The sequence below is a fragment of the Ruegeria sp. BC1 genome (genome assembly GCF_056539305.1).
Genome location: NZ_JBQFUT010000004.1, coordinates 223676 through 279821 on the forward strand (window position 1 = coordinate 223676; position 56146 = coordinate 279821).

57 protein-coding genes, 3 tRNA genes and 1 riboswitch (2 of these 61 cut by a window edge) are annotated in these 56146 nt (G+C 58.1%); of the genes, 25 read left to right on the forward strand and 35 right to left on the reverse strand.

Annotated features, from left to right (window positions below; translation table 11 throughout):
* From ACR0IY_RS11160 to ACR0IY_RS11175, 4 genes are all read left to right on the forward strand, one after another.
* Nucleotides 1–1043, forward strand: partial view of an acyl-CoA dehydrogenase gene (locus tag ACR0IY_RS11160; RefSeq protein WP_480673217.1) — the 3' portion only. Its footprint begins 172 nt before the window's first position; the window shows 1043 of its 1215 coding nt (coding positions 173–1215); its start codon lies off the left edge, out of view; its stop codon occupies nt 1041–1043.
* A gap of 83 nt (nt 1044–1126) precedes the next feature.
* The gene (locus tag ACR0IY_RS11165) at nt 1127–1288 is read left to right on the forward strand and encodes a hypothetical protein (protein WP_480673218.1); all 162 of its coding nucleotides are present in this window, start codon (nt 1127–1129) and stop codon (nt 1286–1288) included.
* Nucleotides 1289–1293: 5 nt separating this feature from the next.
* Nucleotides 1294–2409 carry a butyrate kinase gene (gene buk / locus ACR0IY_RS11170; protein ID WP_480673220.1) on the forward strand — a complete coding sequence of 372 codons (1116 nt, stop codon included), beginning with the start codon at nt 1294–1296 and terminating at the stop codon, nt 2407–2409.
* On the forward strand, nt 2403–3314 hold the full coding sequence (locus ACR0IY_RS11175; RefSeq protein WP_480673222.1) for a phosphate acyltransferase: 912 nt from the start codon (nt 2403–2405) through the stop codon (nt 3312–3314). The genes buk and ACR0IY_RS11175 overlap by 7 nt, the downstream gene beginning before the upstream one ends.
* Nucleotides 3315–3366: 52 nt before the next feature.
* Here the strand turns inward: ACR0IY_RS11175 and arsB are convergent, their stop codons facing one another.
* The 4 genes from arsB to ACR0IY_RS11195 are packed head-to-tail and all read right to left on the reverse strand — an operon-like array spanning nt 3367 to nt 7476.
* Complete coding sequence (gene arsB / locus ACR0IY_RS11180; RefSeq protein ID WP_480673224.1) at nt 3367–4389, reverse strand: ACR3 family arsenite efflux transporter; 1023 nt, start codon at nt 4387–4389, stop codon at nt 3367–3369.
* Nucleotides 4386–5651, reverse strand: a complete 1266-nt coding sequence (gene arsJ / locus ACR0IY_RS11185; protein WP_480673226.1) for an organoarsenical effux MFS transporter ArsJ — start codon at nt 5649–5651, stop codon at nt 4386–4388. The genes arsB and arsJ overlap by 4 nt, the downstream gene beginning before the upstream one ends.
* Nucleotides 5648–6646 (reverse strand): ArsJ-associated glyceraldehyde-3-phosphate dehydrogenase, encoded by a 999-nt coding sequence (locus ACR0IY_RS11190; RefSeq protein ID WP_480673228.1) that lies wholly within the window; start codon nt 6644–6646, stop codon nt 5648–5650. The genes arsJ and ACR0IY_RS11190 overlap by 4 nt, the downstream gene beginning before the upstream one ends.
* The gene (locus ACR0IY_RS11195; protein ID WP_480673230.1) at nt 6643–7476 is read right to left on the reverse strand and encodes an arsenate reductase/protein-tyrosine-phosphatase family protein; all 834 of its coding nucleotides are present in this window, start codon (nt 7474–7476) and stop codon (nt 6643–6645) included. Before ACR0IY_RS11195 ends, ACR0IY_RS11190 begins: the two co-directional genes overlap by 4 nt.
* Nucleotides 7477–7674: 198 nt before the next feature.
* Between ACR0IY_RS11195 and ACR0IY_RS11200 the strand changes: the two genes are divergently transcribed.
* Nucleotides 7675–7750: transfer RNA gene (locus tag ACR0IY_RS11200), tRNA-Thr, on the forward strand.
* A gap of 575 nt (nt 7751–8325) precedes the next feature.
* Here ACR0IY_RS11200 and dxs read toward each other — a convergent pair.
* The 6 genes from dxs to ACR0IY_RS11230 form a co-directional block, all read right to left on the reverse strand.
* Entirely contained in the window at nt 8326–10254 is a 1929-nt protein-coding gene (gene dxs / locus ACR0IY_RS11205) for a 1-deoxy-D-xylulose-5-phosphate synthase (protein WP_480673232.1), read from the reverse strand.
* 16 nt (nt 10255–10270) lie between these two features.
* Entirely contained in the window at nt 10271–11137 is an 867-nt protein-coding gene (locus tag ACR0IY_RS11210) for a polyprenyl synthetase family protein (RefSeq protein ID WP_480673234.1), read from the reverse strand.
* Entirely contained in the window at nt 11138–11380 is a 243-nt protein-coding gene (locus ACR0IY_RS11215) for an exodeoxyribonuclease VII small subunit (protein WP_058272726.1), read from the reverse strand.
* Nucleotides 11377–12303, reverse strand: a complete 927-nt coding sequence (locus ACR0IY_RS11220) for a histone deacetylase family protein (RefSeq protein WP_480673237.1) — start codon at nt 12301–12303, stop codon at nt 11377–11379. The genes ACR0IY_RS11215 and ACR0IY_RS11220 overlap by 4 nt, the downstream gene beginning before the upstream one ends.
* A gap of 68 nt (nt 12304–12371) precedes the next feature.
* On the reverse strand, nt 12372–13073 hold the full coding sequence (locus ACR0IY_RS11225; protein ID WP_480673238.1) for a response regulator: 702 nt from the start codon (nt 13071–13073) through the stop codon (nt 12372–12374).
* The gene (locus tag ACR0IY_RS11230) at nt 13070–13582 is read right to left on the reverse strand and encodes a MarR family winged helix-turn-helix transcriptional regulator (protein WP_480673240.1); all 513 of its coding nucleotides are present in this window, start codon (nt 13580–13582) and stop codon (nt 13070–13072) included. The genes ACR0IY_RS11225 and ACR0IY_RS11230 overlap by 4 nt, the downstream gene beginning before the upstream one ends.
* A 160-nt stretch (nt 13583–13742) precedes the next feature.
* On the opposite strand from ACR0IY_RS11230, the gene ACR0IY_RS11235 reads away from it, so the two are divergent.
* The 3 genes from ACR0IY_RS11235 to ACR0IY_RS11245 all read left to right on the forward strand — a co-directional run bounded on the left by ACR0IY_RS11235 (nt 13743) and on the right by ACR0IY_RS11245 (nt 16159).
* Nucleotides 13743–14609, forward strand: a complete 867-nt coding sequence (locus ACR0IY_RS11235; RefSeq protein WP_480673242.1) for a branched-chain amino acid aminotransferase — start codon at nt 13743–13745, stop codon at nt 14607–14609.
* A 125-nt stretch (nt 14610–14734) separates the two neighbouring features.
* Nucleotides 14735–15685: an AraC family transcriptional regulator gene (locus ACR0IY_RS11240; RefSeq protein ID WP_480673524.1), complete on the forward strand. Its 951-nt coding sequence runs from the start codon at nt 14735–14737 to the stop codon at nt 15683–15685.
* A 108-nt stretch (nt 15686–15793) separates the two neighbouring features.
* The gene (locus ACR0IY_RS11245) at nt 15794–16159 is read left to right on the forward strand and encodes an SPW repeat domain-containing protein (RefSeq protein ID WP_480673244.1); all 366 of its coding nucleotides are present in this window, start codon (nt 15794–15796) and stop codon (nt 16157–16159) included.
* A 561-nt stretch (nt 16160–16720) separates the two neighbouring features.
* Here the strand turns inward: ACR0IY_RS11245 and cobO are convergent.
* The 5 genes from cobO to ACR0IY_RS11270 form a co-directional block, all read right to left on the reverse strand.
* Nucleotides 16721–17320 carry a cob(I)yrinic acid a,c-diamide adenosyltransferase gene (cobO, locus tag ACR0IY_RS11250; RefSeq protein ID WP_480673246.1) on the reverse strand — a complete coding sequence of 200 codons (600 nt, stop codon included), beginning with the start codon at nt 17318–17320 and terminating at the stop codon, nt 16721–16723.
* Between the two features lie 57 nt (nt 17321–17377).
* The gene (locus ACR0IY_RS11255) at nt 17378–18313 is read right to left on the reverse strand and encodes a DMT family transporter (RefSeq protein WP_480673247.1); all 936 of its coding nucleotides are present in this window, start codon (nt 18311–18313) and stop codon (nt 17378–17380) included.
* Between the two features lie 53 nt (nt 18314–18366).
* Nucleotides 18367–19029: an HD domain-containing protein gene (locus ACR0IY_RS11260; RefSeq protein ID WP_480673249.1), complete on the reverse strand. Its 663-nt coding sequence runs from the start codon at nt 19027–19029 to the stop codon at nt 18367–18369.
* Entirely contained in the window at nt 19013–20113 is a 1101-nt protein-coding gene (gene aroC / locus ACR0IY_RS11265; RefSeq protein ID WP_480673251.1) for a chorismate synthase, read from the reverse strand. Before aroC ends, ACR0IY_RS11260 begins: the two co-directional genes overlap by 17 nt.
* Before the next feature lie 93 nt (nt 20114–20206).
* The gene (locus ACR0IY_RS11270; RefSeq protein WP_480673253.1) at nt 20207–20647 is read right to left on the reverse strand and encodes a 6,7-dimethyl-8-ribityllumazine synthase; all 441 of its coding nucleotides are present in this window, start codon (nt 20645–20647) and stop codon (nt 20207–20209) included.
* A 73-nt stretch (nt 20648–20720) separates the two neighbouring features.
* Nucleotides 20721–20919: riboswitch (FMN riboswitch) on the reverse strand.
* A gap of 54 nt (nt 20920–20973) precedes the next feature.
* Here ACR0IY_RS11270 and ACR0IY_RS11275 point away from each other — a divergent pair.
* A complete protein-coding gene (locus tag ACR0IY_RS11275) occupies nt 20974–21588 on the forward strand; it encodes an FMN-binding negative transcriptional regulator (protein WP_480673255.1) in 615 nt (204 codons plus the stop codon).
* A 13-nt stretch (nt 21589–21601) separates the two neighbouring features.
* On the opposite strand, the gene ACR0IY_RS11280 is transcribed toward ACR0IY_RS11275, so the two are convergent.
* Nucleotides 21602–22045: a c-type cytochrome gene (locus ACR0IY_RS11280; RefSeq protein WP_480673257.1), complete on the reverse strand. Its 444-nt coding sequence runs from the start codon at nt 22043–22045 to the stop codon at nt 21602–21604.
* A gap of 486 nt (nt 22046–22531) precedes the next feature.
* Between ACR0IY_RS11280 and petA the strand changes: the two genes are divergently transcribed.
* The 4 genes from petA (at nt 22532) to ACR0IY_RS11300 (ending at nt 25853) form a co-directional block, all read left to right on the forward strand.
* Nucleotides 22532–23116 carry a ubiquinol-cytochrome c reductase iron-sulfur subunit gene (gene petA / locus ACR0IY_RS11285; RefSeq protein WP_480673259.1) on the forward strand — a complete coding sequence of 195 codons (585 nt, stop codon included), beginning with the start codon at nt 22532–22534 and terminating at the stop codon, nt 23114–23116.
* Nucleotides 23117–23127: 11 nt separating this feature from the next.
* On the forward strand, nt 23128–24459 hold the full coding sequence (gene petB, locus ACR0IY_RS11290; protein WP_480673261.1) for a cytochrome b: 1332 nt from the start codon (nt 23128–23130) through the stop codon (nt 24457–24459).
* A gap of 17 nt (nt 24460–24476) precedes the next feature.
* A complete protein-coding gene (locus ACR0IY_RS11295) occupies nt 24477–25262 on the forward strand; it encodes a cytochrome c1 (RefSeq protein ID WP_480673263.1) in 786 nt (261 codons plus the stop codon).
* A 258-nt stretch (nt 25263–25520) separates the two neighbouring features.
* Nucleotides 25521–25853 carry a cupin domain-containing protein gene (locus tag ACR0IY_RS11300; protein WP_480673526.1) on the forward strand — a complete coding sequence of 111 codons (333 nt, stop codon included), beginning with the start codon at nt 25521–25523 and terminating at the stop codon, nt 25851–25853.
* Between the two features lie 17 nt (nt 25854–25870).
* Here the strand turns inward: ACR0IY_RS11300 and mtaB are convergent, their stop codons facing one another.
* Together mtaB and dapF are read right to left on the reverse strand one after the other, a co-directional pair.
* Nucleotides 25871–27127, reverse strand: coding sequence for a tRNA (N(6)-L-threonylcarbamoyladenosine(37)-C(2))-methylthiotransferase MtaB (gene mtaB / locus ACR0IY_RS11305; RefSeq protein WP_480673265.1), 1257 nt, complete (start codon nt 27125–27127; stop codon nt 25871–25873).
* Nucleotides 27124–27966: a diaminopimelate epimerase gene (gene dapF / locus ACR0IY_RS11310; RefSeq protein WP_480673267.1), complete on the reverse strand. Its 843-nt coding sequence runs from the start codon at nt 27964–27966 to the stop codon at nt 27124–27126. The genes mtaB and dapF overlap by 4 nt, the downstream gene beginning before the upstream one ends.
* A gap of 211 nt (nt 27967–28177) precedes the next feature.
* Between dapF and ACR0IY_RS11315 the strand changes: the two genes are divergently transcribed.
* A tRNA-Lys gene (locus tag ACR0IY_RS11315) sits at nt 28178–28253 on the forward strand.
* 314 nt (nt 28254–28567) lie between these two features.
* Here ACR0IY_RS11315 and ACR0IY_RS11320 read toward each other — a convergent pair.
* Nucleotides 28568–28644: transfer RNA gene (locus ACR0IY_RS11320), tRNA-Arg, on the reverse strand.
* Between the two features lie 116 nt (nt 28645–28760).
* Here ACR0IY_RS11320 and ACR0IY_RS11325 point away from each other — a divergent pair.
* Both ACR0IY_RS11325 and ACR0IY_RS11330 read left to right on the forward strand, forming a co-directional pair.
* Nucleotides 28761–29786: a LacI family DNA-binding transcriptional regulator gene (locus ACR0IY_RS11325; protein WP_480673269.1), complete on the forward strand. Its 1026-nt coding sequence runs from the start codon at nt 28761–28763 to the stop codon at nt 29784–29786.
* A 4-nt stretch (nt 29787–29790) separates the two neighbouring features.
* Nucleotides 29791–30999 (forward strand): winged helix-turn-helix domain-containing protein, encoded by a 1209-nt coding sequence (locus ACR0IY_RS11330; protein ID WP_480673271.1) that lies wholly within the window; start codon nt 29791–29793, stop codon nt 30997–30999.
* Between the two features lie 847 nt (nt 31000–31846).
* Here the strand turns inward: ACR0IY_RS11330 and hpaR are convergent.
* Complete coding sequence (gene hpaR / locus ACR0IY_RS11335) at nt 31847–32281, reverse strand: homoprotocatechuate degradation operon regulator HpaR (RefSeq protein WP_480673273.1); 435 nt, start codon at nt 32279–32281, stop codon at nt 31847–31849.
* Nucleotides 32282–32519: 238 nt separating this feature from the next.
* Between hpaR and ACR0IY_RS11340 the strand changes: the two genes are divergently transcribed.
* Complete coding sequence (locus tag ACR0IY_RS11340) at nt 32520–33932, forward strand: pyridoxal phosphate-dependent decarboxylase family protein (protein WP_480673275.1); 1413 nt, start codon at nt 32520–32522, stop codon at nt 33930–33932.
* Between the two features lie 10 nt (nt 33933–33942).
* Nucleotides 33943–34713 carry an HpcH/HpaI aldolase family protein gene (locus ACR0IY_RS11345; protein WP_480673277.1) on the forward strand — a complete coding sequence of 257 codons (771 nt, stop codon included), beginning with the start codon at nt 33943–33945 and terminating at the stop codon, nt 34711–34713.
* Between the two features lie 4 nt (nt 34714–34717).
* On the opposite strand, the gene ACR0IY_RS11350 is transcribed toward ACR0IY_RS11345, so the two are convergent.
* Nucleotides 34718–35860 carry a DUF3095 domain-containing protein gene (locus tag ACR0IY_RS11350; protein WP_480673279.1) on the reverse strand — a complete coding sequence of 381 codons (1143 nt, stop codon included), beginning with the start codon at nt 35858–35860 and terminating at the stop codon, nt 34718–34720.
* Nucleotides 35861–36001: 141 nt separating this feature from the next.
* Between ACR0IY_RS11350 and ACR0IY_RS11355 the strand changes: the two genes are divergently transcribed.
* The 3 genes from ACR0IY_RS11355 (at nt 36002) to ACR0IY_RS11365 (ending at nt 39356) form a co-directional block, all read left to right on the forward strand.
* A complete protein-coding gene (locus ACR0IY_RS11355) occupies nt 36002–37174 on the forward strand; it encodes an MFS transporter (RefSeq protein WP_480673281.1) in 1173 nt (390 codons plus the stop codon).
* A 24-nt stretch (nt 37175–37198) separates the two neighbouring features.
* A complete protein-coding gene (locus tag ACR0IY_RS11360) occupies nt 37199–38230 on the forward strand; it encodes a glycosyltransferase family 4 protein (RefSeq protein ID WP_480673283.1) in 1032 nt (343 codons plus the stop codon).
* 103 nt (nt 38231–38333) lie between these two features.
* A complete protein-coding gene (locus ACR0IY_RS11365; protein ID WP_480673285.1) occupies nt 38334–39356 on the forward strand; it encodes an aspartate-semialdehyde dehydrogenase in 1023 nt (340 codons plus the stop codon).
* 64 nt (nt 39357–39420) lie between these two features.
* Here the strand turns inward: ACR0IY_RS11365 and ACR0IY_RS11370 are convergent, their stop codons facing one another.
* Nucleotides 39421–39861: a hotdog fold domain-containing protein gene (locus ACR0IY_RS11370; protein WP_480673287.1), complete on the reverse strand. Its 441-nt coding sequence runs from the start codon at nt 39859–39861 to the stop codon at nt 39421–39423.
* 267 nt (nt 39862–40128) lie between these two features.
* Here ACR0IY_RS11370 and ACR0IY_RS11375 point away from each other — a divergent pair, with 267 nt between their 5' ends.
* Nucleotides 40129–41748, forward strand: coding sequence for a mucoidy inhibitor MuiA family protein (locus tag ACR0IY_RS11375; RefSeq protein WP_480673289.1), 1620 nt, complete (start codon nt 40129–40131; stop codon nt 41746–41748).
* A 119-nt stretch (nt 41749–41867) separates the two neighbouring features.
* Here ACR0IY_RS11375 and ACR0IY_RS11380 read toward each other — a convergent pair whose 3' ends face one another.
* The 3 genes from ACR0IY_RS11380 to ACR0IY_RS11390 all read right to left on the reverse strand — a co-directional run bounded on the left by ACR0IY_RS11380 (nt 41868) and on the right by ACR0IY_RS11390 (nt 44899).
* A complete protein-coding gene (locus tag ACR0IY_RS11380; RefSeq protein ID WP_480673291.1) occupies nt 41868–43439 on the reverse strand; it encodes a hypothetical protein in 1572 nt (523 codons plus the stop codon).
* A 167-nt stretch (nt 43440–43606) separates the two neighbouring features.
* Nucleotides 43607–44143, reverse strand: a complete 537-nt coding sequence (locus tag ACR0IY_RS11385) for an SRPBCC family protein (RefSeq protein ID WP_480673293.1) — start codon at nt 44141–44143, stop codon at nt 43607–43609.
* Nucleotides 44144–44248: 105 nt separating this feature from the next.
* Nucleotides 44249–44899: a carbonic anhydrase gene (locus tag ACR0IY_RS11390; RefSeq protein ID WP_480673295.1), complete on the reverse strand. Its 651-nt coding sequence runs from the start codon at nt 44897–44899 to the stop codon at nt 44249–44251.
* Between the two features lie 144 nt (nt 44900–45043).
* Between ACR0IY_RS11390 and ACR0IY_RS11395 the strand changes: the two genes are divergently transcribed.
* From ACR0IY_RS11395 to ACR0IY_RS11405, 3 genes are all read left to right on the forward strand, one after another.
* The gene (locus ACR0IY_RS11395) at nt 45044–45433 is read left to right on the forward strand and encodes a hypothetical protein (protein WP_480673528.1); all 390 of its coding nucleotides are present in this window, start codon (nt 45044–45046) and stop codon (nt 45431–45433) included.
* Between the two features lie 63 nt (nt 45434–45496).
* Nucleotides 45497–46879 carry a leucyl aminopeptidase family protein gene (locus ACR0IY_RS11400; protein WP_480673297.1) on the forward strand — a complete coding sequence of 461 codons (1383 nt, stop codon included), beginning with the start codon at nt 45497–45499 and terminating at the stop codon, nt 46877–46879.
* A complete protein-coding gene (locus tag ACR0IY_RS11405; RefSeq protein WP_480673299.1) occupies nt 46876–47613 on the forward strand; it encodes an NlpC/P60 family protein in 738 nt (245 codons plus the stop codon). Before ACR0IY_RS11400 ends, ACR0IY_RS11405 begins: the two co-directional genes overlap by 4 nt.
* On the opposite strand, the gene ACR0IY_RS11410 is transcribed toward ACR0IY_RS11405, so the two are convergent.
* The 10 genes from ACR0IY_RS11410 to ACR0IY_RS11455 all read right to left on the reverse strand — a co-directional run.
* Nucleotides 47610–47960, reverse strand: coding sequence for a DUF2794 domain-containing protein (locus ACR0IY_RS11410; protein WP_480673301.1), 351 nt, complete (start codon nt 47958–47960; stop codon nt 47610–47612). The two genes, ACR0IY_RS11405 and ACR0IY_RS11410, sit on opposite strands and share 4 nt — an antisense overlap.
* A gap of 76 nt (nt 47961–48036) precedes the next feature.
* Nucleotides 48037–49701: an ABC transporter permease gene (locus ACR0IY_RS11415; protein WP_480673303.1), complete on the reverse strand. Its 1665-nt coding sequence runs from the start codon at nt 49699–49701 to the stop codon at nt 48037–48039.
* 122 nt (nt 49702–49823) lie between these two features.
* Complete coding sequence (locus ACR0IY_RS11420) at nt 49824–51044, reverse strand: phenylacetate--CoA ligase family protein (RefSeq protein ID WP_480673305.1); 1221 nt, start codon at nt 51042–51044, stop codon at nt 49824–49826.
* A gap of 19 nt (nt 51045–51063) precedes the next feature.
* Nucleotides 51064–51897, reverse strand: coding sequence for an ABC transporter ATP-binding protein (locus ACR0IY_RS11425; RefSeq protein WP_480673308.1), 834 nt, complete (start codon nt 51895–51897; stop codon nt 51064–51066).
* Between the two features lie 67 nt (nt 51898–51964).
* A complete protein-coding gene (locus ACR0IY_RS11430) occupies nt 51965–53248 on the reverse strand; it encodes an ABC transporter substrate-binding protein (RefSeq protein ID WP_480673310.1) in 1284 nt (427 codons plus the stop codon).
* 74 nt (nt 53249–53322) lie between these two features.
* Nucleotides 53323–54399, reverse strand: a complete 1077-nt coding sequence (locus ACR0IY_RS11435) for a branched-chain amino acid ABC transporter permease (RefSeq protein ID WP_480673312.1) — start codon at nt 54397–54399, stop codon at nt 53323–53325.
* 3 nt (nt 54400–54402) lie between these two features.
* Entirely contained in the window at nt 54403–54660 is a 258-nt protein-coding gene (locus ACR0IY_RS11440; RefSeq protein WP_480673314.1) for a hypothetical protein, read from the reverse strand.
* Nucleotides 54648–54911: a hypothetical protein gene (locus ACR0IY_RS11445; RefSeq protein ID WP_480673316.1), complete on the reverse strand. Its 264-nt coding sequence runs from the start codon at nt 54909–54911 to the stop codon at nt 54648–54650. Before ACR0IY_RS11445 ends, ACR0IY_RS11440 begins: the two co-directional genes overlap by 13 nt.
* Entirely contained in the window at nt 54912–55898 is a 987-nt protein-coding gene (locus ACR0IY_RS11450) for a branched-chain amino acid ABC transporter permease (protein WP_480673318.1), read from the reverse strand.
* Nucleotides 55898–56146, reverse strand: partial view of a hypothetical protein gene (locus ACR0IY_RS11455; protein WP_480673320.1) — the final stretch only. Its footprint extends 297 nt past the window's final position; the window shows 249 of its 546 coding nt (coding positions 298–546); its start codon lies off the right edge, out of view; it ends in the stop codon at nt 55898–55900. The genes ACR0IY_RS11450 and ACR0IY_RS11455 overlap by 1 nt, the downstream gene beginning before the upstream one ends.

A 56146-nucleotide genomic window follows, 5' to 3' on the forward strand; every position in this document is an offset into this window, starting at 1 on the left:
AAACCACCGACCCCGGGATTTTCCGCGAAATGGGCGAAATGGGCCTGCTGGGCACCACTATCCCTGAAGAATACGGCGGCTTGGGCGGCAACTATGTCAGTTATGGTCTGGTCGCGCGGGAAATCGAACGCGTCGATAGCGGATACCGCTCGATGATGTCGGTGCAGTCCAGCTTGGTGATGTACCCGATCTATGCCTACGGCACTGAGAAACAGCGCCAGAAATACCTGCCGAAACTGGCCAGCGGCGAATGGATCGGCTGCTTCGGCCTGACAGAACCGGATGCAGGTTCGGACCCGGCAGGCATGAAGACCACAGCGAAAATGACCGATGGCGGTTATGTACTGAACGGGTCGAAAATGTGGATTTCCAACTCACCGATCGCCGATGTATTCGTTGTTTGGGCCAAATCCGAGGCACATGACGGCAAGATCAAGGGCTTTGTGCTGGAGAAGGGCACCAAGGGTCTGAGCGCACCCAAGATCGAAAACAAGGCGTCCTTGCGCGCCTCGATCACGGGTGAGATCGTTCTGGATGGGGTTGAGGTCGGTGAGGACGCGCTGCTGCCCAATGTGGCCGGGCTGAAAGGGCCGTTTGGCTGTTTGAACCGCGCCCGCTATGGCATTGCCTGGGGCGTGATGGGTGCGGCAGAGGCCTGCTGGCACGGTGCCCGCCAATATGGTCTGGACCGCAAACAGTTCAACAAGCCGCTGGCTCAGACGCAGTTGTTCCAACTGAAACTGGCCAATATGCAAACCGAGATTACTCTGGGCCTGCAAGCCGCCCTGCGCGTGGGAAGGTTGATGGACGAGGCCAGCGCCGCGCCGGAGATGGTGTCGCTGATCAAGCGTAACAACTGCGGCAAAGCGCTGGAAATTGCACGGCACGCTCGCGACATGCACGGCGGCAACGGTATCAGCCTGGAATTCCAGGTGATCCGCCACATGGTCAACCTTGAAACGGTCAACACCTACGAAGGCACCCACGACGTGCACGCCCTGATCCTGGGTCGCGCACAGACCGGGCTGCAGGCGTTTGCCTAGTCTCTGACCGCTGAAAAGTCCAATCAGCAACATGCCGCAGGGGGCTATGGATCGCCCCCTTTGCTTTCCCACAGGAATACGTAATGAAATTCGACCTTATCAACCGCGAATGGCTGCTGCGCGACGTTGCGGCGGCAAACGCTGACACGCCGCTGAATAACACCCTCGATCACGCCGCGTTCGCCCGCACCAAAACGGTCAAGCTGACGACGGTGGTCAAATCCGCCTACGGCTTTGCAGGCTAACCTCCATGCGCAAAGTTATTCTGGCCATCAACCCCGGCACAACAACAACCCGATGCGCGCTTTACGCCGTTGGCGTCGAGGGATTGTCCTGCATCGTCGAGAAAACACTGGAGCATGACGAAATCCGTATGGCCGAGTTTGCCGAAATCAGGGATCAGCTGGAGTATAGATCCGAATGCGTTGGGGCCTTTACGCAGGAATTTCTGCGCAGCGACGATATCATCGTGGCTTGTGCTGGGCGTGGCGGCATGCTGACGCCGGTGCCCGCCGGGGTGATCTCGGTCAACGAAGATCTTGTGGATTTTGCGCTGAATCGCCCGGTCTATAAGCACTCAAGCAACCTTGGCGCGCCGCTGGCCCATGACATCGCATCCACCCATGGGGTGCCCGCCTTTATTGTCGATCCGGTCAGTGTGGATGAACTGCCGGCGGTGGCGCGCGTCACCGGTTGCACCGAGCTGCCGCGTTTCAGCTTTGTACACGCGCTGAACATTCGCGCCTGCACACGCAAACTGGCTGAGGAACTGAACAAGCCTTTTGAGCAGATGCGCGTGGTCGTCGCCCATATGGGCGCCGGAATTTCGGTGGCGACCATGTTGGGTGGGAAGATTGTCGAAAGTTCAAACCGGCAGGAACAATCTCCGTTCAGCCCGGAACGTGCAGGAGGCCTGCCACCGCTGCCGCTGATCGAACTGTGTTTTTCGGGGAAATACACCAAAGAGGAGCTTCTGAAGAAACTCTATGGTCAGGGCGGAGTTATTGCCCATCTCGGCACAAAAGACATGCGCAAGGTCGAGGCGATGATCGCAGAGGGCGATGATAAAGCCCGCCTGATTCACGATGCGTTGTTGTATCAAATCGCTAAGGCCATTGGCGCATCGGCTGCGGTGGCTGATTTCGATCTGCACGGGATCATCCTGACTGGTGGCATGGCCTTTTCCGACCGCGTCGTCGAAACATTGACCCGCAAGGTACACAAAGTGGCCCCCGTCACTGTGTATGCGGGATCGAACGAATGTCTGGCGTTAGCCCAGGGCGCGGCGCATGCCTTGGCCGGAAAGGAGGCTCCGTTGCAGTGGCGCGATGATACAGCGCGGCCCGTCGGACCGACCCCATGCTGAAGAGTTTTGCTGAAATGCGCCACGGGGCCGCCAGTGGCAGGCCTATGCGGATCGCCGTGGCCGGTGGCAATGATGCCAATGTCATCGAAGCGGTCGTTATGGCGTTGCAGGGCCAACTGGCCTCGGGCGCAGTAATATCAGGTGACGCCGAAATTATAGCGGGACACCTGCCGCAGGACCTGCGCGGACAGGTCGAGATCATCCCGTCCGATACCGCCGCCGACTGTGCGCGGGCCGCCGTTGCCCAGGTGCGCAGCGGTGTAGCGGATGTGCTGATGAAAGGCCATGTCGACAGCACCTCTTATCTGCGTGCGGTCGTGAATCGCGAAACCGGCATCCGGCTGGGATCGATTCTGTCGAACGTGACCGTTGCAGAGTTGCCCAGCTATCCCAAGCTTCTGGCCGCAACCGACAACGGAATCGTGCCACAGCCGGATCTGGATCAAAAACGGCAGATGATTATGAACACCGCGCCGCTCTATCGTGGCCTTGGGATCGAAACGGCGCGGGTGGCGGCCCTAGCCGCGACTGAAAAGCAATCCGACGCGCTGCCCGCAACCGGTCAAGCCGCCAGTCTGCGAAACGAAGCCGCTGGCGGCAATCTGCCAGGGTTTCTGGTGGACGGTCCTTTTGGGTACGATGTGGCTGTCAGCGCAAAAGCAGCTGCCACCAAGGGGCTGGATGCCTCGCCCGTTGCCGGAAATGCCGACCTGTTGTTGTTCAGCAATATCGATGCCGCCAATGCGGTGGCAAAGGCGTGGAAGTTCCACGGACAGGCCGAAACCGGATCGGTGGTACTGGGAGCCAAGGTGCCGGTGCTGCTGAACTCCCGCTCTGATGGCGCAGACCGGCGGGTCAACGCGTTGCTGCTTGCTGCGACGGTGAACTTAGGCTCGGATCAATAACGTCCATCACTGTCCGCGCGGCCGAAGTGATGGCTTTTGCTGGCCTGAAAACTTATCCCACCACAGGCTCGGGAAACCGGGCGCGGGTGCGATTGGCAAAGGCCACCAGCGACAACATGACAGGCACTTCAACCAGTACACCGACCACCGTTGCCAATGCCGCACCGGAGTTCAGACCGAACAGGCTGATAGCCACGGCAACGGCCAGCTCAAAGAAATTAGACGTACCGATCATGGCACAGGGCGCGGCGATGCGGTGTGGGACTTTCAGGGCGTAGGCCGCGCCATAGGCCAGCGCAAAGATACCGTAGCTCTGGATCAGGATCGGCACCGCAATCAGGACGATGACCAATGGCTTGGCCAGAATCGTTTGTCCTTGCAAACCAAACAGGATCACTACCGTGGCGATCAGACCCATGACGGACCACGGCTTGACGCGGGCTGAAAAAGCATCGATGGCCTGTTGTGAGCCAAGTTTGCGTCGCGTGATCAACCCGGCGATCAGGGGCAGTACGACATACAGAACCGTGGCCAGTACTAGCGTCTGCCAGGGCACCGAAATATCGGTGACCCCCAGCAGAAAGGCAACGATAGGGGCGAAGGCCACCACCATGATCAGATCATTGACCGAAACCTGCACCAGGGTATAGGTGGCATCCCCGCGGGTCAGTTGCGACCACACGAAGACCATCGCGGTGCAAGGGGCCGCGCCCAGCAGAATTAAACCAGCGGTGTATTGCGCGGCGTCTTCGGGTTGAATCCACGGCGCAAAGACATGGTCAAAGAACAGAACGGCCAGCAGGGCCATGGTGAAGGGTTTGACCAACCAATTCACCACCAGCGTCACAATCAATCCACGCGGCTGCCGGGCAACGCCTGCAACTGCGCCGAAGTCGACGCCCACCATCATTGGATAGACCATCGCCCAGATCAAAAGCGCCACGACAAGGTTGACGCTTGCCACTTCGGCCGAGGCGATCAATCCGACCAGCCCGGGTGCGGCAAGGCCGATCAGCACGCCGCCAACCATGGCCAGCGCGACCCAGACGGTCAGGTAGCGTTCGAAAATGCTCATGTATATGCCTCATGTGTTTGATCGGTCAGCTTGCCCGAGGTCAGCGCCGCCAGCGCGACCATGACGGCGGCGGTGCCAAGAACGAGGGGCAACCCTCCGATCTGATAGGTCAGACCGGAAAGGACGGTTCCCACCAGGCGACCCGTTGCGTTGGCCATGTAATAAAATCCCACATCCATGGTCACACGCTCTGATCTGGTAAAGGCCAGGATCAGATAAGAGTGCAGCGAGGAGTTGACCGCAAAGACCGCACCAAACGCCAACAAACCCAGCACAAGGGTAACGGTCAGCCACGTCTCGGGGCCCTGGGACAGCAGCACCGCAACGGTCAAAGCAGCCGGTACGCAGAACAGCGCTGCAGCCCAGTTGCGCGCAGCGCGGATCAGGTCCCCTTCGCTACGGTCCTTGGCCCGCAGAATTTTAGGTGCGCTGGCCTGTACCGCGCCATAGAGGATGACCCAAACGGCCATGAACGTGCCGATCATGAAGAAGGCCGCGCGATTGCCCTCTTCGGTTCCATCTGACAACACAGCGTAGAAATAGATCGGGATGCCGACCACGAACCACACGTCGCGCGCACCGAACAGAAAGACCCGCGCCGCCGATAGCCAGTTCACATTGGCGGATTTGGAAAACACGTCCGAGAATTTCGCGCCCTTACGCCCCTTTGGCAGGCCCGGCGGCATGAACAGGACAACCGCAATCAGGATGATGCCCAGAACGATGGCCATCGCCAGAACGGCCCACATAAAGCCAAATGTGGCCAGCAACCCGGCCCCCAACAGAAAGCCCAACCCTTTCACCGCATTCTTCGACCCCGTCAGGATAGCAACCCAGCGGAACAGGCCACCGTCCTTGGTGGGGGCTAACAGTTTCACCGCGGATTTCGACGACATCTTGGCCAGATCCTTGGCGACCCCGCTGGCGCCCTGCACGATCATCACAAAGACCACTTTGACCGGAATGGCCCAGGTTGGGTCGAGTTGGGTCAGTGCCAGCAACGCCACAACCTGCAAGGCCAGCCCGGCATAAAGCGTCGAGGTCAGTCCGAACCGGGCGCCGATCCAACCGGCGGCCAGATTGGTGCCCATCCCCGCGATCTCGTAGAGAACGAAAAGATAGGCCAGTTGGACCGGCGAGAAGCCCATCGCATGAAAGTGCAGCAACACCAGCATCCGAAGCGCTCCGTCGGTCAGCATAAAGGCCCAATAGGCCGCCGTGACCGCAACATAGGCCGACAGTCCTTCGGGCTGTTGGGTCACAGCGCGTTACCCACCATCAGGGCGACATCAACAAGACGGTGGGCATAGCCCATCTCGTTGTCGTACCAGGCATAGATCTTCACCTGCGTGCCGTTCACCACCATGGTCGATGGCGCGTCGACGATCGAGGAGCGTTCGTCATTGGTATAGTCGGTTGACACCAATGGCCGTGCTTCATAGCCCAGAATACCCTTCAACGCCCCTTCGGCAGCCGCTTGGAAGAACCCGTTAACCTCTTCGGCAGAGGTTTCACGCTCGACCTCGAATACACAATCGGTCAGCGACGCATTCAGCAGCGGCACCCGCACCGCATGGCCGTTCAACCGTCCTTTGAGCTCGGGGTAGATCAACGTGATCGCCGTGGCCGATCCCGTGGTAGTCGGGATCAGCGAATTCAGCGCCGAACGTGCGCGGCGCAGGTCCTTGGCGGGGCGGTCCACGATGGTTTGGGTGTTGGTGACGTCGTGGATCGTGGTCATCGAGCCGTGGCGAATGCCGAGATTCTCGTGGATCACTTTGACCACCGGAGCCAGACAGTTGGTGGTACACGATGCTGCGGTCACGATGTGATGGGTGGCGGGATCATAGGTGCCTTCGTTCACACCCATGACGATATTGGCGGTTGGGCCGTCCTTGACCGGAGCCGAGACGACAACCTTCTTCACGCCCGCCTCAAAATACGGGGTCAGTTTGGCCTCGGTCTTGAAAACGCCAGTGCAGTCGATCACCACATCGACCCCGTCCAGAGGCAGCGAGTTCAGGTCTTTGGTGCCAATGAATGGCAGGCGGGTTCCGTTGATGGTAACGCTGTCGGTGTCATGTTCGAACCTGGCATCCCAACGGCCATGAACCGTGTCGAATTCCAACAGATGCGCGTGCATCTCGGGGTCGCCTACGGCGTCATTGATCCATGCAATCTTTGCGCCTTTTTCCAGCAAGGGCTTCAGGGCAAGCTTTCCCATTCTACCCAGCCCGTTCAATGCATACGTCGTCATTTCGTGCTCTCAACTGATGTTCTGCCGATGTCGTCGACAGCGGTTTGCAATGCGATCCGGTCGAGGCTTTCGACCGGTAAGGAAGTGAAGGCTTCGATCCGCCGTCTGAGCGCGCCGTAGGCATTCTGAAAAGCCAGACTTTTCTCGGCATCCGTGCCGGTGGCCTTGACGGGATCCACCATGCCCCAATGTCCGCTGATCGGCTGACCTTCCCAGGCCGGGCAGTCTTCGTTCGCGGCCTGATTACAGACGGTAAAAACAAAATCCATTTCCGGTGCGCCCTCGACCGCATATTCGGACATGTGCTTGGACCGCAGAACCGAAGTGTCGTGGCCCTTGTCCTTCAGCACTTGCACGGCGAATGCGTTGAGCTCAGAGGATGGCTGGGTTCCGGCGGAATACACGTTGAACCGGTCTCCGCCCAGTTCGCGCAGTAGGGATTCTGCAAAGATCGAGCGGGCGGAATTGCCCACGCACAAAAACAACACATTGAATTTTCGGTCCGTCATGGTGGCACCTTTCTGGTTAAGGGGCATGCAAATGTCGGGGCGGCCACGGCAGCAATCGAGAACCAGAAAATCCAGCATGCGCTGCACGTTCTTCATATCAGCGGAATAAAGCAAAGAGGTCCCGGACCGTTGCTGCATCACAAGGCCTGCGCGGTGCAGCGCGTTCAGGTAATTCGACAGGGTACTGGCCTTGAAGCCCAACTCTGCCGCCAGTTCACCCGCGGGAACCGCGTCAGGGAATCTGCGCACCAGCAATCGAAACACCGCGATGCGCTGAGGATGGCCGAGGATGGCAAGCTGATCTGTAATTTCTTTTGTCATAATTCATGAATTATTGAAATAACACTTCTTGAGCAACACCGGAATTGCGCCGTTACAAAAAATTCGCATTTGGCTGAGCTGGACAGCAGAAGAGTTGGCGCAAAATCTGCGGCTGGGGAAATTGGTGAACGGTACCTGGTGATGACGGATATCGAGGCTTGCACGCAATACCATGACCGTTTAAACGAGCCCTCGCTTGCCTCAATAGCTCAGCTGGTAGAGCAGGTCCTTCGTAAGGACAAGGTCGGGGGTTCGAGTCCCTCTTGAGGCACCATCCTTTCAAAAGCGCGATTCACGTAAAAACTGGCTTCGGTCTGGTCGCGGCGGCCAACATGCGGACTGCAGATGCAGGCTAAAAAATGAAGGATTTCCCAATTGCGCGACGCCGATGCGCTTCATTAAATCATACCGTGTGCAGAGTGATGCAGCAGAGCTACGCGTCAAGAATAAACGTTTCCAGCCACAAACCGAGGCATAAGTCTCAGTGTGCCACTTGGCGAAATTGCGCCGTTGAAAAAGCAGATTTCCGCAACGTCAACCCACCCCCACTTTGCCGCACAGCAGAATTGGTCTAGGCCACGCAGAGTGTTTTGATGAGGGTCAAAATGAAACTGAGCGCGTTGGAAATTTTTTGCATATTGCTGGCAACGGCCGTAGCAGCGGTAGGATTTCTGAGCGCCGCAAGCGTACTGATTTCGACGGTTTGAGTATCCGCTTTGCTCAGCTACAGATGGAACCTGTACGCTGACACCCTGCGCTGTATGACCTTAAGACGATCTGTTGCCACCAAGGAAAAGACCCCCGATCTGAGGTTCTAAAGCGTTGCCGAGACCAAATGTTGGATGGTGCTCAGGCGCGTTTTTCGCCGATTGTGGTGACACCCAGAACCGACAGCACTTTGGCCTCGATCTGTTCAGCACTCATCCCCGCGACCGCGTACATATCCGCCGGGCTGGCCTGATCAATAAATGTATCCGGCAGAACCATCGACCGGTATTTCAGTCCGTGGTCAAACACACCCTCATCAGACAATAGCTGCGCCACATGGCTGCCAAACCCGCCAATGGCACCCTCTTCAATCGTGATCAGAGCTTCGTGGTTTGCGGCCAGCTCCAGGATCAGGTCACGGTCCAGTGGCTTGGCAAAACGAGCGTCGGCAATGGTGGGGGTTATACCCCGCGCGGACAGTGCCTCGGCGGCCATTTGAACCTCGGCCAGCCGGGTGCCGAAGGACAGCAATGCCACGCGTGCACCCTTTTGGATCATGCGGCCTTTGCCGATGGCCAAAACTTCACCGCACTCAGGCAGATCGACACCGACGCCCTCACCCCGCGGATAACGGAAAGCGATAGGACCGTCGTCGTGGGCGGCGGCGGTGGCAATCATATGCATCAGTTCGGCCTCATCCGCAGCGGCCATGACAACCATGCCCGGCAGGTTGGCCAGATAGGCAATGTCGAACGATCCTGCGTGGGTCGCGCCATCTGCTCCCACAAGCCCCGCGCGGTCGATGGCAAAGCGTACCGGCAGCCGCTGGATGGCCACGTCATGCACGACCTGATCGTAGCCACGCTGCAGGAAGGTGGAGTACATCGCGCAGAACGGCTTCATCCCGCCCGCGGCCAGTGCGGCTGCAAAGGTCACACCGTGCTGTTCCGCAATCGCCACGTCGAAACAGCGCGAGGGGTAGCGTTCGGCAAAGAGGTTCAACCCAGTTCCATCCGGCATCGCAGCGGTCACGGCAACGATCTTGTCATCCCGCCCGGCCTCTTCCACCAGTGTCTTGCCGAAGACCGAGGTATAAGACGGTGCGTTGGATGGCGCCTTTTTCTGTTTGCCCGTCACCACATCGAATTTCGCGGTGGCGTGACCCTTGTCGCGGGCCTGTTCGGCAGGGGCGTAGCCTTTGCCCTTCTTAGTCAGAACATGGATCAGGATTGGGCCAGTGGCGCGCGCTTTGACGGTGCGCAGAACCGGCAACAACTGATTCATATCGTGGCCGTCGATCGGCCCGAGGTAGGAAAAACCCAATTCTTCAAACAGCGTGCCGCCCACGGCCATGCCTTTCAGCATTTCCTTGGCGCGCTTAGCCCCTTCGCGGAAGGGCTCCGGCAGCAGAGAGACAGCCCCCTTGGCGGCCGCTTTCAAATCCTGGAACGGCTCTTCGGCATAAATACGTGAGAGGTAGCTGGACAGCGCACCTACCGGAGGCGCGATACTCATCTCATTGTCATTCAGGATGACGATCAGGCGTTTTTTCAAATGGCCTGCGTTGTTCATCGCCTCAAAGGCCATGCCCGCCGACATCGAGCCATCGCCGATTACGGCAATCGCGTCGCCCAACCCTTCTGGTGTCACTCCGCCCAGATCGCGGGCGACAGCAAAGCCAAGTGCTGCGCTGATCGAAGTTGAACTATGCGCCGCGCCGAAGGGGTCATATGGGCTTTCGCTGCGTTTGGTGAATCCGCTCAGCCCACCTTTCTGGCGCAGAGTGCGAATACGGTCGCGTCGTTCAGTCAAGATTTTATGCGGGTAGCACTGATGTCCAACGTCCCAGATGATCTTGTCGCGTGGCGTATCAAAAACGGCATGCAGTGCAGTCGTCAGCTCAACGACGCCCAGCCCCGCCCCCAGATGACCGCCGGTGACGGACACAGCCGAGATTGTCTCGGATCGCAATTCCTGTGCCAGCTGAACTAGCTGCGCATCCGAAAACTGCTTGAGATCCGCAGGGCGGTTCACAAGGTCCAACAGAGGGGTGTTCGGGCGGTCAGACATTTGGCGCGTTCCTGGCTTAGCTGTCCCGGGCAATAACGAAGCGAGCAGCGTCCTTCAAGGTTTCAGCCGAAGAGCCGTATACGTCCAGCGCATCGCAGGCCTGATCAATAAGCTCCGCAGCGCGGGTCCTGGCTGCGTCCAGACCCAGCAACGAGACAAACGTGGCCTTCCCGGCCTCGGCATCTTTTTGCAGGCGTTTCCCGGCCTTTTCGGCATCACCTTCCACATCAAGGATGTCATCCGCGATCTGAAAAGCAAGGCCAAGAGCTTGGGCATATTGGCGCAACGGCTTCGGATCAGCCTGCGCCAACCGCGCGCCCGCGCAAGTCGACCATTCGATCAACGCGCCGGTTTTACCTGCCTGCAATTGGGTGATTTCGTCCAGCGTCAATGGTGTGGCAGCTGTTTCCGCCGCGATATCCAGCGCCTGACCCAACACCATACCTTGCGCTCCGCTTGCTTTGGCCAGTGTCAGAGCCAGTTCTGCGCGCACCTCAGCGGAGCCGACCTCGGGCCGTACACACAGTTCAAAGGCCAGTGTTTGCAACGCATCCCCTGCCAGAACGGCGGTGCCTTCATCCCATTTCACATGAACCGTTGGGCGCCCGCGTCGCAGGTCGTCATCATCCATGCACGGTAAATCATCATGGACCAAGGAATAGGCGTGCAGCGCCTCGATCCCCGCTGCCGGCCAAATTGCCTGGTTGCCGCGGATGCCGTGCAGGCGCGCACTTTCCAATACCAGAAACCCGCGCAACCGCTTGCCGCCCTGCGTGGCATAAGCCATCGCCCGGGTTACATCCAGATCGTCCAGCGCCCCCAGTATCAGGTCGAAATGCGCCTGGATGTGCGCCGCATCCTGCGCCAGCTTTTCACGAAACATTTACTGACCTTCGACAGGCGTCGTTCCAGTCGGCTGACCATTGGCATCCAGGGTGATCGCGGCCACTTTTTCTTCGGCCCGCTTCAACTCATCCTCGCACCGCTTTTTCAACGCCGCCCCGCGTTCATATAACGCGATGGACTGATCCAGCGCCACGTCGCCGCGCTCCAGCTGGCCAACCACGGCCTCAAGCTCTTTCATCGCCTGTTCGAATGTCATCTGGTCTACAGGGGTATCGGTCATTGGGCTGCCTTCATCAGTTCTTCCACATGGGCGCGGGTGGCCTCGGCCAGCGCGTTCAGATCATACCCGCCTTCCAGAGTCGAGACGATACGTCCCCTGCATACATCATCGGCAATTCTGCACAACTCGGCGGTAACCCAGGCGAAATCCCCGGTGGACCAGTTCAGATTGGCAAGCGGATCGTCCTGATGTGCATCAAACCCGGCCGAGATGATGATCAGCTCTGGCTTGAAAGCACGCAAACGCGGGAAGGCTTGGGTCTCATAGGCGGCCCGCATCTCGGCCCCGCCAGTTCCGGGGGCCAGAGGGATATTCAGGATACTCTCATAGGCGCCGGTCTCATCCGGTCGTCCTGATCCAGGCCACAGAGGCATCTGCTGGCTGGTGATCACCAGCGCCCGTTTCTCATCCCACAGCAGGTCCTGTGTTCCATTGCCGTGATGCACATCGAAGTCCACCACCGCCACACGGCTCAACCCATGATGGTCTAGCGCGTGCTTGGCCGCCAGAGCCGCATTGCCGAACAGGCAGAACCCCATGGCAGTCTCGGTCTCAGCGTGATGCCCGGGGGGGCGGATGGCGCAGAACGCATTGGGGGCTTCACCCCCCAGCACCATATCCACCGCCCGCACCACGGCACCCGCCGCGCGATAGGCGGCATCGACCGAACCCGGCGACATGAAGGTATCCCCGTCAATCTGGGCAAACCCCTCGGATGGGCGCGTGCCGCGAATGTCGCGGATGTACCCCTCGGGGTGAACACGTAACAGATCGTCATCCGCAGCCAGAGGTGCAGTCACCCGGTTCAGATCGAGGGTCTCAAGCGCGTGCAGAATATGTTCCAGCCGCGCCACCCGTTCGGGATGCCCGGTCGGGGTCACATGCCCAAGGCAATCCGCATGCGTCAAAAGGGCGGTTTTCATCGGGATCCCCTGTTCATCTGGCTAAAATTATCCTCGCCGAAGGCAAAAATCGCCGCGCAGCGGCTCAATCAATCCGGCGCCAACATATACCCGGCCCCGCGCACGGTCTGCAAATACCGCGGTTGCTTCGGGTCCTGCTCGATCTTGCGGCGCAAACGTGTGATCTGCACGTCCACAGCCCGTTCCTGCGCCTGCCCCTTATCGCGGCCCAGATCCTCGACAAGCTTGGCGCGACTGATCGGCTCACCTGGCAGGGCCGAGAAGATCTTCATAAGCTGACTTTCTGTCGCGGTCAGGCGCACCGGCTCTTCGCCCTGCCACATCTCGCCACGCTCCACGTCATAGCGGATCGGACCAAGATGCAATATTTTGCTCGCAACATCCTGAGCTGGCGTTTCCGGCATCCGCCGCAGAATCGCGTTGATCCGCAACAACAGCTCTTTTGGCTCAAACGGCTTGGCCAGATAGTCATCGGCACCCGCCTCGAGCCCGGCGATGCGATGCTCGGTCTCGCCGCGCGCGGTCAGCAACAGGATCGGCGTGGCATGGGTTTCGCGCAGCGCCTTGGTCAGACTGACGCCATCTTCACCGGGCATCATCACGTCCATGACGATCATATCGAAATCCAGACCGGACAGGACACGCCGCGCATGTGCCGCATCGCGGGCGGCAGTCACCAGAAATCCGCTTCGCATCAAGAACTTCTTGAGCAGATCACGAATGCGTTCGTCATCATCGACGATCAGCAGATGGGCGTCCATTTCGCTCATGAGGTGGTATCCCGCAGTTTCGTGTAAGCATGACGCATATCAGCATCCATCATCGCTTCAAGCACTTTACGAAACCCTGACACCGCCTCGGGGCCGGCCTCTTTATAAGCAGCGCGCATCCGCACGCGTTGGGCTTCGGACAGTTTGGTCTCAAGCGCCTTGCCGTGTTCGGTTAGAAACAGATGCCTTTCACGCTTGTCCGCAGTACCAACCCGACTTTCGACCAGCCCGTCGTCGATCAACGTTCGAAGAACCCTGTTCAGAGACTGTTTTGTCACCCCGAGTATCGCCAGCAGATTATTGACCGTGGTCCCCGGTGCGCGGTTGATAAAGTGGATGGCCCGGTGATGCGCCCGACCATAGGCCATTTGTGCCAGAATGCGGTCAGGATCAGCGGTAAAGCCGCGATAGGCAAAAAACATCGCCTCAATACCCTGCCGCAACTGTTCGTCGGTCAGAAACAAAAGACTTTCACCGCCAAAGACTTGGGCGGGGCGGGTATCCGACATGCTATGCCTCATTCGTTACACGGGACCGACTTTATGTCAGCGTTATTGACATTCCAAGAGTGGACAGGTATCGAATCGCAGTTTTAGCGCAACTTTATGTCCGCATCGGACTTAATTGGCGCAACAATCGGAAAATTCAACCCGGATCAGGAGGTTTCGCATGGCGGGGTATGATGATCGTGATGGCACCATCTGGTTGGATGGCAAACTGGTTCCTTGGCGCGATGCCAATGTGCACATCCTGACACACGCGATGCACTATGCGTCTTCGGTCTTTGAAGGTGAGCGCGCTTATAACGGTAAGATCTTCAAAAGCCGCGAACATTCGGAACGTCTGATCGCCTCGGCCGAGGCGTTGGACATGCCGATGCCCTATTCGGTGGACGAGATCGAAGCTGCAAAGGAAGAAGCGCTGAAAGCCAGTGGTCTGCAGGACGCCTATGTTCGTGCGCTGGTCTGGCGCGGTTCCGGCGAGGATATGGGTGTGGCCTCGGCCAAGAACCCGGTGCGGATGGCCGTGGCCGTCTGGCCCTGGGGCGCCTATTACGGTGACGCCAAGATGCAGGGCGCAAAGCTGGACATCGCGGAATGGAAACGGCCCAGCCCGGAAACCATCCCGGTCCACGCAAAGGCGGCGGGTCTTTACATGATCTGCACCATCTCCAAGCATAAGGCCGAGGCCAAGGGTTGCTCGGACGCGCTGTTCATGGACTGGCGCGGTAACGTCGCCGAGGCGACAGGGGCTAACGTGTTCTTTGTAAAAGACGGTGAGGTACATACGCCGCTGGCCGATTGCTTCCTGAACGGCATCACCCGCCAAACGGTGATCCAGATGCTGAAAGACAAGGGTATCACCGTGCATGAGCGTCGCATCAAGCCGGAAGAAATGGCCGATTTCGAACAATGCTGGCTGACCGGCACTGCGGCCGAGGTTACTCCGGTTGGCCAAATCGGTGACTATACCTTCGAAGTGGGTGATCTCACCCGCGAGATCGCGGCAGATTACGAAGCGCTTGTGCGCGCCTGATCTGCATAGACAGCTGTTCAAAACCCCCGCCTAACGCGGGGGTTTTTTATTTGCCTGCCGTTCAAATCCTTGTGCAGATCGTTCAGGTGACTGGACGAACGCGCATCCGGCTTTACGTTCATCTCATGTTGGACCTGCTCAGCGATATCCTAACCCGCCTGTCTTTGCGGGGAACCTTTTATTTCCGAACCTCGTTTACACCCCCTTTCGGCATTCAGGTTCCGGCCTTCCAGAATGTCGCCCGGTTTCACTTCGTTCAGCGTGGGGAGTTGAATGTTTTCGTCTCTAACACAGGCGAAACGCTGCGCCTGAAGCAAGGCGACGTGGTCCTGATCCCGCATGGGGTCTCTCATGCCTTGCTGTGCAACGAAGTCAAACCGATGGACGCTCTGCCGCTGGAACAAGTGCTGGAAGACGCCGGATATCAGGGCGATGGTGTCCTTATTTATGGCGGCGAGGACAAAAGCCGCGACACCCAACTGATTTGCGGCCACTTCTCGTTCACCGGCCCTCCGGGACGGCAAGGCACGGGGCATATGCTGATCGATCGGTTGCCGCCCTACATCCTGATCGAAAATTATGGCGAGGAGGCCGGGGCCTGGATCGAGGCCACCCTTCGCATGATCGGATCCGAGATCAGCGGCGCCCGCATCGGCGGGGATCTGATTGCATTGAAACTGTCAGAGGTGCTGTTTGCGCAGGCCATCCGCGCGCATCTTGAACACCAAAGCCCGACCGATACCGCGCTTGCCGGATTCGCCGATCTCCGCATCTCGCGTGCATTGACGGCCTTTCATCAAGCCCCCGCGCAGGACTGGAGCGTCGAACTCCTGGCGCGTGAGGCCGGAATGTCGCGCACTGCCTTCGCTCAGTTGTTCGCTGAAAAGATGGGCACTACACCGATGCAATACCTCACGGACTGGCGTATGCAGATCGCCTGCCACGGTCTGACGAAGGCACGCTGGAACGTCGCGGATGCAGCAGCCGAGGTGGGATATGCCTCGGAAGCCGCCTTTTCCCGTGTGTTCAAAAAGCAGATCGGCCTGTCACCGGCGGCCTATCGATCCATGCACTGATCCGATCCAGTTCTGAACGATCTGCACGTTTTCCCGTACGATCCAGAATTAAGCGTTCGAAAAACCTGACCTAGCTTGAGATCACGACAAGCAAGGAAAGGAAATCACATGTCTGTTCGTTTCGTCACCCGCACCGTGCATGCCTATCTGGATTACCCGGTCGCATTTGCTCTGATGGTCCTGCCTTTTGTTCTGGGTCTCGGGCAATCCAACCCAATGGCCCTGTGGCTGTCTGTGGCCACGGGCGTAGCGGCCTTTGTCCTGACCGTTCTGACCGACCACCATTTGGGAATCTGGCGGGTGCTTCCTTACAAATTTCACGTGGCCGTTGATCTGCTGGTCGGCGTTGCCTTTGTGGCTGCACCCAGCCTGTTTGGGTTCTCGGGTCTGGATGCGGTTTATTACTGGCTTAACGGTGCGGCAGTAGTGGCCGTCATCTCGCTCAGCGCGCCGGATGAGGGTGTGACGGCCTGAACCTAGCGTTCAAGGATGTCACAATTCGGCTCTAATACAGGCAAAAAACCTGAGTCGCCTGACGTTCGCTCAGGCGGCTTACGTCTGTTTGTAACGCAGTTGTCGAAACGTCCGGTGCTTCGAGGCTCTTGGTCTTTCCACTATAATCTCGAAAAAGAAATTTTACCTTGAATTTTCCGACTAAAACAATCAGATATAAATCAACGCCAGATGGCTCCCATCAAGCAGCAGGTTTCGAGGCGGTTTGCGGGCTTAGCGCGTGACTTGGTGAGGGCCCGCCGCCGCCTTGGAAACGACGTGATGTGAACTGATGCCTTGAAAGGATCGGGAATGAGCGACCCACTGGACGAGATCATGGCGCGGCACGAAGCAGCCACAGCATGTGGGTGCTGCTGTGACGACGACTCTTGTGCTTATGTCGACAAGGCGAAGACCAAACAACACCGCAATTCCCAAGACGCCTTACTGGCCAGTGCCGCAAGTCGCCGTGGTTCAGTAAGGTATCTGAATGAGGGCTTACTGAGGTAACGGCCCCATTTGGGGCTGTTTAGGCTCTAATGCTCAGAAATCCACACCGCGTTGGGCTTTGATACCAGCCTGAAACGGGTGCTTTTCCTCGGTCATTTCGGTGACCAGGTCGGCATATTCGCGCAGTGCCTGCGGGGCATCGCGACCGGTCAGGAAAACGCTCGTCTTGTCAGAACGCGCCTTCAGCCCCTCGATCACCTGCTCGACAGACAGGTATTCATAACGCAGGGCGATGTTGATCTCGTCCAGAACCACCAGATCATAGTCGCCACTGGCCATCAGCGAACGGGCCTTGTCAAAGGCTGCATTGGCGGCGGCGATGTCACGCTCACGGTCTTGCGTGTCCCAGGTGAACCCTTCGCCCATTGTGTGCCAGGTGACCAGATCGCGTTCTTCGAAGAAACGGCGCTCGCCGGTTTTCCACTTGCCCTTGATGAACTGCACCACGGCAACCTTCTGGCCCCAGCCCAGCGCGCGGATGACCACACCAAATGCGGCAGAGGACTTGCCCTTGCCCTTGCCTGTATTGATCAGAACCAGCCCACGGCCGGGATCGACCGCCTCGGACACTTTCTTGCGATGCTGGGCCTGCACCTTCTGCATCTTTTCCTTGTGATCTTGCGCGTCGCTCATCGGGAACCCTCATTGATTGTTGCGCCCAAACTAGGGGAAGTTCGGCAAAGGTAAAGGTCAGCCTTTGGGGTCGGTCACGGCGCGGGCCTTACCGCGTTCCAGTCCCAGCTGATGTTCTCGCCAAATCACCACGATATTCCCGGTAATTACCAGTGCGGCACCGGCCAACATCACCAAGGTCGGCAATTCACTGAACCAGACATAACCGATCACGATGGCAAACAGCATGGACGTATAGTCGTAAGGTGCCAACATTGAGGCCTGCCCAAACCGATAGGATGACGTGACAAGAATCTGCGCCACGCCCCCGATCAGCCCGGCCAGAATCAACAGGGCTGCTTGTTCCCATGTGGGCAGGACCCACCCCCAAAAAGCGGTCAACCCGGACAAGAACGTCGCGGTCATCGAAAAATAGAAGACGATGGCCGCCGGGTGATCAACCTGCACCAATTGCCGGATATGAATCTGCACGAAAGCACGGGCGACGGTGGCGCCCAGAATACACAATGCGCCGATGGTCGCGGCGGTTTCCATATTATTACCGCCCAGTCGCGGCCAGATCATGATCAGAACCCCCAGCAGACCAAGCGCCACCGCCGCGATTCGAATCTTGCGGATGCGCTCACCCAGCATGATAGCAGCCAGAATCAGGGTGAAGATCGGGGTTGCATAGCCAATGGCCGTCGCCTCAGGCAGCGGGATCAGGCCAAGGCCAGTGAAGGTTAGACCCATCGCAGTGGTACCCAGCACGCCGCGCCAGAAATGGCCCACGGGTTTGCGGACAACAAAACCCTGAGCCAGTTCTCCGCGCGCGATCAGCCAGATGAGGATCACCGGAACGGCAAAAAGAGACCGGAAAAACACCATTTCACCCGGCGGAAAGGTATCCGACAAAGCTTTGACTAAGGCTGACATGGCGGTGAACAAAAACACCGCGCTCAGTTTCAGAGCTACAGCAAGCAGTGGTCGATGCGATGTTAACGATTTAGCCATCGGCGCGACCCTGCGCTTTTACCCTAGAAAGATCAACGGCACAGCCTGCCCGCTTAGCGTTTGATCCAGTCCGACGGCAGCCCGTTGCCGATCTCTTCGGAAAACTCTTTGAGAAAACGGACCATGCGGGCAATTCTCTGCTGCGCGATCTGTTGCCCGGTCTTAGTGAGCATATCGTCGGGCAGCCCGAGCAGTTTGACCTTCCAGTGATCGAGCGAATACGTCAGATCGTCCAGCGGGCGGTCCAACGCGAACGGGTCCGCCGGATCATACAGCGCCCGTCCCAGCGCGCCGGATACCGAAAAGTTCCGGGCTATGCCGATCGCGCCCAGCGCATCCAGCCGATCCGCATCGCGCAGGATGCAGGCTTCGGGCGTTTCAGGCGTGATATTCGCAGAAAAACTATGGGCCTCGATCGCGTGCTGAATCGCGCGGATCTGGTCAGGGCTATACCCAAGTTTGGCTAGAATAGGCTCTGAATCCTCAGCAGATTTGCGTGAAGCGAGGTGGCGTTCAGGGTCATCCTTCGACAAATTCACCAGATCGTGCAGATAACAGGCCGCTAACAGCACCGGCATGTCGGTCTGGTCATCGGAAATGGCCCGAGCGTTCACCCAGACCCGGTCCAGATGAGCCAGATCATGGGCCGGGTCAGTCTCCATACGCTGCGAGACCACAGCGCGCAGACGGCTGCGCAGATCAGCCGATCCGTCCACGGTTCTCTCCGATCTGGCCGCGGTGCAGCAGCATGTGGTCAAGGATCACGCAGGCCATCATCGCCTCACCCACCGGCACGGCGCGGATGCCGACGCAGGGGTCGTGGCGGCCCTTGGTAATGATCTCGGTCTCTTCTCCGGATTTGGTAATGGTCTTGCGGGTCGTTAGAATTGACGAGGTCGGTTTCACCGCAAACCGAACCACAAGATCCTGCCCGGTCGAGATACCGCCCAGAATGCCACCGGAGTGGTTCGAGCTGTATTGCGGGCCGTTTTGGCCCATGAAAATTTCGTCTGCGTTGGCCTCGCCTGTGAGTTCAGCGGCAGCCATACCTTCCCCGATCTCTACGCCTTTGACGGCGTTAATCGACATCATTGCGGCGGCCAGATCAGTGTCTAACTTGGCATAAACCGGCGCGCCGAGCCCTGCTGGAACACCGCGCGCCACGACTTCGACCACCGCTCCGACCGAGTTGCCGGACTTGCGCAGATCGTCCAGATAAGCCGCCCACCCCTCGGCGGCCTGCGCGTCAGGCGTCCAGAACGGGTTCTGTTCGATCTGAGACCAGTCGAAATTGTCGCGGTTGATCCTGTGCGGCCCGATCTGGGTCATATAGCCTGCGATCTGAACGTTGGGCGCAATCTGCTTGATCGCCTCGCGCGCCAGCCCGCCCGCAGCCACACGCGACGCGGTTTCCCGGGCCGAGCTGCGTCCGCCACCGCGATAGTCACGGATGCCGTATTTCTGCCAATAGGTGATATCAGCGTGGCCCGGGCGGAACTTGTCCTTGATGTCACCGTAATCTTTCGAGCGCTGATCGGTGTTCTCGATCATCAGCTGAACCGGCGTACCGGTTGTCTGCCCTTCGAAGACGCCGGACATGATTTTCACCTGATCGGGTTCGCGTCGCTGAGTGGTAAACTTGTTCTGCCCCGGTTTGCGCCTGTCCAACCAGTGTTGGATCATGGTTTCGTCGATCGTGACACCCGGAGGGCATCCATCCACGGTTGCCCCCAATGCGGGGCCGTGGCTTTCACCCCAGGTGGTGACGCGGAAGAGGTGTCCAAAACTGTTCATCGACATGGGGCGAGCTCCTTTGCGCGTCGTGATTAGCGGGCAAGTCCCGGGGCCTCAAGCGGATTTGCGGTTGGGACGATCCGCCCCAACCTTTTCACGTCACGCAGCCGATGCCAATCCAGCACGGGTGTCGGTGATTTTCAGCGCTGCCTGGGCAGCCTCACGTCCCTTTTCCACGAAATGCGCGCGATAGATTGCGTTGTGGTGATCGGTTTCCTGGTATTGGTGCGGGGTAAGTGAGACCGACAGGACCGGAATGCCCGTGTCCAGCCCGGCGCGCATCAACCCATCCACAACGGCCTGTGCCACAAAATCGTGGCGGTAGATGCCGCCATCCACGACAAAAGCCGCACAGGCAACGGCAGCATAGCGGCCGGTCTGCGCCAGATCGCGGGCAAGCAACGGCATCTCGAACGCACCGGGGACGTCAAAGACATCGACCTGATCGGCGGGAATGAGGTCCAGAAACCCCTCCAGCGCGCGGTCAACGATATCGGAATGCCAGTTGGCTTTGATAAATGCATAGCGGGTGTGTGTCATCATGATCTCCTTAGCAAAACAGACACGTCACCCAAGGCGATCACGGGCAGACACACCGCAAGGGCGGCGCATCGCACGTTCTCTTTCATCCGGACTGTAACCGTCGGCTCTGGCTTCTCACCAGATCTGCTGACACCCTTTCGTGGTTCCACAATTTGTCCGAAAACCGGTTCCCACTTTTCGGGTCGTGGACACTGCGGGGCCGCTCGCGGGCTTACGGGTCACGCCCGCATACCGCCGGTGGGGAATTTCACCCCGCCCTGAGAACGGGGCGGACCTTGCCAAGGACAGCGCGGTTCTGCAAGAGATTTCGCAGGAGGACCGCCATGCACCCCAACCCCGCCTTCCGCGCCGAAGACCGCGCGCGTCACATTGCCTTTGCGCGCGAACGAGCCTTCGGAGTTCTGACGCTGTCCTCGGATCAGGCACCTTTGCTGAGCCATGTTCCTTTTTTGCTGAGCAATGACGGATCTGCGGCCGAACTGCATCTGGTGCGGTCGAATCCCATTGTGCGAATGTTGAAAGCGCCATGCGCTGCCCGGATCGCGGTGATGGGACCGGACGGGTATGTCTCTCCTGATTGGTATGGGGTCGAAGATCAGGTGCCGACGTGGAATTATGTGGCTGTGCACCTGACCGGCCAGCTTGAGCTGAGCCCGCAAGAAGAGTTGCGTGACCTGCTGGATCGTCAATCTGCCTTCTACGAGGACCGGTTGCAGCCGAAACTGCCATGGAGCGCTGACAAGATGACCAAAGACGCTTTGGATCGCATGATGCGGATGATTGTGCCGTGCAAGTTACAGGTGGACGACATTCAGGGCACCTGGAAACTGAACCAGAACAAGCCGGATGAGGTGCGGCTAGCCGCAGCGGACCACGTTGAGACGGATGGCTTTGGCAGTGAGATCACGCAGCTGGCCACGTTGATGCGGGATACGTGACCAGCCGTGGCGCTTACTCGCTAAATGTCGAGAGATACGCCGCGATATCATCGGCACCCTTTTTCAGCTTCACACTCATGTTGGGACGGGCGGATTCGTCTTTCAAGTATTCCTGAATGAAACCAATCGGATCCTGCGAGTAGGCCGCAATGTTTCCCTGAGTCCAGACCAGACCCTCCTGACCCGCACGGATCATGTCGTCTGTAAACATTCCGATCGGTAGACGTTCGCCTCCATTCAGGTATTCGGTCTCGGTCCCGGCGACGCGACCTACAACGCCATAGAGATTCGGCCCGGTGATGCCACCTTTGACCAAAACCTCGCCATCTTTGATGATCGCGTGGCAGGAAGAACAGCGATTGTAGAGTTTTTCACCTTTCACCGGATCACCTGCAGCGAAGGCCTGAGACGTAAGGGCGAGGGAAACGGCCAGCGCGGGCAAAAAGAACTTTGACATGGGAAACGTCCTGCAACGATTGGGGTTTGTCCGGGGTTTTCTGCATTCCCGTTAAAAGTGCAATCGAAATCAGGCGCAGATAGGTGTTTGGAAAATATCTATTTTTAAATCAACATTTGATTAGGCACGAATCCCGCAGAAGTAGAAATTTGTGCGGCAATTTCTGGCTGAAAATATGAAAAGTTCGCAGCGTTGGGATTGGCCAAGGCTCAAACTCGGGCCGGTTCAATCGTCATATGCGATCGACCGAATCACATCAGGCCGGATTCGGCGCAACCGGCGGATTTCCCCACCTAACCCCGCCCATATCTTGAAAAATCACCCTTTCGTTGTGACATGAATGCCCAGATGCGGCGTAGTGCGCGCCTATGACCGCTGGACGAACCGATTTCTCCCGGCTAGATAGCCGCGATGAGACGCCGTATTGATACGGCGCTGATGCATGTTTGCCCGGCACCCCCGGGCGCCGGAATCGGAGAAAACCTCGTGTCCCACGCAGAAGACCACGAAGGCACCCGCAGAGATTTCCTCTACTACGTCGCAGGCGGCGCAGGTGTCGTTGCGACGGGTGCAGCCGTATGGCCCCTGATCAACCAAATGAACCCCTCGGCAGACGTTCAGGCTCTGTCCTCGATTCGCCAGGACGTCAGCGGTGTCGAGCCGGGCACGCAGCTGACCGTGAAATGGTTGGGTAAACCAGTATTTATCCGTCACCGCACCGGTGCCGAGATTCAGGAAGCGCAGGAACAGGATGCCGAAGGCGTTGGCGCATTGCCCGATCCGCTGGCCCGTAACGCAAACCTGAACGCCGACGCGCCGGCAACAGATGCCAACCGCGTGATGCCGTCGCCGGAAGGCGAAGCCGAAGGCGCATGGATTGTCCAGATGGGCGTCTGCACGCACTTGGGCTGTGTGCCTCTGGGCGATGCTGGCGATTTTGGCGGCTGGTTCTGCCCCTGCCACGGCTCGCACTATGACCTTGCCGGTCGTATCCGCAAAGGCCCCGCGCCTGAAAACCTGCCGATTCCACCCGTTGAATGGGTGGACGCCAGCACAATCAAACTCGGCTAAGGGAGACCCAGATGTCCGGAATTCCCCACGATCATTACGAGCCGAAGACAAACGGCGAGAAGTGGCTGAACAGCCGCTTGCCCATCGTCGGCCTGCTGTATGACACCCTCATGATCCCGACCCCCAAGAACCTGAACTGGTGGTGGATCTGGGGCATCGTCCTGGCATTCTGCCTGGCGCTGCAAATCGTCACCGGTATCGTTCTGGTGATGCACTACACCCCGCATGTCGATCTGGCATTTGCCAGCATCGAACACATCATGCGCAACGTGAATGGCGGCTATATGCTGCGCTATCTGCACATGAACGGCGCGTCGCTGTTCTTTGTTGCGGTTTACATCCACATCTTCCGCGGCCTGTTCTACGGCTCGTACAAAGCCCCGCGTGAGATCACGTGGATCATCGGGATGCTGATTTACCTGATGATGATGGGCACCGCCTTCATGGGCTATGTTCTGCCTTGGGGTCAGATGTCCTTCTGGGGTGCGACCGTGATCACCGGCCTGTTTGGCGCTATCCCGTTTGTAGGTGACGCGATCCAGACCTGGCTGTTGGGCGGACCCGCGGTGGACAATGCCACGCTGAACCGCTTCTTCTCGCTGCACTATCTGCTGCCGTTCGTGATTGCGGCGTTGGTGATCGTGCATATCTGGGCTTTCCACACCACTGGCAACAACAACCCCACAGGCGTTGAAGTTCGTCGTGGTTCGAAAGAAGAAGCCAAGAAAGACACGCTGCCCTTCTGGCCGTACTTCGTAATCAAGGACCTGTTCGCGCTGGCCGTGATCCTGGTCGTGTTCTGGGCCATCGTCGGCTTTATGCCGAACTATCTGGGCCACCCAGACAACTACATCGAAGCCAACCCGCTGGTCACACCTGCACACATCGTGCCCGAATGGTACTTCCTGCCGTTCTACGCAATCCTGCGTGCCTTTACCGGTGAGGTCTGGGTTGTTCAGTTCGCCAGCTTCATCACCGGCGGCATCGTCGACGCCAAGTTCTTTGGTGTGGTTGCGATGTTCGGTGCGATCCTGGCCATGGCCCTGGCGCCCTGGCTGGACACATCGACCGTGCGGTCGGGCAAATACCGCCCGATGTTCAAATGGTGGTTCTACCTGCTGGTTATCGACTTCTTTGCCCTGATGTGGCTGGGGGCGATGCCTGCCGAAGAACCCTACGCGAGCTTCTCGCTGATCGCTTCGGCTTACTGGTTCGCATATTTCCTCGTGATCCTGCCGATCCTGGGTGTGATCGAAAAGCCCGAGGCACAGCCGGAAACCATCGAAGAAGACTTCAACGCGCATTATGGCAAGGCTGACGCCGACGCCACGCCGGCCGAGTAAGAAGAGGGACCGGAAACATGTTCAAGAAACTTGCAATCGGCGCCGCGTTTGCTCTGGCCCTTGCTCCTGCTGCGTCCTACGCGGCAGGCGGCGGCGAGCAGCATATCGAGGACTTCCACTTTTCGTTTGAAGGCCCCTTTGGCACCTGGGATCAAAACCAGCTGCAACGCGGTCTTCAGATCTACACCGAGGTCTGCGCAGCCTGTCATGGTCTGCAATATGTCCCGCTGCGCGATCTCGAAGCGCTGGGGTACTCGGAAGAAGAAGTGATCGCCTATGCGGCGGGCAACTTCGAAGTGTTCGATCCTGAGCTGGACGATTTCCGTCCAGCTATTCCGACCGATCACTTCCCGGCCAACACCGGTGTCGGCGCACCGGACCTGAGCCTGATGGCAAAGGCCCGCGCGGGCTTTCACGGCCCTTACGGCCTAGGGATCAACCAGCTGATCAAAGGCATGGGTGGCGCGGAATACATCGCCTCGCTGTTGGACGGCTATACCGGTGAAGAGAAAGAAGAGGCAGGCACTATCCTGTACGAAAACAAAGCCTTCCCCGGTGGCTGGATTTCCATGGCCCCGCCGCTGGCCGATGATCAGGTGGAATTCACCGATGGCCACCCGGCGACGGTTGAAGCCATGTCCGAGGACATCGCGGCCTTCCTGATGTGGACGGCTGAGCCGAAAATGATGGAACGTAAGTACTCCGGCTTTGTCGGCGTCATCTTCCTGACCATGCTGTCGGTGCTGCTGTACCTGGTCAACAAGCGCCTGTGGGCACCGCACAAAGGCAAAAAGCTGCACTAAGCGCTATTTATCTGAGACAATTGGAACCCCCCCGCACCAGATGGTCGCGGGGGTTTCTTTTTTGTCTGGCACTGGACATTGAAAATCCAGTCTCCAATTAACTGAGACACCTTGTCGGAGGAGCAAAATCATGGCTGACCAGATCGAAACCACGAACAAACAAGTGGTTGTTCGGCACTGGGATGGCAGCAAAAAGTACATGATGGCTCCAAACGAGTATGTCGGAGTTGTTGTCGGCAAAGACGCGACCAACGGCGAATACGTGATTTCAGACGGGGTCATGGCCCCGGCGGGGCAGTGCCGGACCATTACCACAAGTGGGAGGATCAGACCTTCCACATCATCGAAGGCACTGTCGAAGCCAAGATCGGGGATGAGTGGGTCACAGCCAGCGCTGGGGATACTATTCACTGTCCGCGAGGGGTTTCGCATTACATGAAGAACAACAGTGACCAGACTGTGCGAATGATCAGCTATATCTTCCCCGGCCATCACGCCGAAGAGTTCATGGCCGAAACATCCCGGCAGAATGAAACAGGCGAACGGGATTTTGAATTGATTGAGCGGGAGTTTGGCGTTGTCTATCTCTGACGAAAACTCATCAGTATCTACGCCAGCAACTGCGTTGCAGTGCTGCTGGTGATAACCGCCTGTACAATCTCACCCTCAGTCTGGGGGTTGGTGAAGCTCACTTCAGTGAACTGTTCAGTCCGGCCCATATGCGGGTTTTCCATCAGAATGTGATGGGTTTTACCGATCTGAGCCGTCAGGTGCTTTGCGACCTGAGCCTCGCCCGCTGCGCGCAAACGGGCGGCACGTTCCTTGATGACAGTGCCATTAATCTGCTGCGGTATACGGGCTGCCGGGGTGCCTTCGCGCTTGGAATAAGGGAAGACGTGCAGCCAGGTCAGATCGCAGTCGGCGACCAGTTTCAGCGAGTTCTCGAAATGCGCCTCGGTCTCGGTCGGGAAACCTGCGATGATATCGGCACCAAAGGTCATCTCGGGGCGCAGCTTGCGGGCCTCTTCGGCAAAGCGGATGGCATCATCGCGCAAATGGCGGCGCTTCATCCGTTTCAGGATCAGATCGTCGCCATGCTGTAGCGACAGATGCAGATGCGGCATCAAACGCGGCTCGGTGGCGATGGCCTGCATCAGGTTTTCATCCACCTCGATCGAGTCGATCGAACTGATCCGCAACCGTGGCAAATCGGGCACTAGCTTCAGGATGCGCATCACCAAATCACCTAACTTGGGCTGCGCGGGCAGGTCAGCCCCCCACGAGGTCAGGTCGACACCGGTCAGCACGACCTCGTTATAACCCCTGTCCACCAACCGCTTGATCTGATCCACCACAACGCCCGCCGGGACGCTGCGAGAATTCCCACGGCCATAGGGAATGATGCAAAAGGTGCAGCGATGGTCACAGCCGTTCTGAACCTGCACGTAGGCGCGTGAACGGGTGCCAAACCCGTCGATCAGATGGCCAGCGGTTTCGGTGACCGACATGATATCATCGACCTGCACCGCCTCGGTCTCGCCAATGAAGTCGGCAGCCATACCTTTCCAGGTGTCCGGCCGCATCTTTTCGGTATTGCCGATGACCGCGTCGACTTCTTCCATCCGGGAAAAGGTCTCGGGTTCCGTCTGAGCCGCGCATCCGGTCACGATCAGGCGCGCATCAGGATTTTCACGGCGCAGCTTGCGGATTTCCTGCCGGGCTTTACGGACAGCTTCGGCAGTCACGGCGCAAGTGTTCACCACGACCGCGTTCGACAGGCCCGCCTGTTGCGACAGCTCCTTCATCGCCTCGGTCTCATAAGCGTTCAGGCGGCACCCCAGCGTGGTGAATTTCGGGGCGCTCATCCGAGCGTCTCCAGAAACTCGGGCGTCAGGGTGCCCGAGAAAACGTGGCAGGTGGGTCCGGTCATCCAAACACCATCCTCGCGCCAGTCGATCCAGATCGTGCCGCCATCCAACTTGATCTGCACCTTGCGCCCGGTCAGCCCGCGACGCGCCGCGGCCACAGCCGTCGCGCAGGAGGATGAGCCAGAAGCCAGCGTGACGCCCACGCCACGCTCCCACACGCGCATGCGAATGTGATCAGGTCCGATGATCTGCGCCACCTGCACGTTGGTTCGTTCCGGGTACAGCGGATGGTATTCGTACCGCGACCCAAACTCGGTCAGGGGGATGGCTTCGGCGTCCTCCACAAAGAAAGTGCAATGGGGGTTACCCATGCCCGTGGCCGTCGGGCCGCCTTCGATCGGCAATTCCAGTGTGTCGGCCTCTTCAGCCAGTGGAATCTCGTGCCAGTTCAGCTGCGGCTGGCCCATATTAACCGAGGTAAGACCTTCGCCCGCATCCCGCGCTTTAAGCGTGCCACGCCCAGTGGTCAGCGTCAGCTCGGATTTGCCGGTTTCGTCCATTAGGAAACGCGCGATGCAACGCGTGGCATTCCCACAAGCGGCCGAGGTTGACCCGTCAGCGTTGTAAAACACCAGATGCGCGTCCGATTCGCCGTTTTCGATCACCGCAAGCTGGTCGAACCCGACGCCGAACTGCCTGTGCCCGATTCCCCGGGCCAGAGCGGGCGTAATCTCAACAGATTGCGCGCGCGCATCCACAATGACAAAGTCATTGCCCAGCCCGTGCATCTTCATGAAGGGCAATCCGGTGTTCTGTAATCCTTGCATGGCGGGCATATAACCCTGCACTGGAAAGGAATCCACCCTGCGGTGAAGATTCCTGAAAAAAGGGGTTGACCCCCCCGCGCCACCTGCCTAATTAGGCCGCCTATCGGGGCGCCGGAAACAAGTTAAGTGATGGCGAAACGAGGTGCAAAATAAGGTCTTGAACCCGATCCGGAAAATGCCTTAGAGAGCGACACGGATCGACAAGATCCAACAAAAGAGTGGGCCGTTAGCTCAGTTGGTAGAGCAACTGACTTTTAATCAGTGGGTCGCAGGTTCGAATCCTGCACGGCTCACCACTTTTTTCAAAGAAAGACAATCGCCGTTGCGATATATTCGCGCCCTAACGCCAACGCGGCTTAGGGTGACGAAAAAACAAGTAGAATTCCGTTCCGCAGTATATGGTAGTTCGCAGCGTTAGAAACACGTAAAGCAAAGTATTCAAGATACCTTTTATCATTCTCGGCCTGTCTGACCCTCTGTTTCCAGAAGATTGGAGCAAACCTATTTACTCTGGTGAATGAGCAATTGAAGCAGCCCTTGGGAATGCGGTACTTGCCGGAATGCGAGAGTGATATGGGACACGGGGATTTCAGTTTATTTTAGGGCAATCTGGCGACCCCGGCAGGATTCGAACCTGCAACCTGCCCCTTAGGAGGGGGCTGCTCTATCCAGTTGAGCCACGGGGCCGCGCAGGGCTCTCTGTAAACAGGTTTTTTGCCGTTGTCATCGCCTTTGCACAACAGTTGTAAAATGCGCCCTGTTCACGCTACCATCGGGCAAAACAACAACGCAGGTGCCTCTCCGTGACCACAGAAACCAAACGCCCGCTTACCCTTCGTGATGTGTCCGAGGCTTCCGGGGTATCCGAGATGACAGTCAGCCGGGTCCTGCGTAATCGCGGCGATGTCTCTGACGCCACCCGCACCCGTGTTCTGGCAGCCGCGAAAGAGCTGGGCTATGTGCCCAACAAAATCGCCGGCGCGCTGGCTTCGAGCCGGGTTAACCTTGTCGCCGTCATCATCCCGTCCCTGTCAAACATGGTCTTCCCCGAAGTGTTGACCGGCATCAACCAGGTGCTGGAAGATACTGAACTGCAGCCTGTGGTCGGTGTCACCGATTACCTGCCCGAAAAAGAAGAGAAAGTACTGTACGAGATGCTCTCGTGGCGGCCATCGGGTGTTATCATCGCAGGGCTGGAACATACCGAAGCCGCCCGAGCAATGCTGGATTCCGCGGGCATTCCGGTGGTCGAAATTATGGACACCGACGGCAAGCCAGTGGATGCGATGGTGGGCATCTCACACCGGCGCGCCGGACGTGAGATGGCGCAAGCGATCCTGAAAGCGGGCTATGAACATATCGGCTTCATGGGTACGAAAATGCCCCTGGATCACCGCGCCCGGAAACGTTTTGAAGGCTTTACCGAAGTTCTGGGAAAAAGTGGTGTCGAAATCGAGGATCGCGAGTTTTATTCTGGTGGCTCGGCCCTGGCCAAAGGGCGTGAGATGACGCAAACCATGCTTGATCGCTCACCTGATCTGGATTTTCTGTACTATTCCAATGACATGATTGGAGCTGGCGGGCTGCTGTACCTGCTGGAACAGGGCATCGACATTCCGGGGCAGATTGGTCTGGCCGGGTTCAACAATGTCGAACTGCTGCAGGGCCTGCCGCGCAAACTGGCCACTATGGATGCCTGTCGCCTGGAAATCGGTCGCAAGGCGGCCGAGATCATTGCGCAGCAACTGGCTGAACCGACCGCCGAGATCGAAACACGCGTGAACCTGACCCCCAAGATTAGCTATGGCGACACGCTGAAGCGGCGCTGATCAAGTGGCGCTGCCACGGCTGGACAACAAAACCGCCCGGGCCGTTTTCATGGATCGGCACGCGCTGGCCGAACCACCGTCGGGCGGCGCCAAAGGGGCGGAATTGCTCGATTTGATCAACCGGCTAGGCTTTGTCCAACTGGACAGTATCAACACCGTTGCCCGCGCCCATGATATGATTTTGTTTTCGCGTAGGCCGTCCTATCGCGCCAAAAATCTCAAACGCCTTTATGAACGCGACAGGGCGTTGTTCGAGCATTGGACTCATGACGCTGCCGTTATCCCGATGGAGTTTTACCCGCATTGGCATCTGCGGTTTCAGCGTGACGCCGCGCTGTTGAAATCCCGCTGGAAGAATTGGCGACGGGATGGGTTTGAACAGCAATTTTCCACCGTGTTGCAACATATTCGCGACCACGGCGCAGTGTCGTCCTCGGATGTCGGCAAGGATGAAAAGAAGGGCTCGGGCGGCTGGTGGGATTGGCATCCCTCGAAAACCGCTTTGGAATTCCTGTGGCGTTCGGGCGCGCTGACTGTCACGGGCCGGAACGGGTTTCAAAAGCGATACGACCTGACCGAACGGGTGATCGACACACATTTGTGTCCGGGCAATATTGAATGTGATGCAGAAGCAACCGTCGACTGGCTGTGCAATGCAGCATTGGATCGGTTGGGCTTTGCGACCTCGGGTGAACTGGCTGCCTTTTGGGACACAGTCAGTGTGAGTGAGGCGAAGAGCTGGTGTGAACAGGCTCTAACCAAGGGTGAATTGGAGGAAATCGAAGTCACCTGTGCCGACGGTCGAACGCGAAAACTGCTGGCACGGCCGGGGCTGACCGAATTTGATGTGAAGGCTCCTCCTGGCCGCACGCGGGTGCTCAGCCCGTTCGATCCCATGCTACGGGATCGCAAACGGGCTGAGCGGTTGTTTGGGTTCCATTACCGGATCGAGGTTTTTGTTCCCGCCGCCAAACGAACCTATGGGTATTACGTATTCCCACTGCTGGAAAGTGACCGGATGGTCGGCCGCATTGACATGAAGGCGCATCGGGATCGGGGCATTCTTCATGTCAGCGCCGTGTGGCCGGAACGGTCGGTAAGATGGTCAGACGCCCGTGCCCGGCGCCTGCAATCCGAGTTGGACCGTGTCCGCAGATTTGCAGGCCTTGATGACGTTGACTTTGCCGCAGATTGGCTAAAAGACCCTAAATAGGGTCTAATCAAAACGGATAGGGACAGTCGAATTGGCTGCAGGCCATCAAGGCCTCCGTCGACTACATCACCGGCCTGTACCCGCCCAACACCTGATGCGTACCGGTCAGGATCAGGTCGCCAGGTCGCAGGTGGTAACAAGTGGCTGATGATTTCGTCGATCTCCCATTTAAACCGCGTGGGCCGCTTAGTTACGCCCGACACAGAATATCCGGCCAATCGGAAAGGTCACATCCAACCCTTGAAGCGGTATCTAAATCGGTTCCGCCAGAAAAAAACTGTCTGGCATCGCGTCGTCGCATTGTTTCACGCAACACGCGTCTTAGAGCAGTGCTCGGACAGAACAGGCCACTCCCCAAACGCTGGAAAAATGCGTAACTATCTGAATTTGTTACTTATAGTGAGTTCTGGAGAATCCACATTCAGTTACCTACTGATCACAATCTCGGCGCTTCGCCTTGGAATTTGTGCGAACAGCTATAAGTTGTATGGCGGCAGGGCGATTAACTGCTGAAAAATCGGGGTTCAGTGCGCCCTGGTCACCGCTCACCGTTCGGCGGACACCCAAGCATCCGTCGAATGTGAAGACACCCCGATGGGCCGCTGCGTTGCACGGGCCTGACGGGTACGACTGTTTCAGAGAACTATGGCCAAAGATACTACCCCCAGTCGTCTTTGCGCCAGATAGTCTGCTCAATTTTCGGGCCGACGCGTTTTCTGAATCGCGGGCCGGACCGTCGGGACGTTTCCGGCGCAACCGGCCTCGGGCCAGGCCCATAATCCAGTATACGTCTGGCCGCCCCGCCGGAGGGTTTGTAACTTCTCCGGCGGGGTTTGAGGGTGGAATATCACGTCTCCAAATCGCGCAAGTCGTTCAGCAAGTCGAGCAGAGCTTCATGGCGCTCGGGGCCCATTTTGGCGCGCAGGTCCTCGGCCAGCTTCAGCGTCACCTGAATATTATCCTGGATAATCTGTTTCCCACTGTCGGTAATATCCACAATTTGGCGACGTTTGTCGCAAGGGTGGGATTTCCGCAGGATAAGCTCTTTGGCCTCGAGCTTTTGCAGAATGCGGGTGAGGCTGGGCAACAACAGGCAGGCCCGGTCCGCAAGGTGGGTCGGTTCTTGTGGACCTTCCTCGTTCAGAACACGCAGAACGCGCCATTGCTGTTCCGTTACGCCTGCATCCGCCAGCATTTTGCGAATGGGCCCCATGACCCGTTCCCTTGCCCGCAACAACGCGATTGGCAACGAACGCGACGTCATTGGTGCTTCATTGGTCATAAGGAATTTTCACCGAATTCCGAGGATACTGCAACTTACCAATCTATTTCCGACCAAAGATCCAGAAAAATCCTTTATTAGGGTCGATTATTTTGACGCAGTTTGGCGTCAGCGCAATTTCACCACCCGAAACTTTACCAATCATCATTGACGTTTGGCCCAGAATGGAAATCACTGTCGGTACGAAGAAATCCAGCTCCGGGGCGAACCCGTACCTGACAGAAACCGGAGGTCGAGAATGAAGTGGGATGAGTTTTCCGACTGGGGCAAGATGATTGCCGAGTGGACTCAGGATTACCACCTGACCGTGGGCGACAGGCCGGTGCGGGCCCGGACGGAACCCGGCGAGGTTCTGAACGCGTTGCCCGCCCACCCTCCGGAACAGGCCCAGGCGATTGAGGATATCTTCCGCGATTTCGAAGACATCGTGATGCCCGGCATCACCCACTGGCAGCATCCCCGTTTCTTTGCCTATTTCAACTCGAACGCCTCGGCCCCGTCGGTACTGGCCGAGTTTCTGGCCAGCGCCATCGCGCCGCAATGCATGCTGTGGCAAACCTCGCCCGCCGCGACCGAAATGGAAACGCGGATGATGGACTGGCTGCGGCAGGCGCTGGACCTGCCGGATGGGTTTGACGGTGTGATACAGGATTCCGCCTCGTCCGCGACACTAGCCGCGGTTTTGACGATGCGGGAAAAGGCGTTGAACTGGCAGGGCAATCAACAAGGTCTGTTCAGTCAGAAACCGCTGCGTGTCTATTGCTCGGCCGAGGTTCATACTTCCGTAGATCGCGCCATCTGGATAGCCGGGATCGGGCAGGACAATCTGGTGCGCATTCCGATCAAAGGCGATTGGCGCGGGATGGATCCGCAGGCCCTGGAAGGGGCAATACAAGCTGACTTAGACTCGGGGTTACAGCCAGCGGGCGTGATCTTGTGCGTCGGCGGTACCGGAACCGGAGCCGCCGATCCTGTGGACGCTTGCCTGAAAATCGCGCAGAAATATGGGCTTTATTCCCATGTGGACGCGGCCTGGGCGGGCTCGGCTATGATCTGCCCGGAATACCGCAACTACTGGTCTGGGGTGGAGCAGGCCGACAGCATTGTATTCAACCCGCATAAATGGTTGGGCGTGCAGTTTGATTGCTGCGCGCATTTTCTGAAAGACCCGGATGATCTGGTGCAAACGCTGGCGATCAGCCCTGAATTCCTCAAGACCCACGGCAAGGACGGGATCATCAATTATTCGGAATGGTCGGTACCGCTGGGCCGCCGGTTCCGGGCACTGAAACTGTGGTTCGTCATCCGCGCCTATGGGCTGGAGGGGCTGCGTGCCCGGCTGCGCAACCATGTAAACTGGTCTCTGGACCTGCACGACCGGCTGGCCGCCGAGCCGGATTTTCAGATCACCACCCGGCCCATGTGGTCTCTTTGGACTTTCCGTTATGCGCCGAACGGGCACGCCGACCTTGACGATCTGAACCTGCGTCTGGTCAATGCGATCAACGATGACGGCCGCATCTATCTGACGCAGACTCGTGTCGATGGCGATCTGGCGATTCGGTTTCAGGCAGGCCAGTTCGAAACCACCGAGGAAGACGTCCGAATGGCCTATGAAGTCATCACCGAAATTGCACGCTCGTTAACATAGAGGTTTCCATATGTCCGCCCCGGAAAATGGCTTTAAACAGGCTCTAACAAATGGAGATCGCCTGATTGGCTGCTGGAGTAGCTTCGCCGAGGCGGTCGCTGTCGAAATCATGGGCACCGCCGGTTTCGACTGGCTGGTGATCGACGGAGAACACGCCCCGAACGACATCCGTTCAGTCCGGGATCAGTTAATGGCGCTGGCAAACAGCCCGACTCATCCGATAGTTCGGGTGCCTGTTGGCGATACGGCCTTGATCAAGATGATGCTGGATGTGGGGGCGCAGACGATTCTGGTACCCATGGTGGAAAGTGCTGAACAGGCCCGTGACTTGGTCCGCGCCTGCCGTTATCCGCCGGAGGGCGTGCGTGGGGTTGGCGCAGGCGCGGCACGGGCAACCGGATACGGCTCGTTCACCGATTACATCAAGACTGCAGATGAACAGACTTGCCTGCTGGTGCAGGTGGAGAATCGTGCAGGCTTGGCGGCATTAGATGACATTCTGACAGTCGAGGGCATCGACGGTGTCTTTATCGGCCCTGCGGACCTGTCCACTGATATGGGCTGTCATGGCAACAGTGCCGCGCCCGAGGTCAGGTCCACCATCGCAGACGCGATGAAACGGATCAAAAATGCAGGAAAAGCCCCCGGCATTCTAGGCACCAATGACGAGTCGTCACAGGCCTATCTGGATATGGGGGCGCAATTTCTGGCGGTTGGCATCGATGTTATGTTGCTGGCACAGGCCGCGCGTGCGCTGTCGGCCAAATGGAAGGTGAAATAACGCCCTATCCCTGCATTGCCGCGGCGGCCCTGGCATAGCCCCCTGACGCGCCATCGACAAAATGCACGTGATCGTCACGGGTGGCCGAAGGCACGAAGCAGGTCATCATTGCCTCATCCTGCGCGTGCAACCCATAGCGGATCTTGCCCTGCCCCCGCGCCTGCTCCAGAACGATACGGATCTGGGCCAGCGTTGCCGGATCGCAATCGAGCGTCATTTTCAGCCCATCATCGAATTTGCGGAAATCAGCATTGCGGCTGACCATGTGCTTGTAATGTTCAGGGTCGAACGCGCCCAACCTTTTGCCGGTTTTGAACAACATCGCGATCAGCAGGTTTTGCCCCAGCAGCTTAAGCTGTTGCATAAAAAGGTTGCGCCCCTCGCGGGACACACGGGCGTCAAGTTCGACATCCGGCGGTGGCCAGCTGATCGGGGGTCCGCTTTCCGGCACCGGGTGGCCTGCGCGCTCCAGCCCTTCGGCTGCGGACAGAACGGACTGCGCCAGATCGGCAAAGTCACTCTCGGTTGCCTTTGCGGTCGGTTGCACCACGACCGAGACAATCTGACCGTGACGCGCCTTGCTGTTGGACCAGCGGCAGGACAATCCGGTCAGGTCGGGCTGCGCACCGGGATCGGCCGGGGGAATCAGGTGGTCTCCGGCTTTCATCCGCGCCTCGGCCCAGGCCAGCCCCCCGCCCGAGAACATGGCATAATCCACCCCGTCCGAGGGCGCATAGCGCGCAACACGCAGGTCTTTGCCAGCTTGACGAATTTCAGACACGGGCACCAATGCGGCACGCAATGCAACCGAGAATTCTTCGTCCGCCCAGCGCCGCAGCTGGGCCAGAACGGTTCGGGCCGTATCAATGTCACCAGCTGGCACGGCAAATCCGGCCCCGTCACCGCCAAAGACATATGGAAACTCCTGGCCCTTCAAGGCGTTGATCATGGCCGAAATCACCGCGGCGCCAACCATGTTGACGGTCTTATAACGCCCACGGGCGATTTCACCGGTAGAATCGACTATATCCGCCACGCCCAGCACCCAGTCGCCCGGCACTGCGGTAAACCGAGCAGGGTTAGCCATGCGATTAAAGTCCCGCTGCAGGGGAAGGGTTTCATAAAAGGCGGCCTGTGCGTCTTTCATCAGCACCTCGGTATTTTGGATAATAGGCAAGATAGTCCGAATGCGGATGCTGTCCGGTAAAAAAACAGTATAACACACACGCTTGTGTGGCGCATCGCGACGTGCCAAGCATTCCCCATAAGTTCGGGAGAGGCGCGGTTCATGAAGACAGGTCTGGTGGTTTTGTGCCTGGGCTATGTGCTCAGCCAGTTCTTTCGCGCATTTCTGGCGGTGCTCAGTGTCGATCTGGGTCGCGATATCGGGGCCACGCCCGAGGATCTGGCCTTTGCTTCGGGCCTTTGGTTTCTGATCTTTGCGGCAATGCAGCTGCCAGTGGGTTGGGCATTGGACCAGATCGGGCCACGCCTGACGGCGGCGGTTCTACTGCTGATCGGCGGCACAGGCGGCACGGCGCTATTTGCCGTAGCCACTTCACCGTTCCACATCGCCATAGCCATGGCGCTGATCGGGGTTGGGTGCTCTCCGGTGTTGATGGCTTCATATTACATTTTCGCGCGTGAATACCCGCCTGCCCGTTTTGCAACCTTGGCGGCGGTGATGCTTGGGGTCGGCTCGGTCGGCAATCTGGTGGCGTCCTACCCCACCGCGTTGGCGGTTGAGTTGATGGGATGGCGGGCAACCATGTGGGCGCTGGCCGCTCTTTCAACGGCCATTGCGCTGGGTATCTGGTTCACCGTGCACGATCCCGAACGGGTCGAGACCGAACACAAAGGCTCGCTGCTGGATCTGTTGCGCGAGCCCGCGCTGTGGACGATCCTGCCACTGATGCTGGTGGCCTATGCGCCCTCGGGGGCTACACGAGGTCTGTGGGCCGGCCCCTACCTGAGTGACATCTTCAACCTCGGCACCACCCAAATCGGAACAGCGACGCTGATCATGGGCGCGGCAATGATTGCCGGAACCTTTGCCTACGGGCCGCTTGACCGGTTGCTGGGTACGCGGAAATGGGTGGTCTTCGGCGGCAATGCACTGGGCACGGCGGCGTTGGTGCTGCTGTGCTTTTGGATCGACGACGCAGTCTGGCGATCGGTCTTACTGCTGGCTTTGATCGGGTTTCTTGGGGCAGCGTTTCCCGTCATCATGGCGCATGGCCGCGCTTTTGTGGCCCCGCATCTGGTCGGCCGGGGCATTACTCTGCTGAATCTTTTTGGCGTCGGCGGTGTGGGTCTGGCCCAATTTGCCACCGGCCGCATATACGCCGCTACGGTGGACATCAGCCCGACCGCGCCCTACACAGCGATATTCGGCTTTTTCGCGTTCACGCTGGCCATCGGTTGCGTGACCTATCTGTTCAGCCGCGACAGCGTCGACTGACGCCGTTCCAGTCAGGAGAACCTCGTGTCCGACCCGCGTGTCATTGCCCCCAATCTCAAACGCAGGCTTTCGGGCGTGACCGCAACGATTGCCCGGCTGGTGCCGCTGCAAGTGCAGTGGATTGACATCGCAGCCACCGGGCCAGGACTGCCCAAGGATATCCCTCATATCCCGCTGGGACGCCTGCCCTTTCTGTCACGTAAAACCCTGCGTGTCTGGCACGCGCGTCGCAACACCGAAATGCTGCTGGGCCTGATCCTGCGCAATATCTTCCGGCTGCGGCTGAAACTGCTGTTCACCAGCGCCTCGCAACGATCCCATAGTGGCTACACAAAGTGGCTGATTGGCAAGATGGATGCGGTGGTCGCCACCTCACGCAAAACTGCAGGGTATCTGGAGCGAGACGCGCAGGTGATCATGCATGGCATCAACTTGCAGGATTTCACGCCGCCTCAGGACAAGGCCGCCATTCGCGCCCGCCTGGGGCTGCCGGATGGTCTGCTGTTGGGGTGTTATGGCCGCATCCGCCACCAGAAAGGCACTGACGCTTTCGTCGACGCCATGATCGACCTGTGTGGGCGTTTCGACGACGTCCACGGCATCGTCATGGGCCGCGCGACTGAAAAACACGCCGGCTTCCTGGCAGAGTTGAAAGACAAGGTCGCAAGCGCGGGTCTATCCGACCGCATCCTGTTCATGCCCGAAGTCACCGTAGACCAGATTGCAGAATGGTATCAGGTTCTGGACCTGTTCATCGCGCCGCAGCGGTGGGAAGGGTTCGGGCTGACACCGCTTGAAGCGATGGCCTGCGGCGTGCCGGTTGTGGCTACAGATGTGGGCGCGTTTTCCGAGATCGTCACCGATCCGTCGCTGGGTCGCGTGGTAGAGCCTGGTGATATCCCGGCCCTGGCCAATGCCGCTGCGGAAATGCTGGCGGACCGTGATTCCCTAAACAATGCAGGTGCCGCCGCCCGCGCCCATGTCGAGCAGAATTTCGACATCAACGGCGAGGCCAAGACCCTTGTTTCGCTTTACAAGCGGCTTCTGGGCACCTGAACCGCTTCAATTCGTCGTCATTCATGGAAATCGACACCGAAAGCCCTTTTTTCTTCGCTGCAACGCGGCTATGAACGCGCGTCCTTAACTTTGGAGACATAAAATGGGCTATCGCGTCGTAGTCGTCGGCGCCACGGGCAACGTGGGCCGCGAAATGCTGAACATCCTGGCGGAACGCCAGTTCCCCGTCGATGAACTTGCCGCCCTGGCAAGCCGTCGTTCGCTGGGCACCGAGGTGAGCTTTGGCGACAAGACCCTGACGACCCAAGACCTGGACACGTTCGATTTCACCGGCTGGGACATGGCGCTGTTTGCCGTGGGTTCCGAGGCGACCAAGGTCTACGCCCCCAAGGCGGCTGCCGCTGGCTGCGTGGTGATCGATAACTCGTCGTTGTATCGCTATGACCCGGACATTCCGCTGATCGTGCCGGAATGTAACCCGCAGGCGATCCACGACTACAAGAACAAGAACATCATCGCCAACCCCAACTGCTCGACCGCGCAGATGGTTGTCGCGCTGAAGCCGCTGCATGACCGCGCCAAGATCAAACGCGTGGTTGTCTCGACCTATCAGTCGGTTTCGGGTGCCGGTAAAGAAGGCATGGATGAGCTCTGGGATCAGACCAAAGCGATCTACAACCCGACCACCGAAGTTGAGCCGAAGAAGTTCCAGAAACAGATCGCCTTCAACGTCATTCCGCAGATCGACGTCTTCATGGAAGACGGCTCGACCAAGGAAGAGTGGAAGATGGTTGTCGAGACAAAAAAGATCGTCGATCCATCGATCAAGGTCACAGCCACCTGCGTTCGCGTGCCGGTTTTTGTCGGCCACTCCGAAGCCGTGAACATCGAATTCGAAGAGTTCCTAGACGAAGACGAAGCCCGCGACATCCTGCGCGAGGCCCCTGGCATAATGGTGATCGACAAGCGCGAAGCCGGTGGCTACGTCTCGCCGATCGAATGCGCGGGCGACTTTGCGACGTTCATCAGCCGTATCCGTCAGGACTCGACCATTGAAAACGGCATCAACCTATGGTGCGTCAGCGACAACCTGCGCAAGGGCGCGGCCCTGAACGCGGTCCAGATCGCCGAACTTCTGGGTCGTGAGGTTCTGAAAAAGGGTTAACATCCGACACGCAAAAAATAGGCCTCGCCATATCTCTGGCGGGGCCTTTTTTTTGGGGCAAAGCCTAGCCGTGTTTGACGTTCATGGTGATGTCTGCGGTAAACACCTTGGTGCCTGCATCGTCATAAGCCGCCACAGGGACAACAATATCGCCCGCAACCGAGAAATCGACATCCTGTGCCTCGGCAATCACTTTAAGGTCGGTCTTAGCCTTGGCCAGATAGGCCACTGTCATGCCTTTGGGAATCCACCGCGCGTTTTCCGGGATAGAAACCGTTGTCGTCATCCCCGCCGCCAGTTCAGCAGCGTTACACATCGCGATGGCGTGAACCGTCCCGAGATGATTATGGACCTTCTTCTGGTTCTTAAGCTCGACCTCGGCGTAGCCCGGTTCAAGCCGGGTCATAAGCGGGTCGATGCTACCGAAATAAGGGGCCGTCTGTACGACCATGGCCGTAAAGTTCTCGGGCCCAGCCGTGGCGAGCAGTTGCTGAAATTGGTTCATGGATATCTCCGGTCGGTGGCGTGCGTGCGGTGTCTGTTCATTCGTAGTTGACCCTAACAAAGCTGGTCGAGGTCGGTCGTGAAAGCATGACGCTACGTCGAGGTTTTGGTTAACACACGCATGGGCCATCCAGGGCTGGTCAGCAACTGACCTTCGGAAAACACGGCCTGTTTCGTCTGAAACGATCCTTACTGTGGCTCCGGGCTTGCCTTTCGGAATATCGCCTGCAACCTTTCCGGGAATGCCACCGGATTGTTGTGAGATATCATGAAATTACTTTTCCCCTTTATTGCCATTTTGCCTGCGGTCGCAAACGCAGAAACCTTCTCGATAGACACCAAAGTCACCGAAGCGACCATTTTTCCCGAAGGTGCAGAAATAACCCGAACGGGCGCTTTCAGTGTCCCTGCCGGGAACCACCGGTTGCTCCTGCCGGGTATTCCCGGCGGCGATCTCGGCACGCAGTTCGCGACACTTCAGGTTGTCGCCGATGGATTACAGCAGACTGCGCTGGTACGGCGGATAGACGAAGTGCCGGACTATCGACATAAAAGCGACACCGCCCGGCAGGCGGAAGATCGGGTGAAAGATGTCCAAGAGCGGATCAGAGCAGTCGAGGACGAAGCCGAGGCAGCCAGATTACAGGCCAAAGCCGCGCACCAGACCATCGCGTTTCTAGGCAATCTCGGACGCAACGAGGGGCTGGCAGGATCGGGAACCGAGCAATTGCGTGATCTGGCACAGATGATCGGCGACGAGTCATTGCGCGCGGAACAGGCCGCGCAATCTGCCGAAATCGAAGCGCGCAAAATAGAAGAGCGCCTGACAAAGCTGGAAGAAGACCTTGATGTTGCGCAGGCCGAACTGGACGCGTTGATCCCCGAGATTGAAGATCGCCTTTTTGTCGCCGTAGATGTCGTCGCCGAGACCGCAATTGATGGGGTGCTGTCGATCTCGTATCTCGATACCTATGCCGCTGAGTGGGGAACTGGTTACGAGTTTCACCTTTCAACCGGGGACGCGCCGCAGGTTCGCATCGACCGCAGTGTTCTGATCACGCAGACCACCGGCGAAAACTGGCAGGGCGTGGCTGTCCACGTCTCAACCATCGAGCCGGCGGGCCAGAACGCAGCCTCCAGATTGCATCCCAGACGCAGATGGATTCGCGAAGAACCCACCGGTTATGGCAACCTTGAAGAGCCCGTTGTTGAGGCCCCAGTAGTTGTGGAAGAAACTCAGCGCGGCTTGCCCATGACCGCGTCCGTTGAAGGCACGGGCGTGACCTACACGATACCTGCGCCCATTTCGGTTGCCTCCGGTTATGAGTTCACCGAGGTGGCACTGGATTCGTTCAGCCAATCAGCCGAAGTGTTTGCAATGGCTGTACCCATGCGGGACGACACCGCGTTCCGGACAGTGAAATTTACCAACCCATTGGATCAAAGCCTGATGGAATCCGCGCTGGCGAAATGGTTCGTGGATGGTGTTTTGGTTGCAGCCGGAGAATCCCCCGAGATCCGGCCACGCGAAGAGGTTGAAATGGGCTTTGGCCCGATCCAGGGCCTCACCACATCGCGCATCGTTCTGAACCGCAGCAGCGGAGATACCGGCATCATCTCGCGATCCAACCGACGGGTCGAACAGGCCGAGCTTCACATTGAAAACCTGACGGACCGCACCTGGCCGCTGTGGGTGATCGACCGGATGCCGTATTCTGAACAGGATGATCTTGAGATAACTTGGACAGCGCAGCCTGAACCGGCGAAAGAAAACCTCGACAATAGACGCGGAATTCTGGCTTGGGATATGGAATTGGCCCCGGGCCAGAGCGAGGTTATCCAACTGAATCTGACGCTCAACTGGCCCGAAGGGATGGTGTTGGACTAACGGGCCGAGGGGTTCTGAAATCGGCCTGAGGCCGAACAGTCAGAAAACAAAGCAAAACCCCGCTATTCAATGACGGGGTTTCATTTTCTCCGCGACTGTTCGCGGGTTTTCAAGCCCTCTTATTCCTGCGCTGACGCAGAGCAACCATCTGTGATTTTGGAGCCGGGTCGATAATTGGCTGGCTCGGGGCCGTATAGATAGCCCGTCACATGGGTGCCCATCCAATCCATTTCGGTTGCGTACATCAGCGCGGCGTCATCAGCTACATCCGGGCGGGAACGGCCCAAATCCTCGACAATTGTCCCCATGCGACTGAATCCAAGCTGTTGCATGTAGTGGGCGGACAAAATGGAGTCTCGCACCTTACCCGAACACCCATGGCGATAGCTTACGAGCGTCTCATAGACATAAAAGTCCGGCAACCAGTAGCCCGTGCCACCAGTGCGCAAATAAATACGCGGTTGTTCCTGATTACCCGTTTCATGCCAATGCGCCGAGATTTCTTGGGCGTCCTCACGCAACATATCCATGAATTCAGCATAGGTATTCGGAGTAATGAACTGGTATTCGGTATAGGCCCGATCCAGCCCTGGCAATCGAGTGAGGGGTGCGGGGTTGATTCCGGCAAAAAAAACAAGCGACACCATAACCGCCTGCCACGCGACCATAAGGATTGAAAGGGCTGGGCGCGGCGACGGCATGGCAAGGGCTGCGACCAGCCCAATGCCGATGGTATAGGGTACAAAAAGCCGATAGCCGAACATCATATGCTGACCGGACGCACGGCTTGCATAGATCAGAAACAATGCAGCGCTAATGACCGCTCCGCGAACAATGGCTTTCGACAGGAGGGTGCTTTTGTTCGTGTTGTCGGGTCGTAGGAACAAGGCAATAATTGCAAGTCCCGATAGCAGCACAAAGTTCAGCAGGGCCGACAAGCTGTCAATAGGCGCCCGCCCGCCCAGTGAAAACTTGACATAATAAGACGTTGGCAGGACGTCGCCATAATACAGCTTCGAGAAAACCAACCAGCTTGACGACAACGCCAGACACAGTGCCGCAGCCGCCCAGAGTGAGGTCTTTCGGAACTCAACCAGGGTTATGGCAAGCAGGATCGGGGCCGTAATCAGAACGCTGTCATGCCGGGTCAGAAACATCAGCGCCGCCAGAACGCCGAGCCGGTACAGGTCACGCGATCTAACCTCGCCATTTCGGTACACCACAACAAGCCTTGAGATGAACAAGCTGGCAAAGCAAGTCAGCATAGGTGTTTCCAGCCCACCGACTGTCCACAGGGCAAGGAATGGTGAGAAAAGTGAGAACGCGTTGAAAAACAGCAGCCTGCTTCCACTCAGCCCCGATTCACGCTGGGCAACATACCATCCGATCAGAACCAGTATCGGAGCCAAAACCCGATAGCTGTCAACCGGATCAAGCCCGCAGAGCGCGAGAAGACTTTCCAGCAATGCGTGCAAAGGCGACGTCAGCGCTGAAATCTGTTCACCGATGTTATAGACAAGACCATGGCCTGCAGCTGCGTTCAAAGCATACCGACCGACGATATATGCGTCATCGGCGACAAAGCCCCGATACAGGTAGCAAATCGCCAGGAACGCCACGGCGCTTGAAATGTTAATGCTGCGATCCAGATCGGTGGTCTGATACTGGACGGGTACATCGATATTGATCATGATTCGGAATTTTCAGAGCAATTTGTCGAATAAATGACGGAATTCCGTCCCAGCGTAAATTTGTCATTTATAGTGGCCGCAACTTGCCAACCAAATGGTGCGTCCGAGGCGTGATCGGTCGGCATTTTCAATCCCACTAAATATCAACAATAACAAGGTGGAACGGATTAACTGCCCCCTTCGACAAGACCCTTGAGGTTGGTCAGGCCGCGCTCGTAATCACCCCCAACCCAGCCATCCATCATCAAGCCCATCCAGCGGGACATGGGGTTCAGGCCCAGATCGGATTCGAACCCCCATGTAACCAGCGTCTGATCCCCTTCTGGTGTCAGTTCGAACGACGCCGACGCAGTCCCCATCTGTCCGAAGTCCAAGGCGGTTCTGACCATCTGGTCCGAGACGCTTTCGACGATCTCCTGCGATCCCGTCCCCACCTGAGGATGCTCCGAACTCCATTGCAACGTGTTGCCGACACCTGCTTCTGGCCCACTGTAATCCAGTTTTGTCTCGGGGTCGCGCGCCAGCCAGGGTGACCATTTCTCGGTTTCCTGCATGGAGTTCACGTAGGGAAAGATCGCATTGGCCGGAGCGTCGATCTTGATACTGCGTGACACCTCGGCCTTGCCGGGCAGCAAAAAAGACACTCCGAGCAGAACCAGAATGAGAACAAGAAGTGTCAGCAAAATACGTTTAATGAATCGCATGATGCGCCCCTGATCCAAAAATGAACGCGGACACCATATCAAAAAACAACGCGGAATCAGAGACCTGATACCGCGCCGTTTACTTTGCTTGGGTGTTCGTGCTGTTCAAACGATCACGAACTTCTTTTCCTGCGGATCATAACATTGCAACCCACCTTCGCCGATATCGGTCCACAGACCATGCAAACTGAGCGAGCCATCCTCGACCGCCGAGGATACAAACGGGAAGGTCATCAGGTTTTCCAGCGACGCCACCACTGCCTGACGTTCGAACTGGCGCGCTTGGTCGTTGCTGTCATCAACATCCGAAACCAGCTCAAACTTCGGCTTCAGAATGTCCATCCAGCGGCCGACAAAGCTCTCTTTTGCCTCCAGCTGCGGTGCCTGACCTTTGCACATGTCGATACAGCCCTGCACACCGCCGCATTGTGAATGACCCAACACGATCAGGTGCGCGACCTTCAGCGCGGTAACCGCATATTCGATCGCTGCACTGGTACCGTGGTGATCCCCGTCAGGGGCATACGGGGGGACAAGGTTGGCGATATTGCGGTGGATGAAGAACTCACCCTGATCAGCGCCAAAGATCGAGGTGACATGAACCCGGCTGTCACAGCACGAGATAACCATCGCACGCGGACGCTGACCTTCGGTGGCCAGACGGCGATACCAGACCTGATTTTCGGCATAAGTCGTGGCTTTCCAACCATGATACCGTTGAACCAGATAATTCGGCAGAGGTTTGGCGTGATCCATGTGAGTGTCCCTGATTTGTTCGCTGCGGGTTGCTCTAGCCCGAATTCTCGGAAAATTCGAGCCATTATCCTGCGCCCACGCAAGGTTTTGCAAAGGAATTCATCGCCAAAGTCTGATTATGCCGTGGGGGCATATAGATTTGGGGTGAATGTGGTGGATAAGGTTATCACGCTTGAACACAAGGAAACGGTCCGTCTGGACCCGGATCAACTGAATGCGTTGTACCGGCAGCTGGGGGAAAAAAACGCGCTGGACGTGTTGTGCCGCACGGTCGAGGAACTGGCCGTTCGTCTGTCGAACTGCGAACGGCATTGGCGGCAACGTGACTGGGCCGGCCTGCGCAAATGCGCGCGGTCGCTGGTGGCGATTGCGGACCAGGTAGGCATGGTTGCGCTGGCCCGTGTGGCCGGTGACGTGGCACAGTCCGTAGATGCAGAAGATACCGTTGCCACGGCGGCGACTTTGTCACGGCTGATCCGGGTGGGTGAGAAATCGCTGACAGTGGTCTGGGATCAGCAGGGCCTTTCGGTCTGACGGGGCTTGCGGACAGGCCGTGGGCGGCTAGGCTGGGCGCAAATCGAACCAGCCGAGATACCCATGACTCTGTCCTTTGCTTCGCCCTCTGACCCGTCTCTTCCGCTGCATATCATCGCACAACCCGACCTGGACGACTGGCTGTCCCGCCAGTCGGAAAATGTGGTGAACTGGGTGCGAGTTAGCGGTTTCACCGGGGCGCTGGGTCAGACCGCTTTGATCCCCGGCCCAGATGGGACACCAGAAAGCGCGCTTGCAGGCTATGGAACCGCGGCCAAACGTGCGCGCAAGCGATTCCCGTTGGCCGCCGCTGCCGATGTTTTGCCCAAAGGGAATTACTACATCGCATCAGGCCTGCCCGAGGACGTGCAGGATATGGAAAGCCTGGGTTGGATACTGACGGGCTATGCGTTCGACCGCTACGCCACGCAATCCCCGGCAAACGCCCGTCTCGTCGCGCCAGAAGGGATCGACGCCACCCGGATCGAGGTTCTGGCACAGGCCGAGGCCCTGACCCGCGATCTGGTCAACACGCCCACAGCGGATATGGGACCGGACCAGCTACAAGCCGCAGCCGAGGCGCTGGCGCAGGAATTTGGTGCCGCGTGCGATACGATCCGGGGGGATGAGTTGCTGGAGCAGAACTTTCCCATGATCCACGCCGTCGGCCGGGCCGCCGCGCAGGAACCACGCCTGATCGAGATGAATTGGGGCGCCACTGGACCCAAACTGACGCTGGTTGGCAAAGGAGTGTGCTTTGATACCGGCGGACTGAACCTGAAACCCGGCAATTCGATGGCCCTGATGAAAAAGGACATGGGCGGATCGGCCAATGTGCTGGGTCTGGCGCGGATGATCATGGCTCTTAATCTGCCGGTGCAATTGCGGGTGCTGGTCCCGGCGGTCGAAAACTCAGTGGCCGGGAACGCCTTTCGCCCTGGTGATATTCTGACCTCCCGCAAGGGACTGACGGTCGAGATTAACAACACTGATGCCGAAGGGCGGCTGGTGCTGGCCGACGCGCTGGCACTGGCTGAGGAAGGAGAACCGGATATGGTGATCTCGATGGCCACACTGACCGGCGCGGCACGGGTGGCCGTGGGGGGCGACCTGGCCCCCTTCTACACCGATGACGACAGCGCCGCCGATGCCTTGGCGCGGGCCGGGGAAAAGGCCGCCGATCCAGTCTGGCGGATGCCGTTTCACGAACCATACGAGGCGATGATCGAACCGGGCATTGCCGATCTTGACAACGCGCCCTCGGGCGGTTTTGCCGGATCGATCACCGCTGCCCTGTTCCTGCGTCGATTTGTGGGCGATCGTCGTTACATGCATTTCGACATCTATTCCTGGCAACCCAGCAAAGCACCCGGACGCAGCAAAGGTGGTCTGGGGCAAGGCCCGCGTGCCCTGCTGACCGCCCTGCCCGAGATTTTGGACCTATGACCAAGCAACGCATCATAAAACCGGTCGTGGACCTGTTGCGCAGCCCCGATGGTCCGAGAGACCGCCAGCTGTTGTATGGCGACAGCGTTACCGTAATCGAAACCGAAAGGGATTGGAGCCGTGTGACTTCGGACAAGGATGGCTATCCCGGCTGGGTGACCTCGGACTGTTTGGGCGCACCAGTTCCGGACACCCATTGGATCACCGCGCCATCAACTCATGCCTATACGCAGCCGGACATGAAAAGTCCCGATCTGATGACGCTGAGTTTCGGCAGCAAAGTGCTGGTGCATTCAAACCAAAACGGGTTTCTGGAAACGGAACTGGGCTTTATTCCCGCCGTGCACGCAAAGCTCAACGCGACCCATCTGACCGACCCGGTCGCTGTAGCCGAACTATTTCTGGGCACGCCCTATCTTTGGGGCGGAAACAGCCGGTTTGGTCTGGATTGTTCCGGTCTGGTGCAGGCTGGGCTATTGGCCTGTGGCCTGCCCTGCCCCGGCGACAGTGGCGATCAGGAACGTGAACTGGGTGAGGCCCTGCCGGAGGGCACCGAGCCGAAACACGGCGATCTGCTGTTCTGGAAGGGTCACGTGGCGTGGGTTTATGGTGAAAACATGCTGTTGCACGCCAACGCCTATCACATGGATGTGACATTCGAGCCGTTGGATCAGGCCATCACGCGCATTCTGGAACAGGGGGACGGGCCGGTTACGGCTCATAAGCGGCTCTAATCCGGGTCAACCGATCGGATCAGCTTGCGTTCAAGTACCCGCAAAACGGTACGCAGGTCATGGCCGCGTTTTAAAATGCGGCCATCCATGCCGATCACCGAATACATCCCCTGCCTTTTGCGCAGGTGTGGGTGTTTTTCGACGCGGTAGATCGGATGCTCCGCCGTCCGTCGAAAAATGGAAAACACCGCCATGTCGCGCAGGTTGGAAATACCGTAATCCCGCCACTCTCCGGCGGCGACCATCCGGCCATAGACGGACAGGATATGAGACATCTCGTGCCGGTTAAACGCGACGGGCATCTGGGCCGAGTTTGCAGAAAACCGGCTGGGAGGCTGCATGTTCATACCGTCAGCCTTGCCGGAAATTGCGTTTGAATCAAGCCCGTCGCGAAATGGTGTGGTATTTTTGGATCGCTCTGCGCTAACGCCGCCCCACTTGGCGGCAGATTAAAATCACCGGCAAAAGCCCCACGGCAAGGATGGCTAGGGACGGAACAGCAGCCCCTTCCAGCCTTTCGTCCGAGGCCAGACGATAGGCCTGAACCGCCAGCGTATCAAAGTTAAAGGGCCGCATGATCAGGGTCGCAGGCAGCTCTTTCATCACGTCGACAAAAACGATCAGAAGGGCCGTCAGCAACGAGGGTGTCAGAATCGGCAGATGGACCCGGCGCAAGGTACCCAGCGGCGTCTGACCCAACGATCGTGACGCCGCATCCATATTGGCGTGTACCGTGCTCTGCCCGCCTTCATACGCGCTGAGCGCGGCCGCCAGAAAACGCACCATATAGGCCGCAATCAGCAGCCAGATGGACCCTGTGACCAGCAGCCCGGTCGAGATATCGAAGGTTTCTCGCATCCACGCGTCCAGCGCGTTGTCAAAACTGGCAAAGGGCACCATCAGACCCACAGCGATTACGCCACCCGGCACCGCATAGCCCAACCGCGCCAGATACCCTGCGGCGGCCGAGCCCCGACCCGGCCGCAACCGTTGAAAGAAGCCGACGCAGATCGCCGCAAACACAGTGACCACTGCGGCCGTGCCTGCCAGCGTCAGCGAGTTCTGGATGAAACCGACATAGCGACGCGACAACAGGTTCTGCTCGGATTCCAGCCCCATCAACACCAGGATGATCACGGGCAGCACGAAACCCAGAAACACCGGGATGACGCAGAGTGTGAAGCCCGCAATAGCCTGCCAGCCCTTCAATTTAGCAGAGGGCAACGCCGCATGGCTTTTGCCGGCCTGGTAATATTTCGCCTTACCGCGCCGCATACGTTCGACCACCGCCAACAACAGCGCAAAGCCTAGCAGGCACAGGGCCAGTTGCGCGGCAGCGGCGCGGTCTCCGATCGAGAACCAGCTGGTATAGATACCGGTGGCAAAGGTTTGCACGCCGAAATAGGCGACCGTGCCAAAGTCGGCGATGGTCTCCATGATGGCCAGCAAGACGCCCCCGGCAATCGCCGGGCGGGCCATCGGAAGCGACACGTGCCAGAACGCCAGCCACGGGCTTTTACCCAACGCGCGGGCAGCCAGAAAGGCGGTGGCGCTTTGCTGCAGGAACGCCGCGCGGGCCAGCAGGTAGACATAGGGGTACAGCACGAGGATCAGCATGATCGCCGCACCCTCGGTCGAGCGGATCTCAGGGAACCAATAGTCGCGCGGACCCCACCCAGTCACATCGCGCAGAGTGGCCTGGACGATCCCGGGGTGATCCAAAATAAAGGTATAGGCATAGGCCAGCACATAGGCAGGAAAGGCCAGCGGCAGGACCAACGCGATTTCCAGAAAACGCACACCTGGGAACCGGGTCATGGTCACCAGCCACGCCGCACCAACACCGATGGAAAATGTCCCCACGGCCACCAGAACCACCAGAATCAGCGTCGTTAGCGCATAACCAGGCAAAACCGTATCAAGCAGATGCGAGATCGTATCCGTTCCGCCCGTCACCGCTGCCAAAACAACCCCGATCATCGGCAGCAGGCAAGCGGCCGCCACCAGATAGGCCACCGTGGCCACCAACCGGGTGCCAAACACGCCCCGATTGCGCGTTCCATGTTCTGAATATTCGATTTCGGCCATGTTTCCAGTTGTGACAGGCAAAAGGCGCTGCGTCCGCCTTTAATCGACCAAAATGCTAAGAAACACCAGTGTGCGGCGCAACAATTCTGCGGCGCATTCTGCCGCAGAGCTGCCTTCAGCGGTCACTCGTAAACCCGCTGATCCTCGATCACCAGGCCGTCCTTGGGCAGGGATCCGGGGGCGACGACCTCGATCGCGCCTTTCAGTTTCAAAACCTCGACCACGGACTTGGCATAGGTCAGATCATCGTCACACGGGCTTTCGATCTGAACGGTCATCGTGTCCATTTCGCCCTGACGGGCAGCGATGACGCGGGCTTTGACGATCTCCTCGTGCTTGTCGACCAGCGCCGCCACCTGTTCGGGGCGCACAAACATGCCCTTGATCTTGGTGGTCTGGTCGGCCCGGCCCATCCAACCCTTGATCCGAAGATTGGTGCGGCCACAGGGCGACTGGCCCGGCAGGATGGCGGACAGATCACCGGTGGCAAACCGGATCAGAGGGTAATCGGGGTTGAGCGAGGTCACTACGACCTCCCCCACTTCACCCGGGGTTACCGGGTTGCCGGTGCCGGGGGTGACAACCTCGACGATGACATGTTCGTCGATGATCATCCCTTCCATCGCCGGGCTTTCATACGCGATGTTGCCCAGATCGGCGGTGGCATAGCATTGCAGGCAGGAAATTCCCCGGTCGGCATACTCCTGACGCAACGAAGGGAACAGAGCGCCGCCGCCGACAACCGATTTTGTGAAGTTCAGAGCAACGCCCATCTCATCGGCCTTGTCCAAAATCACCTTAAGATAATCCGGTGTCCCGGCATAAGCCGTGCATCCTACGTCACGTGCGGCGGTCACCTGCAACTCGGTCTGTCCGGTGCCGGCAGGCAGGACCGCGGCCCCCACCGCCCTTGCGCCGCTTTCAAAAATCATCCCAGCCGGGGTCAAGTGATAGCCAAAACAATTCTGCACGATATCGCCCGGTCCCACTCCTGCCGCGTGCAGGAATCGCCCCATGCGCCACCAATCCGGGTCGGTGCTGCCGGGTTCGTAAATCGGCCCCGGAGATTGAAACACGTGATGGAAATGCCGCGCCGGTTTGACCGTGAAACCGCCAAAAGGCGGGCGTGCCGCCTGTGCCTGCGCCAGATCAGATTTACGTAGGACCGGCAGGTTCACCAATTCGTCGACCGACGTCACTGCGCCCGCGTCGACCCCCGCCAAATGGGCGGTAAAACCCGGGGCTGTAAGAGCTCGTTCGATCTGAAGGCGCAGCGTCTGTGCCTGATCGGCGGCACGCTGATCGGCTGAGCGGGTCTCGAGCGCGTCGTAATGTTTCGTCATGGCCAGATCCTCCATCCGGTTACAGCCACCTCTTGCGACGGCGATACGAGCGCACGTCACGGAAGCTTTTGCGCCCCTCATCGGACATGCCCAGGTAGAACTCTTTCACATCCGGGTTCTCGCGCAGATCGGCCGCCGGACCATCCATCACCACGCGACCCGATTCCAGAATATAGCCGTAATGCGCAAACCTTAGAGCCACATTGGTGTTCTGTTCGGCCAGCAGGAACGAAACGCCCTCTTTCTCGTTTAAGTCTTTCACAATGCCAAAAATCTCTTCTACCAGCTGCGGCGCCAGTCCCATCGATGGTTCGTCCAACAGGATTGTCTCGGGCCGCGACATCAGCGCCCGGCCCATCGCGACCATCTGCTGTTCCCCACCCGAGGTATAGCCTGCCTGAGATCGACGGCGTTCCTTGAGGCGCGGGAAATAGGTATACACAAGGTCCAGATCCTGCTGGATCGCCGCCTTTCCATCCTTGCGGGTATAGGCGCCGGTCAACAGGTTTTCTTCGACCGTCAGATGTTCAAAACAATGGCGGCCTTCCATCACCTGAATGACGCCCTTTTCCACCAGATCGGCAGGGTCGCTTTCATGCACGTTCTGACCACGGTATTTGATCGATCCTTTGGTGACCTCGCCCCGTTCTGAATGCAGCAGATTGGACACCGCCTTGAGCGTCGTGGTCTTGCCTGCGCCGTTGCCGCCCAGAAGCGCGGTAATACCCCCCTTGGGCACAGTCAGACTGACCCCTTTCAGGACGAGGATCACGTGGTTGTAGATCACCTCGATATTGTTGACCTCAAGCAGGGTCTCGGCCTGTACATCGGTGGTTTGTGCCGCATCCAGCATCAGCGCGTGTCCTCATGCCTGTGTTTCGCCGGGGCGGCAACGCGCCGCCCCGAAGCAGAGAGTTGCCTTAGTTGCAACGCGGTTCGATGTTGTTTTCAGCCGCATAAGCCGCCGAATCCTCGGCGACCAGCGCGCCGATCACGTCGCCATCGGTTGGCTTAAAGTCCGAAATGACATTCCATTCCTGCGCGGCGGCATCCCATTGGCTGACACCCACAAGCCCCGGTCCACCGTGGTTTTCACAGCTGACCTCGAAGGTCGGGCCAAAGCCGCTCATGCCAAGTTCGGCCATTCTGTCTTCGGTAATGTTTAGCGCTTCCATCCCATCCCGCATCATCGCAGGCGTGATCTCATCGACGCCGTGGATTTCCTGAGCAGTTCGGATCGCCTCGGCTGCCAGCATTGCTGCGTAAACCGCGCGGTTGTACTGGACCGTGCCGACCTTATCGCCAGCCCCTGCAGCCTTACCTGCATCGTGGACGTATTTCTGAATGTCCTCGAACACCGGGAAACCATCGCCCGTCGCGGTGAAGGCCAGCGCCTTGTACCCGTTGGATGCCTCACCCGAGGGGATGACGTCCGGTTCCGCACCCGACCACCAGATGCCGATCATGTTCTCCATCGGGAACCGGATGTTTGCGGCCTCCTGAATGGCGACCTGGTTCATCACGCCCCAGCCCCACAGCAAGACATAGTCGGGCCGGTCCCGGCGGATTTGCAGCCATTGTGATTTCTGCTCCTGACCGGGTGAATCGACCGGCAACAGCGACAGTTCGAACCCATGCTTTTTGGACAATTCTTCCAAAGTGCGGATCGGTTCCTTTCCGTAAGACGAGTTGTGATAGACCAGCGCGACTTTCTTGCCGCTCAGATCCCCGCCGTTTTCCTCCAGCAGGTGGTTGATCGCACCCGACGCACCGTTCCAGTAGTTGGCCGGATAGTTGAAGACCCATTCAAAGATCTCACCGTTCGCCGCCGATGTTCGGCCATATCCCATTGTGTGAAGTGGGATGCCGTCTGCTGATACCTTTGGGATCAGCTGATAGGTTATCCCTGTCGACAAAGGTTGATATACCAGAGACCCTTCGTTCTTTGTGGCCTCGTAACACTCAACGCCTTTTTCCGTCGTGTACCCGGTTTCGCATTCGATCATGCGCACCGGTACGCCCCCGATACCACCGTCGCGTTCATTCAGCATCGTGAAATAATCCGCATAACCATCGGCAAATGGAATGCCGCCAGCCGCAAACGGTCCGGTGCGATAGCTGAGCGATGGGATGACCAGATCGGCCAGCGCCGGTGTCGCGGCCATCAGGGCGCCCAGCGCCATGGTTGCCAGTTTCGTCTTCATCGGGTGTCTCCTCCCTTGGTTGGTCCGATGTTGGTTTCGGGCTTTGCACCCGTCTTTATTTGTTGGGCCACCGATCAATGCGGGAACGGCCAGAGTCTGAGTTTCTCTTTCGCGACGCGCCACAGCTGGGCCAGCCCATGCGGTTCCAGGATCAGGAACAGGATGATCAGCGCACCGACGATCACCAGTTGCAGATGTGCCACGATATCGGTGGGCCACCCCAGCCAGTCGGCCCCGACCACCTTCAGGACCACGGGTAACAGAACCAGAAAGGCGGCACCTGCAAAAGATCCGAAAATAGACCCTAATCCACCGATAATCACCATGAACAGCACCAGGAATGACTTTTGAATGCCAAAAGCCTCGCCGACTTCGACTGCCCCTAGGTAGACCGAGAAAAACAACGCGCCCGAGATACCGACAAAGAAGGAACTAACGGCAAAAGCGGTCAGTTTAGCTTTCAGAGGGTTCACCCCGATGATCTCGGCGGCGATATCCATATCGCGGATCGCCATCCACGAGCGCCCTGTGGTGCCGCGTGTCAGATTACGCGCAATCAGGGCGCAAACGGTCAGAAAGATCAGACAGAACAGATACGTCGCCCAAGCCGACGCGTTCGGGCCGGTAATGATGATGCCGAACACGTCCCGCTCGGGCGCGTTGATCTGGCCCGAAGCCGAATAGTTGTAAAACCACGGCACCCTGTTGAACAGCCACACCAGAAAAAATTGCGCCGCCAGCGTAGCCACCGCCAGATAGAATCCTTTGATCCGAAGGGACGGCAGGCCGAACAGCACGCCCACAATGGCAGTAATCCCGCCCGCAAGGATCACATGAATGAACATGCTGACATCCGGGAACGCGGTCATCAGCTTGTAACAAGCATATGCCCCCACGGCCATGAACCCGCCGGTGCCCAGCGAAACCTGACCGCAATAGCCCACAAGAATATTCAATCCGATGGCAGCAATGGCATAAATCAGAAAAGGCAGCAGCAGCGCATTTGCCCAATAATCATTGACGATGAAAGGAATGATCCCGAATGCCACCGCCAGCACGACATAGTACCTGTATCGATCGAACTTGATCGGGAAGGTCTGGCTGTCACCCACGTAAGAGGTTTTGAAATCCCCGGCTTCACGGTAGAACATGGCTTATTTCCCCCACTCGTTCTGCGCCCGGTTGCGAGCCTCAACATCCAGTTGGTTGGAGCCTTTGGCATACCCGCTCGCCTCAGAGCCGCGCACCAGTTTCATGTAAGCCAGAATGCCCGTGACCAGCCCGGCAAAAGCCAGAATCGCTGCGACAACCAACTGTCTTTCGGTCAGATCATCCGAGGTAAGGGCGATGTAGCCAAACGCCCAGAACCCGGCCCAGGCGATCACGTTGATAATGGCGATCAGTTTGGACATGCAGCGACCCCATGGCTTTTGGCATTCAGCCAATGCACAACAGCGGCAAAAGCTGCGTAGAAGAACAGCGAATCCAACGCTCGTAGATAACTCACTATGAGCAACATCCTCATCTCCCATGCTGTATCGCCAGGCATCGCAATGCTTGAACCAGATAGGTTAAACTCAAAGCAGTCACCAAGTGACCGTGCGAAGCCATAGGCCAACAATGCAATTGGCAACGTTTTGAAGAGGGGTTCCAGCTTATCCATTTATACTCTCTCGATAATTTTCTCACCGAAGAGACCTTGCGGGCGGAACACCAGGAAGATCAACGCCAAAACATAGGCAAACCAGTTCTCGGTCGCGCCGCCGACCATAGGGCCGATGGCGAACTCGAACAGCTTCTCGCCCACGCCGATGATCAGCCCACCGACAATCGCTCCGGGGATCGAGGTGAAGCCGCCCAGCATCAGCACCGGCAGCGCCTTGAGAGCGATCAGCGACAGCGAGAACTGCACCCCCGATTTGGTGCCCCACATGATACCGGCGACCAGCGCCACGAAGCCGGCCACCGACCAGACCATGATCCAGATGAAGTTCAGCGATATCCCAACCGACAGTGCCGCCTGATGGTCATCCGCCACTGCGCGCATCGCGCGGCCCTGCTTGGTGTACTGGCTGAACGCGACCAAAGCCGCCACCAGAAGCGCGGCTATGATCGTCGCCACGATGTCCAGATTGTCGATGAAAAAGCCGTAACCGAAGATGTTATAGGTGCTTTCATCAATCCATAGGTTGATACCCTGCGGCAGACCGACATCCAGCGTTTTGATCTCTGACCCCCACATCAGGTCGGCCACGCCCTCAAGGAAATAAGCCAGACCGATGGTCGCCATAAACAGGATAATCGGTTCCTGCCCGACCAGATGGCGCATGACAAACCGCTGCACCGCCCAGGCTAGCAGCACCATGACGCCCATCGTCAGGATGATGGCCAGAAGCGCAGGCACGTTCCAGCCGAAATTGTGGATATGCGTACCGAAAATCGCGTTAACCAGATGTGCAAAGGGCACCTGCCCGTTCATGATCCCAACCAGCGTCATCGCCGCAAACAGGGCCATAACCCCTTGCGCATAGTTGAAAATCCCCGACGCCTTGTAGATCAGAACAAAGCCCAGCGCGACCAAAGCATAAAGCACCCCAGCCATCAAACCGTTGAGAATGACCTCCATCGCGAATACGAGTTGTTCAGGCATTATTCGCACTCCTCTGGGAAAAGATCACAAGATGCTGGGGTTTGCCCGACTCTAACTGCGGTGAGCATTGTCAGAGTGGCTCCGGGACGGCCAAAGTCGCGAAACTGAAACGAGACTTGTACGAATTCATTACTGGAAACTTTCTTAGACCCAAATCCCCCGACACTATCTTGAGAATACGGCTTGGAATTGCTCCTAAGTTGAGAGTCGGACACGACTACAGGCCAAAACTTTTGCACCGTTTCAGT

Coding starts and splice junctions, on each gene's coding strand:
- ACR0IY_RS11165 (WP_480673218.1), top strand. CDS start 1,127: ATGAAATTCGACCTTATCAACCGCGAATGGCTGCTGCGCGACGTTGCG.
- buk (WP_480673220.1), top strand. CDS start 1,294: ATGCGCAAAGTTATTCTGGCCATCAACCCCGGCACAACAACAACCCGA.
- ACR0IY_RS11175 (WP_480673222.1), top strand. CDS start 2,403: ATGCTGAAGAGTTTTGCTGAAATGCGCCACGGGGCCGCCAGTGGCAGG.
- arsB (WP_480673224.1), bottom strand. CDS start 4,389: ATGAGCATTTTCGAACGCTACCTGACCGTCTGGGTCGCGCTGGCCATG.
- ACR0IY_RS11190 (WP_480673228.1), bottom strand. CDS start 6,646: ATGACGACGTATGCATTGAACGGGCTGGGTAGAATGGGAAAGCTTGCC.
- ACR0IY_RS11195 (WP_480673230.1), bottom strand. CDS start 7,476: ATGACAAAAGAAATTACAGATCAGCTTGCCATCCTCGGCCATCCTCAG.
- dxs (WP_480673232.1), bottom strand. CDS start 10,254: ATGTCTGACCGCCCGAACACCCCTCTGTTGGACCTTGTGAACCGCCCT.
- ACR0IY_RS11210 (WP_480673234.1), bottom strand. CDS start 11,137: ATGTTTCGTGAAAAGCTGGCGCAGGATGCGGCGCACATCCAGGCGCAT.
- ACR0IY_RS11215 (WP_058272726.1), bottom strand. CDS start 11,380: ATGACCGATACCCCTGTAGACCAGATGACATTCGAACAGGCGATGAAA.
- ACR0IY_RS11220 (WP_480673237.1), bottom strand. CDS start 12,303: ATGAAAACCGCCCTTTTGACGCATGCGGATTGCCTTGGGCATGTGACC.
- ACR0IY_RS11225 (WP_480673238.1), bottom strand. CDS start 13,073: ATGAGCGAAATGGACGCCCATCTGCTGATCGTCGATGATGACGAACGC.
- ACR0IY_RS11230 (WP_480673240.1), bottom strand. CDS start 13,582: ATGTCGGATACCCGCCCCGCCCAAGTCTTTGGCGGTGAAAGTCTTTTG.
- ACR0IY_RS11235 (WP_480673242.1), top strand. CDS start 13,743: ATGGCGGGGTATGATGATCGTGATGGCACCATCTGGTTGGATGGCAAA.
- ACR0IY_RS11240 (WP_480673524.1), top strand. CDS start 14,735: ATGTTGGACCTGCTCAGCGATATCCTAACCCGCCTGTCTTTGCGGGGA.
- ACR0IY_RS11245 (WP_480673244.1), top strand. CDS start 15,794: ATGTCTGTTCGTTTCGTCACCCGCACCGTGCATGCCTATCTGGATTAC.
- cobO (WP_480673246.1), bottom strand. CDS start 17,320: ATGAGCGACGCGCAAGATCACAAGGAAAAGATGCAGAAGGTGCAGGCC.
- ACR0IY_RS11255 (WP_480673247.1), bottom strand. CDS start 18,313: ATGGCTAAATCGTTAACATCGCATCGACCACTGCTTGCTGTAGCTCTG.
- aroC (WP_480673251.1), bottom strand. CDS start 20,113: ATGTCGATGAACAGTTTTGGACACCTCTTCCGCGTCACCACCTGGGGT.
- ACR0IY_RS11270 (WP_480673253.1), bottom strand. CDS start 20,647: ATGACACACACCCGCTATGCATTTATCAAAGCCAACTGGCATTCCGAT.
- ACR0IY_RS11275 (WP_480673255.1), top strand. CDS start 20,974: ATGCACCCCAACCCCGCCTTCCGCGCCGAAGACCGCGCGCGTCACATT.
- ACR0IY_RS11280 (WP_480673257.1), bottom strand. CDS start 22,045: ATGTCAAAGTTCTTTTTGCCCGCGCTGGCCGTTTCCCTCGCCCTTACG.
- petB (WP_480673261.1), top strand. CDS start 23,128: ATGTCCGGAATTCCCCACGATCATTACGAGCCGAAGACAAACGGCGAG.
- ACR0IY_RS11295 (WP_480673263.1), top strand. CDS start 24,477: ATGTTCAAGAAACTTGCAATCGGCGCCGCGTTTGCTCTGGCCCTTGCT.
- mtaB (WP_480673265.1), bottom strand. CDS start 27,127: ATGAGCGCCCCGAAATTCACCACGCTGGGGTGCCGCCTGAACGCTTAT.
- dapF (WP_480673267.1), bottom strand. CDS start 27,966: ATGCCCGCCATGCAAGGATTACAGAACACCGGATTGCCCTTCATGAAG.
- hpaR (WP_480673273.1), bottom strand. CDS start 32,281: ATGACCAATGAAGCACCAATGACGTCGCGTTCGTTGCCAATCGCGTTG.
- ACR0IY_RS11340 (WP_480673275.1), top strand. CDS start 32,520: ATGAAGTGGGATGAGTTTTCCGACTGGGGCAAGATGATTGCCGAGTGG.
- ACR0IY_RS11345 (WP_480673277.1), top strand. CDS start 33,943: ATGTCCGCCCCGGAAAATGGCTTTAAACAGGCTCTAACAAATGGAGAT.
- ACR0IY_RS11350 (WP_480673279.1), bottom strand. CDS start 35,860: ATGAAAGACGCACAGGCCGCCTTTTATGAAACCCTTCCCCTGCAGCGG.
- ACR0IY_RS11355 (WP_480673281.1), top strand. CDS start 36,002: ATGAAGACAGGTCTGGTGGTTTTGTGCCTGGGCTATGTGCTCAGCCAG.
- ACR0IY_RS11365 (WP_480673285.1), top strand. CDS start 38,334: ATGGGCTATCGCGTCGTAGTCGTCGGCGCCACGGGCAACGTGGGCCGC.
- ACR0IY_RS11370 (WP_480673287.1), bottom strand. CDS start 39,861: ATGAACCAATTTCAGCAACTGCTCGCCACGGCTGGGCCCGAGAACTTT.
- ACR0IY_RS11375 (WP_480673289.1), top strand. CDS start 40,129: ATGAAATTACTTTTCCCCTTTATTGCCATTTTGCCTGCGGTCGCAAAC.
- ACR0IY_RS11380 (WP_480673291.1), bottom strand. CDS start 43,439: ATGATCAATATCGATGTACCCGTCCAGTATCAGACCACCGATCTGGAT.
- ACR0IY_RS11385 (WP_480673293.1), bottom strand. CDS start 44,143: ATGCGATTCATTAAACGTATTTTGCTGACACTTCTTGTTCTCATTCTG.
- ACR0IY_RS11390 (WP_480673295.1), bottom strand. CDS start 44,899: ATGGATCACGCCAAACCTCTGCCGAATTATCTGGTTCAACGGTATCAT.
- ACR0IY_RS11400 (WP_480673297.1), top strand. CDS start 45,497: ATGACTCTGTCCTTTGCTTCGCCCTCTGACCCGTCTCTTCCGCTGCAT.
- ACR0IY_RS11405 (WP_480673299.1), top strand. CDS start 46,876: ATGACCAAGCAACGCATCATAAAACCGGTCGTGGACCTGTTGCGCAGC.
- ACR0IY_RS11410 (WP_480673301.1), bottom strand. CDS start 47,960: ATGAACATGCAGCCTCCCAGCCGGTTTTCTGCAAACTCGGCCCAGATG.
- ACR0IY_RS11415 (WP_480673303.1), bottom strand. CDS start 49,701: ATGGCCGAAATCGAATATTCAGAACATGGAACGCGCAATCGGGGCGTG.
- ACR0IY_RS11420 (WP_480673305.1), bottom strand. CDS start 51,044: ATGACGAAACATTACGACGCGCTCGAGACCCGCTCAGCCGATCAGCGT.
- ACR0IY_RS11425 (WP_480673308.1), bottom strand. CDS start 51,897: ATGCTGGATGCGGCACAAACCACCGATGTACAGGCCGAGACCCTGCTT.
- ACR0IY_RS11430 (WP_480673310.1), bottom strand. CDS start 53,248: ATGAAGACGAAACTGGCAACCATGGCGCTGGGCGCCCTGATGGCCGCG.
- ACR0IY_RS11435 (WP_480673312.1), bottom strand. CDS start 54,399: ATGTTCTACCGTGAAGCCGGGGATTTCAAAACCTCTTACGTGGGTGAC.
- ACR0IY_RS11440 (WP_480673314.1), bottom strand. CDS start 54,660: ATGTCCAAACTGATCGCCATTATCAACGTGATCGCCTGGGCCGGGTTC.
- ACR0IY_RS11445 (WP_480673316.1), bottom strand. CDS start 54,911: ATGGATAAGCTGGAACCCCTCTTCAAAACGTTGCCAATTGCATTGTTG.
- ACR0IY_RS11450 (WP_480673318.1), bottom strand. CDS start 55,898: ATGCCTGAACAACTCGTATTCGCGATGGAGGTCATTCTCAACGGTTTG.